We start from the raw sequence: 55,238 nt of genomic DNA, 5'->3' as shown, positions 1-55,238 counted from the left end.
CGGCCCCGCCCACCACGATCAGGTCGGCGGCGCGGCCCCGCTCAACGAGATGGGCGAACGACCGCTCCGTGCCGCCCCGCCAGGCGGTGCGGGGCGCCGCGCCGGCGCAGCGGGCGAAGACGGCCTCCGCGCGCTCCACCTCCTGCAGGATCTTCGCTTTCGAGCGCTCGTACTGGGCCTGCGCATCCCGGATGTCGTGGGCGAAGAGCGGCGCCGGCACCTCGGCGGCGGCGGCGCCGGTCAGCGTCGCGTCGAAGCGGCGCGCCAGCGCGGCCGCGAGCCGGACGCGGTCGGCCGTCGCCTCGGCGAAATCCACGGATACCAAGATGTTGGCGTAGGACATGGCGGTCTCCTCGCGGGCCGTGACCGAACCCCCGCGCCACTGTCGGCGGACGCGCGAGCGGCGGCCTTGATCCAGCGCAATCGCCTCGCCGCGCTCAGAATCGCGGCCCCGGCCTTGAGCTGAATCAACGCGTCCGCGTCCGGGCCGCGGCAGAGCTGCCGCGTTTGTCCCCCCTGGAGACCGCGATGTCCGCCCTCGAACTGCCGAGTGCAGTCAACCTCGCGCGAGCCCAATTCGCGCTCACCGTCGTCTGGCACTTCCTGTTCCCGGCCTTCACCATCGGGCTCGCGAGCTATCTCGCCGTGCTCGAAGGCTTCTGGCTGCGGACGGGCAAGGCCGTCTATCTCGACACCTACCGCTACTGGCTCCGCATCTTCGCCGTCGCCTTCGCGATGGGCGTCGTGTCGGGCCTGGTCATGAGCTACCAGTTCGGCACGAACTGGTCGGTCTTCGCCGACCGGACGGCGCCGGTGCTCGGGCCGCTCCTCGGCTACGAGGTGCTCACGGCCTTCTTCCTGGAAGCCGGCTTCCTCGGCGTCATGCTGTTCGGCTTGGAACGGGTCGGCAAGGGACTGCACTTCCTGGCGACCTGCCTCGTCGCCGTCGGCACCCTGACCTCGGCGTTCTGGATCCTCTCGGCCAATTCCTGGATGCAGACGCCCACCGGCCACGTCGTCGGGCCGGACGGCCGCTTCAACCCGGCCGACTGGTGGGCGATCGTCTTCAACCCGTCCTTCCCCTACCGCTTCGCCCACACGGTCACGGGCGCCTACCTCACCACCGCGATGATCGTCGGCGCCGTGGGCGCGTGGCACCTGCTGCGGGACCGGGCCAATCCCCGGGCCCGGCTGATGTTCTCGATGGCCATGTGGATGGCCGCCGCGGTGGCGCCGGCCCAGCTTGTGATCGGCGACCTGCACGGTGGCAATTCCTACGCGCACCAGCCCGCCAAGGTCGCGGCCATGGAGGGGCACTTCCGGACGGAGCGCCGGGCCCCCGCGATCCTGTTCGGCTGGCCGGACGCGGAGGCGGGTGAGGTGCGCGACCGGATCGGGATTCCCGGCCTCGCCAGCCTTTACCTGACCCACGAGCTCGACGGTGAGGTCCGCGGGCTCAACGACATGCCGCGCGACCTCTGGCCGACCAACCTCCCCCTGGTCTTCTGGTCGTTCCGGATCATGGTCGGCCTCGGCCTGCTGATGATCGCCCTCGGCCTCGCCGCGCTGTGGTTGCGCCATCGGGGGCGGCTCTATGACACCCCCTGGCTGCACCGCTTCGCCGTCGGCATGGGACCGTCCGGCCTGATCGCCGTCACGGCCGGCTGGACGGTGACGGAGGCCGGCCGTCAGCCCTTCACGGTCTACGGCGCGCTGCGCACGATCGACAGCGTGTCCCCGGTGGCGGCCCCGGCCGTCGCGGCGTCGCTGGCGGCCTTCGCGGCGGTGTACCTCGCGGTGTTCGGCGCGGGCATCTGGTACCTCCTGCACCTGTTCAATCAAGCGCCGCATGCCCACGAGCCCGGGCCGCCGCCCGGACAGCCGATCCGCACCGCCGGCATCACGCCCGCCCCCGCCCTCGTCGCCGGCGCGCAGGATGCCGGCCGCCCCCTCGCGCAGCCCGCGGAGTAGTCCCGATGTCCCTCGATCTCACGCTCATCTGGGCGCTCCTCATCGCCACCGCGGTCTTCCTCTACGTGGTGATGGATGGCTTCGACCTCGGGGTCGGCATCCTGTTCCCGGCGGTCCGCGGCAAGGCGGACCGGGACGTCATGGTCAACACCGTTGCGCCGGTCTGGGACGGCAACGAGACTTGGCTGATCCTCGGCGGCGGCGGGCTCTTCGCGGTGTTTCCGCTCGCCTACGCCACGATCCTGCCGGCGCTCTACATGCCGCTGATCCTGATGCTCCTGGCGCTGGTGTTCCGCGGCGTCGCCTTCGAGATGCGGTTCCGCGCGGCCTCGCCCGGGAGCCAACGGACCTGGGACCGGTCCTTCTCGTGGGGCAGCTACGTGGCGACCTTCTGCCAGGGCATCTGCCTCGGCGCCCTGGTCCAGGGCATCCGGGTCGAGGGCCGCGCCTACGCGGGCGGCTGGTGGGACTGGCTGACGCCGTTCTCGGTGCTGACCGGCGCCGCCCTTGTGGCCGGCTACGGCCTGCTCGGCGCCTGCTGGCTGATCTGGAAGACGCAGGGCGACCTCCAGCTCCGGGCCTACCGGCTCGCGCGCCGGCTCGGCCTCGTCACTCTGGCGGCCATCGTGGTCGTCTCGGCCGCGATGCCGATCCTGAGCGAGGCGTTCCGGGCGCGCTGGCTGTCCTGGCCGAACCTCGCCCTGGCCGCGCCGGTGCCGGCTCTGGTCGCGCTGCTGGCGTGGCGCTTCTTCGTCGCGCTCGATCGACGGGCCGAGGTGACGCCGTTCCTCTGTGCCCTGGGGCTGTTCCTGATGTCGTATGTCGGGCTCGGGATCAGCCTGTGGCCGATGATCGTCCCGCCCGCGATCTCGATCTGGGACGCGGCGACCCACCCGAGCAGCCAAGCCTTCCTGCTGGCCGGCGCGGTGGTCCTGGTGCCGATGGTCCTGGCCTACACGGGCTACGTCTACTGGCTGTTCCGCGGCAAGGTCGCGGCGGGCGCGCCGGGCTATCACTGAGGCCGCGGCCCGTCGCGGGCGCGGGCCGGCGTGGGCGCCCTTGACGAAGCGCGCGACGTCGTCCGCGACCGAGAACCGGAGATTGAACGGGAAGCTCATCGCGTGAACGATCTGCCCGTGGCCGAGACCGGGGTAGATCTTCACGGTCTCCTTGCCGTCGAAGCCCCGCAGCGCGCGGTCGAGCGCGAGGGTTCCGGCAGGGTTGACGTCGAGATCCGCCGCGCCGGTGGCCAGCAGCATCGCGGGATGGGAACCCGCGGCGTGGTTGATCGGCTGCAGAGCCGGGTCGCTGCCCACGAACACCTGGCGATCCAGCGGATCGGTCAGAGCCGACGTCGCGTAGGGCCCGGCCAGACCGACGATGCCGGCGAGCTTCGCGGGACTCGAGCCGGCCCTGTCGAGCCAGGTCCGGTCGAGACCCAGCATCGCGGCGGCCCAGGCCCCCGAGGAATGCCCCACGACGGTGACGCGGGCGGGATCGCCGCCGTACGCGGCCGCGTGCGCGATGGTCCAGGCGACCGCGGCGGCGTTGTCCGCGAGGATGTCGGGGAGGGTCGCCGCCGGGACGTGGCGGTACTCGGGGATGACCGCGACGACACCCCTGCGCGCGAACGCCGCGCCGACATAGGCGACCTCGTCCTTGGATCCGGTCCGCCACCCGCCGCCGTACAGGAACACGGCGACCGGCCGCGGCTTCCCCGCGGGTGGCCGGTAGATGTCGGCCCGGTGCTCGCTCCCGGCAGCGTAGGGGACGCCCTTGTCGACGTGCACGTCCAGCGGCGCGAGCGCGTTCAGGACCGCGAGGGTCAGGCCGACAATCGTGTCACCCAGGTAGCTCAGCATGGACTCGGCCTCCGTCGGGTCGGAGTTCAGGCGCGTCTCTGAACGGGCCGCGTGGGCGGTCGCTCTACGTCAGCTCGACGACGCCGAGGCGGTCTGTGACCGGGATCGGCACCCGCCTGCCCGCGGGAAGATCCACCACGCTCACGGCGCCGTCGTCGTCGAAGCGATGGAGGCGTGCCCGCCGGGGCTGCCGTGACAAGCAGAGCTCGGCGGTGCGCGCCGGCATGTCCGGCCGCGCTGCCCGGCCGCGCCGGTTCCAGCCGTCGAGGCCGAGCCAGATCGGGACGAGCGTCGCCCCGTCCCGCCGCACGAAGCGCGCGGTGACGAGATCGGGAACGGGGGCGGCGAGCGTGACGTCGCGGTCGGCCGGAACCGCGGCGATCTCCGCGGCGGGGGCGCCGAACAGCCGGACGAGGTTGCGCACCGCCGCGAAGGCGGGTGTCGGCCGGCCATCGTGGGCGAGGAGGCCGAAACGGCTCTCGGGATCCGCGTCGCCGCGGTCGAAACTGGAGATCAGCTCGTACAGGTAAGTCCGCCGCACACCTTGAAGGTAGCTCCAGAGCAGCATCCGCGGGAGGTATCGGGCGCGCAGGCCCGGCGAGATCGGCAGGTGGGCGCTGCCGGTGGCGAGCGCCGTGTGATAGCCGTTCTCGGTCGCGATCACCGGCGCGTCACCGAAGACCGGGCGCGCGGCCGCGACGAAGCGCGCGAGGCTGCCCCCACCGTCGGTTTCCGGGTGCTCGGCCCCCGGATAGGCGTGGATGTTCGCGAGGTCGACCACCGCGGCGAGGTTCTGCGCCGCCGCGACGTTGCCCTGGATGTAGCTCGGTCCGGCAACGCGGACGGCCCGGGCCCGGTCATCCGCCCGCACCGCGCGGAACAGGGCCGCCTGGTGATCGGCCGACAGCCGTGCGAGGCCCGGCCGCGCCGCTACCGGCGGCTCGTTGCCGCCCTCCGCCACGAGGAGCCCGTCGCCGGCCCAGCCGGCGATCTCGGCGAAGCGCTCGGGTGGCACCCGCGGCCCGGGCGTGAGCCCGTCGTAGAAGATCAGGCTGAAGCGGTAGCCCCGGTCGGCAAGATCGGCGATCCGCTCGAACTGCCCGGCCGGCTCGTCACCGATCAGCACGATGTCGTCGCGCAGGTGCCGGATCCCGAGTTCGTCGAGGGCCTGGGCGCAGGCGGCGAAGCGGTCGACGTAGGGGCTGCCGCGATGGCCGAGATGCACGTTGACGCCGATCGAGTCGATCAGCGCCTCGCAGCGGTGCAGCGGCTCGGCCGCGGCGGCGCGACCGGACGCGAGGGCGCCCGCCGCCAGGGCGAGGGCCGACCGGCGCGTGAGCCGGGTCACGTCCGGCCCGCCAGGGTCAGCTCGCCTCGCGGCGCGGCGGCGGCCGCGGTGACGCGCGTCGCGTGGGCGCGCCGGACAGCCCGCAGGAGATCCTGCAGCGCCTCGGTGACGCGGGCCTGAGCCTCTTGGGAGCCGAAATTGTGGTCCACGCCCGGCACCACCGTCACGGGTGCGCCGACGCGGCGGTCCGCTGGGCCGGGCGAGCGTCCGAGATGGCGGCGGACGGCCGCGAGCCCGGGGTCGCCGGCACTGTAGAGCAGGCGGATCTCGGCCCCCCTGCGACGCAGGGCGGCGATCCGCCGGGCGGGCGAGCCCCCGGGCGGTCCGGGGCGGAGAGCCCGGCGGATCCTGCGAAACGCGGCCACGATTCCGCGCCGGGCCAGGGCGGCGGCGATCGCGAGGATCCGGATCTCGCCGCGGATCAGCCGGCGCCACGTCGCACCACGCTTGAGCAGAGCCGCGTAGGTGGACGCGCTGCCGAAGGTCTGCCGGATGACCTGGTCGAGGTCCTGATCCGGATCCCAGTCGAAGCAGTAGAGGTTGAGCAGCAGCGCCCCGTCGACCCGGCGGTCCCGACAGAGCGCGTGGAAGGCCGCGTAGGCGCCGCTGCACCCGCCCACGAGCAGGATCGGGCCGCCCGTTCCGGCGATCGCGTCGATCGCCGCCGCGACGTCGGAGAAGCCGTCCGCGGCGAAGAGGGGCTTGCGGCCGTCCGACCGGTCGTCGCTGTCGCCGATGCCGCGCAGGTCGAACCGGAACGACGCGACCCCCTCAGCGGCGAGGCGCCGGGCCAGATCCGTGGTCTGGCGCCCCCAGCCGGAATGCACGCTCATGCCGGTCGAGACGAACAGGATCGTCGGCGCCGCTCCCTCCCCTCGGTCCGGCCGGCACCGGATGCCGAGCAGGCCGTGGCCGAAGCGGACCGGCACCTCCGCCCAGCCCGGCCCGGTCAGACCGTTCGCGAGCCGGCCGTCGGCGGCGGTGCCGCCGGATCGCGGCCCGGCGACCGGCATGCCTTCGGTCGCGAAGCCGATCACGCGGGCGAAGTCCGCGTCCGGGACATCGGAGAAGATCGGGTCGGCGACGAGCGCCGCGAGACCCGGGAACGCGCCCGTCGCCACGTCGCAACCGAGGGCGCCGAGGCGGGCGGCCAGCGCCTTGGTCTCGGCCGCGAGGAGCAGCGCGTGTCCGGCAGGCGCCCGCCGGAGCCGCGCGAGATTCAAGTCGGCGAGATCGGCCAGGAACGCGGCTTCCATCCGGAAGCCGCCGACGGTGAGGCAATCCGGGTCCTGCGCCGGGGCGGACCCGTCCGGCAGGCGGCCGATCGTCTGCGCCCGCAGCCGCATCTCGCGGAGATAGGCGCGTCCGGTGGTGACCGGCGCCAGCAGGACGAGGCGGTCCACGGCCTCGCCCTCTGCGGCCAGCGCCGCGAAGGTCGCGCCGAGGCGCAGGCCGACGACGACGATCTCGGTGACGCCGGTTGTCGCGCGCAGGAAGCGGACCGCCCGCCAGACCGCCGCGACGCAGGCATCGACCCGGGCCTCCCCGGGATCGGCCGAGTCCCCCTCGCCCGGATAGTCGAAGCGCAGCGTCGGGCAACCTGCCGCGGCGAGGCCTTCGGCCAGCGAGCGCCAGGGCCGATGCGCGGCCATCTGCTCGAATCCGTAGGCCCCGCAGAGGACCACGCCGCGCATCCCGGCCGCCGGATGAAGCCACCCGAACAGCCCCTCGAACGTCACCGGCACCGCGGCCTCGGACCGGACCTCACCTGTCATGACCGAAGTCCACGATCTCGCCGCTGTTGATCGCCCGCACGCACCCGCGCGGAAGCCGGGCGGCTTCCGCGAACCTGATGATCCGGCTCGACCCGGGCGCGAGATGGAAGCCGCTGTCATCCGGCCGCGCTCCGGGGGCCAGAACCTGAACGCCGAGGGCGAAGCGCTCGGTGCTGATCCGCAGACCCGGTCCTGCCCCGGTCGCCACCGGCTCGGCCCTGAGCCCGACGGCCGATTGGTCGACCGGCCGCGCGCCGGGGAAGTAGAAGCTCTCGGCGATCGCGCGCCCGTCGGCGTCGCTCAGCCGCGCGTGCGCGAGATCGTGGATGCGCGGTCCGAAACAATAGCTGTCGGTGGCGTCGAAGAAGCGGCCGAGCAGGGCGGCAGAGGTGAGCGTGAGCGCCGCCCGCGAGCCGACCAGAAGGTCGCGCTCGGCGCGCGCCGCGACGCGGCCCGCGACATCGCAGAAGGTCAGCGTCAAGGTCAGCGCACGCGCCGCGGCCGTCTCGTTGAGGACGTGGACGTGCAGGCCGTCGAGGCCCTCGTCGGCGAGGAGAACCTGGACCGGGCGGAAGGCGCGCTTCAACGCGTACCAGGCGGATTTCGGCCGCTGCGTCCAGTCGATCACGCCCCAGCCGGCGCCCGGCGCGAGGTCGCGCAGCATCAGGACGATGCCGCCGGCCGTCGGCGAGCGCGGGCGGCGCCACTCCGCGAAGGTCGCCTCCATGACCTCGGCCACCGCGGCGCGGCCGAGGTCGAGGTAGCGGTCCGGGTCGTCGGCGCGCAGCGCGGCCGGATCGACGTCGTAGAGCGCGGCGACGTAATGGTCGCGCACCCCCTCGAAGTCCCAGTCGGCACCCCGATCCCGCGGGATGCCGGCCTGCCAGAGCGGATCGGCCGGCCCGGTCGGGCTCGGCGTGCCGGGATCTGGCGGGTTGGCGAAGGCGAGGCACTCGCTGGCGAACCCGACCTCGGCCCGGCGGGCATCCTCGAGCGGACGACGATAGGCGCCGACACCGAAATAGTGGGTGCAGCCCGCGCGCGGCGAGAAGGGCAGGTCGCCACCCGAGGGGGAGTTCGGCGTCACGACGAGATCGGGGCGCCGCTCCGCGACGCGTTGTGGAAGCGTCTCCACGCAGAAGGTGTCGGCCCAGACGGCGCGCGGAGCACCGAGCATCGCCGCCTGCTGCCAGACCTCGCTGCCGCCGCAGACCACGCAGAGCGACGGTGCGGTCTGCGTCCGGTCGAGGAATCCCGACAGCTCGCGCTCGAGCGCGGCTGCGAAGGCCGGATCGTCGTGCGGGTAGTCGAAGTTGGCGAGCATCAGGTCCTGCCAGACCAGGATGCCGAGCTCGTCGCAGAGGTCGTAGAAGTCCGGGGCTGGATAGAGCGTCGTCCCCGGGACGCGCAGCATGTTCATGCCGGCCTCGCGCGCCAGCCGGAGCAGCGTCTCAGTGCCGTCCGAGCCCAGCCCGACGAGGTCCGGCGGCGTCCAGACGGCGCCCCGGCAGAAGACCGGCACGCCGTTCACGGCCAGCGCGAGGCCCTCCTCGAAGGGCCGCGCGAGCGACAGGGTCCGGAAGCCGACGCGGCCCAGGTCGATCCGCGCACCGTCGACGCGGATCTCAACCGGGTGGAGGTTCGGCGCGCCGTGAGTATGCGGCCACCAGGGCGCGATGCCCGGCAGCGCCAGCTCGCCCGCGAACAGCCCCGGCTCGACCGCGGCGAGCGGGATTTCCTCGCCGCCGCACCGGAGGATCACGGGGCCGACCGGCCTGTCGACCCGCAGGCGCACGGCGAGGCGCCCGACGTCGCCGTCGAGCGTGGAACGCACATCCGCGGCGCTCGCGCGGGGGCGGACAGGCTCGACTGTCAGCGGGCGGTAGGGACCGACGAGGTCGATCCCGGGGCACCAGCCCGGCATGAAGCCGAGGACGCTCGTGCGCACATGGCGCAGCGACCCGGGCGTGATCATCCGCGGCCGCCAGCGCCCGCGCTTGGCCGGACGGTCGAGCTCCGACCCGAGCGCGCGGAAGCAGAGGACGAGATCGGAGACGTCGCCGAGGACCGCGTCGACGGCGTGTTCCTCGAACATCGAGCGCACGCACAGGAGCGGGACGCCGTCGAGCCAGACCTCGGCGATCGTGGCGAGACCCGCGAAGCGCAGCCGGGCCGAGCCGGAACCGGTGATGCGTGTCCGATACCAGACGTCGCGATCGTGGATCGGCTCCGGCGTCGCCTCGCTCCAGCGTCCGGCCGCCCGCAGGGCGGACGCGGCGGTGCCGGGAACCTCGGCCGCGATCCAGTCGGTGACCCCGTCGAGCTCGCCGGGGCCCGCGCAGGCGCCCGGCGGCGTCACGGCGAGCCGCCACGGCCCCAGCTGGACCTCCGGCGCCCGGTCGTCGAGGCTGCGGATGCGGGCCATCGCGGCGCTCAGCGGTCCAGCGCGCGGTCGAGATCCGCGAAGACGCGGTCGTAGGTCGCCGCGAGGCGGTCGAGGCGCGGCGCCAAGCCGTCGGCCGAGCGGCGGTGGAAGGCGCGGGCGAGCTGGAACTGGAAGGCCTTGGCCTCGCGGCTCAGATCCGCCGCGGCCGCGGCGGCCGGCGCGAATCCGCCGGCCTCCCGGTCTTCGAGCCACGTGAGATGGCTGGCGAGCATCTCGAAATTGGCGCCGAGCTGGCGCGTCGTGTTGAAGGCGTAGGCGTGGAACACGCTGAGCGGCCGGACGACCAGATCCCCGGCGGTCGCCGCGAGGGCGTCGCGGAACGCCAGGACGGGGTTGCGCCGGGGTGCGCGTGCGCGATGCCGGACGAGCAGTTCGCGCGCCACCGTCGGCAGCTCGGCCGTGCCGAGCGGCGGGGCGACAGTCTTCACGAACTCGGCGTAGGGCGGCAGCGTCGCCGGCCCGAAGATGCCGCCGTAATCGTCCCCCGAGAGCCGGAAACGACCCGCATTGTGCAGGTAATCGAGTTCCCGGGCCGCCGGATCGAGGGCCAGGATGCCGATCGTGGTCTTGCCGTGCTCGCGGCCGTAGGTGGTCCCCTGCGTGTCGGGCAGGTAGATCGCGTCGACTTCGACCAGGACCGGCCGGCCGGCCGCGGCCTGGATCTCCGCGTGGTTCTCGAGGCCGCCGTAGACCGCGAGTTCCAGCACTTCCAGACCGTAGAGGCGCTCGATATCGCCGGTCGGCGGCTTGAAGAAGGTGAACTGGTCGCCCTCGAAATCCTGCCGCAGGGTGAAGCCCAGCATCGCCTCCGGCACGAGGCCGCGGCCGTGCAGGAGCTCGATCCAGAGGTCGACGTAGCAGTTCGTCTCCGGCCAGTCGCGGCCGGAATCGTGGAGCGGGTGCGGGACGTGGGGTCCCGCGGCTCCGAGACCGACCGGCAGGCGCAGAGCGGCGGTCACCGCCTCAATCCCACAGCTCGGCGCGCACGGCCTCCGGCCAGGCGGCGAGATCGAGCCCGTGGTGGCGCAGGAGCGCCAGGGTGATCCGCTCCAGGCCGAATCCGACGCAGGCCGTGTGAGCAACCGCGCCGTCCGCCTGGCGCAGCTCCCATGTGCTGCCGAAATGGTCCTGGTGATAGTTGAAGCTGAGGCAGGCCGTCGGCTTGTCGACGCTGTTGACCGGGACGTTCAGCTCGAACTTCAGCCCCTGAGCCCGCTGGTTGTTGGCGAGCATCCGGCCGGCGCGGCCGAAGAACGGGTCGTTGGCCGCGTCGATGGCGAGGGGCAGACCGAGGGCGCGCATCATGGCCGTGCCGCGCTCGAGCCAGGTTTCGCGGAAGGCCAGAACCTGCTCGGGGCTGCCCATGCGCACGTACTCGCGCATCCGGAAGAGCTGCATCCGGGTCGGCTCCAGCGACGGCTCGCGCCGGAAGCAGTAGGATTGCAGGTCGAACAGGCGGCCCTCGGTCGGCAGCGCGCCCCGCGCGGCGGCGACCGGATAGACCGGGTAGCAGGCCGCGGGCGTCAGCACGACGTCGGTGGCCTCCTGCTGGCCGGTCCAGTCGGTCCCGGCCTCGAGGCAGGCGAGGATCTCGGCGTGTCCGCGCGCGTCGCCGCAGAAGCTGTGCACGGTCCCGGCGAGGTTCGGGAAGCCCTTGAAATAGCCGCTGCGCTCGAAGGCCGGGCGGCTCATGGCCGGCGGGAACCGCAGCACCTCGGCCCCCTCGGCGGCCCCGAGGCGCGTGATCATCCGGTCGAGGGCGTCGACGACGCTCTCGAAGCCGCCGCTGCGGCCGTAGAGGCCGTCGACGCCGGTCCGGACGAGCAGGCCGCGGTCGAACAGGCGTTCGAGGAAGGTCGGGCCGCCGGCCGGCTCGTCCTCGAGCAGGACGACGTCGCCGGCGGGAGAGGAGATCGATTCCATCACGCACTCATGAGCTGGCCGCTGCCCTTCTGCACGAGCAGGAGCTTGGCGGTGTTGGCGAGGATGCGGTCGTTGCCGATCATCAGCGGCGCGGAGAGGACGTCGCGCAGCGGCCGTCCCAGGCTGAAGGGCGTGTCGTTCCGGTAGCCGGCGAGACCGACGATCGCGAGCGCCCGCCGCACGATGTCGACCGCCATGTCGGAGACGGTGACCTTCAGATTGTTGAGCATCACGCAGAAGCCGACGGAGCCGATCGTGTCGGCGTCCCCGTGGGCGTCCTCGAAACGGCGTAGGGCCGACGCGATGGTGCCGCGCATGGCCTGGTGCGCGTTGGAGACCTCGGCGAGGCGCGTCGCCGTCGGCGGCACCTGCCCGGGCCGGCGCCGCGCCTCGGCCTGCACGAAGGCGCGGGCGCGATCGACCGCGTAGGTCGCGATCCCGTACCAGACGCTGCTCCACAGCAGGTGCGAGGAGGCCAGCATCGACTGGGCGGCGATCTCCGCGAACGGCTTCGGCAGGATCTGCTCGACCGGGACGTTCCGGGCCTCCAGGCGGAAGCCCTCGCTGCAGGTCCCGCGCATGCCGAGGGTGTCCCAGTCGCCCGTGCGCACGAGGGAGACCTGGTCGGCCATCAGCGCGACGAGGACCTGATCGGACGTCGCCGCGTCCGGATGGCGCCGCGCCGTGGCGAGGATCAGGTCGGCGTGGGCGCCGTAGGAGATCACCGACGCGTCCTTGCCGAGGGCGAAGACCTCGCCGTTGGTTTCCACCGCGCAGAGGCTGTTCCGGAGGTCGCCGCCGATGCCCGCCTCGGTGGTCGAGGAGGCGACCAGCAGTTGCTCCCGCGCGATCCGCTCCATCAGGCGTCCGTGCCAGGGGCTGTCCAGGCCGTGGGTCACGAGGCTGGACACCTTGATGTGGTGCATCGCGAAGGTCATCGCCGCCGCGCTGCAGGCCTGCCCGAGCGTGCTGCACAGCTCGGCGATCTGCACCAGCCCGGCCCCCTCGCCGCCGAGCTGACCCGGGATCTGGAGGCCGAGCAGGCGCTCGGCCTTCATGGCGGCGACAGCCTCCACGGGGAAGCGGCCTTCGCGGTCGACGGCGTCGGCGTGGCGCGCCGCCACCGCCGCGGCCCGCTCGGCGCGCGCGGCGAGCGTGCTCATGCGGCTTCCTGCTGAATCAGGGAGGAGACGGCCTCGCGGATGGCGCGGATGGACGAGAACGACTTCCGATTCAGGAGCTCGTCGGGGAACTCGATGCCGAAGCGCTCCTCGAGGCCCAGCATCAGCTGAACCGAACCGAACGAGTCCAAGCCGAGATCGAACAGGCTGTCATCCTCGGAGAGGTGATCCGCCTTCCCTGCGAAGGCTTCGTTCGAGCCGAGAATCTCACGGATGTCCTGAGCGATGTTCAAGGCGGAACTCCTTATTCCAGTTGTCGAGACGCTATTGAACCGATCGGCCCGGCGTCAAATTATCTAATGATTAATAGTAAATAGCGGCTGGCACTGGGCAGAACGGGGTGGCGCACTGTGCAAGCGGGAGCTCCGTGCGGCCGGCGTCCCACATTTGACGGCCGCCTCTTTACGATCACTTTCCAGCTCTTGATTTCGTGATCTTCCGTCCAGAGATTTCGCGGATCTAGCAACTCATGCGTGTAATCGCTCCGCCTGAGCTTAATTCGAGACCCGGAGCCATTTAGGACGTTTCGGGACTCGTCGTGACGCGGTGGGGCCATCTCGGCCATAAGGGCGCGATGTCGCCCGTCCCGGGCGGGCCCAGCGATCAGCCGGCGCGCGATGATCTACAACCTTCAAATCCTGCGCGCCGTCGCCTCGTACCTCGTCTTCCTCACGCATTTCGGCCTCTATGTCGGCCCCGTCCTGCCGCGGCCTGACCTCCTCGCCTTCGGGGCGAGCGGCGTCGACGTGTTCTTCGTGCTCTCCGGGTTCATCATGTTCGTGAGCACGAGCGGGCGCCGCGAGAGCCCGGGGGAGTTCCTGCTCCGCCGCGCCTCTCGCGTCGTCCCGGTCTACTGGATCGTGACGATCGGCCTGGCGTTGATCGCGCTCACCGGGCTGAGGCCCATCGGGATCGTGGAGATCCGGACGGATTACGTCGTTCAGTCCCTGCTGTTCCTGCCGTTCTCGCGGGGTGGTTTCATCGAGCCGCTGAACTCCGTAGGCTGGACCCTCAATTACGAGATGTTCTTCTACGTGGTTTTCGCGGGATTGCTGCTGGTGCCCAAGCCCGCCGTCCGGGCGCTCGGCGCAGCCGCGGTCTTCCTCGCGCTGATCCTGCTCGGATTGCTGCCGGCGTCGGGCCTCTACTGGGCGTACTACACCAAGCCGATCCTGATCGAGTTCGCTGCCGGCATCGGGCTGGGCTACGCCTACCTGAGGCTCGGAGTGTTGCCCGCAGGCTTCCCCGCCCGCCGCGTCGCCGGCGCGGTCGTCGCGGCCGCGGTGCTGCTCATCCTCGGCGGCCAGGTCGTCACCGAGGCGCTCGGCGCCAGCCCCGAACTGTCGGGGTTCGCCCGCCCGCTGGTCTGGGGTTTCGCGGCCGTCCTGATCGTGGGCGCGATGCTGCTGCTGGAGCGGGCCGGCATCGTGTTGAAGTCGCGCTGGCTGCTCTCGCAGGGCAATGCCAGCTACTCCTTCTATCTGGTTCACAATCTGCTGCTGCACAGCGCCGCCAAGATCGCGGCGCTCGTCGTCGCGCCCGGCATCGCGCGCGCTGTCCTGATCTTCGCGATCGCGTTCCCAGCGGCGGTGGCCGCGGGGGAGTTGCTGTTCCGGTATGTCGAGGCGCCGGTGATCGCGGCCCTGCGGCGCCGGCTCGACCGGCGCCCCTCGCCGGGCCCCCTGCCCGCCCCGATCGCCTCGTAGATCGCGGCGTCGAGTCCGCAGGCAACCCCATTCCGGCGGCGCGGCGAGCTCCTGACCTTAACGTTAATCGTTCGCAAAAATTAAGTTTACACGTCAGGTTTAAGGCTCGAATCAGCACTATTTTCGATAGTTGCTGGCGCGGTGACCCCTTTTTTAGAGATCACGTCTCTATTACCCTCACATGTGTGCCTACGCTCGCTGCCACAGGCGGGGCCGGCAGGACGGAATGCATTTTCCAGCGTCCGGCGCACCGACGAGGAAGCTGTGATGCGCGTCGCGATTGTTCACGACTGGTTGTATATCGTCGGTGGCGCCGAGCGTGTCCTCGAGCAGCTGCTGCGGATCTATCCGGACGCGGACGTCTTCGCCCTCTTCGACTTCCTGCCCGACGCAGACCGGGCGCGGCTGGGCTACACGCAGGCGCGGACGAGCTTCATCCAGCGCATGCCCTTCGCGCGGACGCGGCACCGCAACTACCTGCCGCTGATGCCGCTCGCGATCGAGCAGTTCGATCTGTCGGCCTACGATCTGGTCATCTCGAGCAGCTACGCGGTGGCGAAGGGCGTCCTGACCGGGCCCGACCAGCTCCACGTCTCCTACATCCACTCGCCCATGCGTTACGCCTGGGACATGCAGCACACCTACCTGCGGGAGAGCGGCTGCGACGCGGGCATGAAGAGCCTGCTCGCCCGGCTGATCCTGCACCGGATGCGCGTCTGGGATTTCCGCACGGCGGCCGGTCCCAACGCGATCGTGGCCAACTCGGCCTTCGTCGCCCGCCGCATCCACAAGGTCTACGGCCGCACCGCCGAGGTCATCCACCCGCCGATCACGCTGCCGACCCTGCGGTACGACGGCCCGCGCGCGAACCACTTCCTCGTGGCCAGCCGCCTCGTGCCCTACAAGAACGTCGAGGCGGTGATCCGCGCCTTCGCGCTGCTTCCCGATCTCGAACTCGTGGTGACGGGCTCCGGGCCGGATGCCGCGCGGCTGCGCGAGATCGCGGGGCCCAACGTGACATTCTCGGGCTTCGTGCCCGACGCGGAGCTGCGCCACCTCATGGCCACGGCCCGCGCCTTCATCTTCGCGGCCGAAGAGGATTTCGGGATCATCGTGGTCGAGGCCACGTCGGAGGGCACGCCCGTCCTCGCACTGGGCCGCGGCGGTGCCCGCGAGACGGTCCAGACCCGCGGCCCGCAGCGCACCGGGATGTTCTTCGACGTGCCCGAGCCCGAGGCGATCGCCGAGTGCGTCCGGCGCTTCCTGCTGCAGGAGAGCCACTTCACCCGCGAGGCCTGCTGGGCGCAGGCCGAGACGTTCTCGGCCGAGCTGTTCCGCAGCCGGTTCTCGAACTTCGTCGATGACCAGATGGCCCTGCACCGGGCCGCCTGCGAGACGCGCCCGCGGATCGTGCCGCGCCTCGAAGCCGTCGGCTGAGGGCAGATCGCATGTCCTTCCTGACTGTCGATCTGGCCGACCGGGCGCCGGTCCGGGCCCTCCCCCAGGAGCCGGCGCGCGGCGGTCCGCTGGCCGCCGCCCTCGCGCGGATCTGGCATCGCCGGACCCTGTTCCTGGCGGTGTTCGCCGCGGTCCTCGGCCTCGCCGTCACCGCGCTGCTGATGATCCAGCCGCAATACGTGGCGAGCGGCTCGGTGATCGTCGCCGAGGCCGAGCCGGGCGCCAACAACGCCTCGATGGCCTGGATCCAGAAGATCGGCGACCCGGCGGACATCGAGAGCCAGATCCTGGTGATCCGCTCGCCACGGCTCCTGCGCCTCGCCATCGACGACAACCTCGTCGCCGCGGTCCTCGCCGAGTGCCGCTACGCGGCGACCGGCGGTCATCCCGACCGGATCAGCGACAAGAAGGACGCCGCCTGCACGAAGCTCACGACCGACCGCAACGCGCTCGTCGAGTATCTGCAGAGGCGCTACACGGTCCTGAGCTCCGGCCGCTCGCGCATCATCACCATCGGCTACAAGTCGCCGCTGCCCGAGACGGCGCAGACCATGGCCAACGGCCTGATCAACGCCTTCCTGGAAGACCAGCGCGAGGCGCAGGCCTCGAGCCGCAAGGCGGCGGCCGACTGGCTGCACACCGAGATCAGCCAGCTGGACGCGTCGATCCGGGCCGACGAGACCCGCATCCAAACGTTCCGGCGCCGCAAGGGCCTGCTGAAGGGCTCGCTGGCCCCGATCAGCGCCGAGCGGCTCACCAGCATCAGCCAGCAGCTCGCCGCGGCCGAGACCGCCAAAGCGGACGCCGCCGCGCGGCTGAGCGAGATCGAGGCCAGGGGCGCCCGCGGCGCCGACAGCGCCCCGGCCGTCCTGGCGAGCCCGACCATCGTCTCGCTGAAGCAGCAGCTCAGCGGTGTCAGCGCGCAGCTCGCCAACCAGAGCACCCTGCTGGGCGCGAACCATCCGGTCATCCGGGCGCTCGAGACCGAGCAGGCGAGCCTGCGCGCGCGGATCGAGCAGGAGATCGGGAACGTCGCGCGGGGCCTGCGCAAGTCCTACGAGGCCTCGAGCACCCTCGCCAAGTCGCTGCGCGCCCAACTCGAGACCGCGAAGACGGACGCCGCCGCCGCCATGGACGACGAGGCCTCGATCGAGGGCATGGTGCGCAACGCCGAGATCAAGCGCACCCGCTACGCCGATCTGGTGAAGCGCGCGGGCGAGCTCGAGACCGAGCGGCGGATCCTCACCGGCAGCACGCGGCTGGTCAGCCTCGCCGAGCTGCCGCAGGAGCCGTTCTCGCCCAAGGCCGTGCCGTTCCTGGCGGGCGGCCTCGTGCTCGCCGGCGTGCTCGCCGCCGCCGCCGCGCTGCTGCGCGACTACACCGACCGGCGCGTGCGCACCTCGGCGCAGCTGATGGCGGGCACCGGCGCACCGGTCTTCGCGCAATTGCCGAGCCTGGAGACCGCCGGCCTCGTCGGCCGCTTCTCCGAGCGCCAGCGCGAGCTCGACCTCGCGGAGGCCCTGGCGCGGGCGCGGGTCTATCCGGTGATGCAGAACGTCCTGCGCAACCTGCACGCCCATCTCGTGCTGGCCGGCGCCGGCAAGTCCCGCGTCATCCTGGTCACCTCGGCGAAGCCGCGGGAGGGCAAATCCTTCACGGCCTTCGCGCTCGCCGGGATCGGCGCCGCCAGCGGCCGACGGGTGCTCGTGGTCGAGTGCGACCTGCGGCGCCCGAACTTCGAGGCCTCCCTCGGGCTCGGCCGCGGCGCGGGCCTCGGCGGCGTGCTCCGCGGCGAGATCGACCCGGCCGAGGCCGTTGTCCGGGCCGGACGCTTCGACGTCATCCCCGCGGGAACGCCGACGGCCGACTCGACCGAGCTCCTGATGGGCGACCGGATGGCGGACTTCCTCAAGTGGAGCCGCCGCTACGACCTCGTCCTCCTCGACACGCCGCCCACGAGTCTCCTGATGGACGCGCCGATGCTCGCTCGCCAAGTCGACGGCGTGCTCTGCTGCGCCCGCTACGGCCGCTCGCAGCTCTCCGACACCGTCGAGACCGTGGCGAACCTGCGCCGCGCCGGCGGACACGTCCTCGGGATCGCCATGACCATGGTCCGCCCGGGTATCCAGTCGACCTACGACGTGATGCCGCTTCCCGATCCCCGGGCGGCCGCGAGCGCGCGATGACCGACGTGCTTCCCGCCGAAGCGCTCGCCGAGCGCGGCCTCCTTGACCGGGTGCGGGCCACCCGCTCCGACGTCGCCGCTCGGCCGCGCGTCCTGTTCGTGAGTCACACCGGCACCATGTCGGGAGCCGAGCTGGTGCTCCGCGACGCCGTCCGGCCGTGGCCGGGCTCGACCGCGTTCCTGTTCGAGGACGGCGCCCTCACCGAGGCCCTGCGCGATCAGGGCCTGGAGATCCGCCTCGCGCGCCGACGGTCCGCCCTGGCGGGCCTCCGGCGCGATGTCTCCCCCCTGAGCGCGCTGCCGGTCCTGGGCCAGCTCGGCGCCCTGGCTCTCGAGATCGCCCGGGCGGCCCGTGTTTGCGACGTGGTCTACGCCAACTCGCAGAAGGCCTTCCTGCTCTCCGCCCCGGCGGCCCGCGCCGCCGGGCGTCCCCTGATCTGGCACCTGCACGACATCCTCGACAGCGCGCATTTCGGCCGGGCGCAGCGCGTCCTGCAGGTCCGGCTCGCCAATCTCTGCGCCGCCCGGGTGATCGTGCCCTCCGAGGCCGCCGCGCGGGCCTTCGTCGAGGCCGGCGGGCGCCGGTCCCTGATCCGCGTCGTGCCGAACGGCCTCGACGTCGACCCGGTGCCCTGCGGTGCCGCCGCCCTGCGCGCGGAGCTCGGCCTGCCGGACGGTCCCCTCGTCGGCGTCTTCAGCCGCCTCGCGCCGTGGAAGGGGCAGGACGTCCTGATCGACGCGCTGGCGACCCTGCCCGGCCTGCGCTGCGTCGTGGTGGGGGCGCCCCTTTTCGGCGAGGATGCCTACGCGGCGCATCTGCGCGACCTCGCGGCGCGGCGCGGCCTGTCGGACCGGGTCCTGTTCCTCGGCCAGCGCGACGATGTCCCCAGGCTGATGCAGGCGGTCGACGCGGTCGTGCACTCCTCGGTCGATCCCGAACCGTTCGGCCGTACCCTCGTCGAGGCCATGCTGGTCGGCGTGCCGGTGATCGCCACCGACGCCGGCGCGTCCGCCGAGATCCTCGACGGCGGCGCGGCCGGAACCCTGGTGCCGCCGCGGCGGCCGGACCGCCTCGCGGCGGCCCTGTCGGCGCTGTTCGCCGCTCCCGACGCCTTCAGGGCGCGCACGGCGCTCGCGCGCGAGCGGGCGCTGTCCCGTTACGGCGCGGACCGCATGCAGCGCGATCTCACCGACATCATCCTCCAGGTCGCCGGCCGGGCCTGACGGGCCCGCGTTTCCCTTTCCCGTTCGGAGCCGTCAGACCCGCCATGCCGCGCGTCCTCGTCAACATGCCGAGCCAGCATGCCGGTCGGCCGTCGGGCGTCGCGCTCGTCGCCTTCCGGGTGATCGCCGGCCTCGTCGCGCGCGGCACCTTCGCGGTGGTGCTGCGCTCCCCCTGGCGTCGCGATCAGCTGCCGGCGGCGATCCGCGACTGCGTCGAGGTCGTGACGGTGAAGCGGCCGCGGATCATGCTGCTCGACGTCCTGCGCCAGTGCCTCACCGTCCCGCGGCTGTGCCGCGCCCGCGCCATCGACGTGGTGCTGAACATCGATCCCTACGGGGCGGCGTTCGGCGGCCGCGCCCGCGTCAGCGTCGTGCACGACCTCTATTTCCGCACGCTGCCCGGGCGCATCCGCTCCCGCGAGGCCCTGACCACCGACCCGATCTTCCGCCTGGTCCTCGGCAGCAGCGCCCGGGTGATCGCCGTCTCGGAGGCGACGCGGCGCGATCTGGAGCACCACTACCCGCGACTCCGCGCCCGGACGCGGACCGTGCCGTCCGCGGCCATGCTCGACCCGACGGCGGGTGGCTCCGCCGCCGAGATCCCCGCGGGGCCGTACGTGCTCGCGGTCGGCAACGCTCTGTACAACAAGAACTTCGCGACGCTCGCGCGCGCTGTGGTCGGGCTCGGGCGGCCGGGACTCGGGATCGTCCACGTCGGCGAGGATCATGACGAGGCGATCGCAGGCGCGCTCGGCGGCGCGCCGGTCCCGCTGACCCGCCTGTCGCATATCGGCGACGACAGGCTGGCGGCCCTCTATCGCGGCGCGCTGTGCCTGTGCGTCCCGTCCTTCGCCGAGGGATTCTGCCTGCCCGTTCTGGAGGCGCAGGCCCTCGACTGCCCGGTGATCTGCTCGGACCGCTCCGCCACGCCGGAGATCGCGGGCGCCGGCGCCCTCACCTTCGATCCCGCCGACGCGGCGGCGCTGACCGCGTGCCTGCGGCGCCTGCTGGACGAAACCGGGCTCCGGACCGCGCTGATCGCCCGCGGTCGCGACAATGTCCGGCGCTACGACTGGGCCGAGACCGCCCGCCGCTACGAGACACTGCTGCTCGACGCGCTGCGGGACGGCGCGACGGCGCGTACCGCCCGGGAGGTGCCGCATGCGCATCCTGCACCTTAGCTCGCTCTACGCGCCCGAGCAGGTCGGCGGCGCCGAACTGATGGTCGAGACTCTCGCCCGGACCCAGGCGGAGCTCGGCCACAACGTCGCCGTCGCCTGCGCGGCGCGGACCGAGGGCGGACCGGTCCTGCAGGACGGCGTCACCGTCTACCGGACCGGGTACGGAACGCCGTTCCACATCCTCGACTGGTCCCAGCGCGGGCGGGTCGACCGCCTCCGCTACAAGCTCGCGGCGCAGTGGAACCGCCACGCCCTCGACCGGATGATGCGGGCGGTCAGGGACTTCGCCCCCGACCTCGTCAACACCCACTCCATCTCCGAGCTGCCGCCGGCGCTCTGGCCGCTGCTTCGGCGACTCGGGGTGCCGGTCGTGCACACGCTGCACGACTTCACCAGCCTCTGCACCAACGGCGCCATGGTGCGCCACGGGCGTTCCTGCGCCGGCCAGCATCTCAAGTGTCGCCTCTACGCGGCGCCGCACCGGCGCTGCCAGCGCGCCGTGACGGCCGTCACCGCCGTGGGCTCGGACATCCTCGATCGCCACCTCGCCGCCGGCCTCTTCGCCCACGTGCCGCCGTCGCTGCGCCGAGTGATCTGGAACCCGATCCGGCCCGGTTCACCCGTGGCGCGGAGGCAGCGCGCGCCCGGCGCGCCGGTCCGGTTCGGCTATCTGGGCCGGATCGAGGGCGCGAAGGGCTTCGACGTGCTCCTCGAAGCCTGCCGACGCCTGCCGGAGGCGGGCTGGCGCCTCGCCGTCGCGGGCCGCGCCGTGGACGGGCTGGACCGTTACCGCACCCTGGCCGAGGGCCTGCCCGTCAACTTCCTGGGCTACGTGGAGCGCGACGCCTTCCTCGACGGTCTCGACTGCCTCGTGGTCCCGCCGGTCTGGCCCGAGCCCTTCGGCCGGACGGTGGCGGAGGCCTACGGGCGCGGCGTCCCGGTGATCGGCACCGCCACCGGCGGCATCGGCGAGCAGGTCGGGCCGGGCCCCTGGCTGGTCCCGCCGGGCGACGCGTCAGCACTCGCCGCCGCGATGACCCGGATCGTCGCGGAGCCGGCCCGCCTCGCCGAAGGTCTCGCCCGCGCCGCCCGGATCCGCGCCGGCACCGATCCGGTCGCCGTCGCGACCGCCTTCCTCGACCTCTACGCCGCGACCCGCACCGAACCGCTTCCCGAGCTTTCCGCCCGCGCGGAGCGCCCGCATTTCAGCGAGTGCCGTCCATGATGACCCCCTCCCTGTCGTCGAACTACGCCCGGCTCCTGACCGAGGAGCCGCGCGCTCAGGGCCAGGACCGGCCGAGGGATCAGGCCACCGCGCGCGCGGTGACCGGACCGCTGCGGATCCTGCATCTGAGCGCCCTCTATCCGCCCTACATCGTGGGCGGCGCCGAGCGCTCGGTAGAGCATCTCGCCGAGGAACTCGTCGCGGCCGGCCACACGGTGGCGGCGGCCTGCATCGCGCGGGAGCCGGAGCCCAAGAGCGTGCGCGGCGGCGTCACGGTCTACCGCATGGCCCACCACAACGATTTCTGGCTGGAGGACTGGCCCCAGGCGAGCCGGTTCGGCCGCGCCTGGGCCAAGCTCAAGCAGCAGTGGAATTTTGCCGTGGCGGCCGAGTTCGGCCGCGTCCTCGACGACTTCCGGCCCGACATCGTCAACACGCACTCGCTGCTCGACGTCTCGACCCTCGTCTGGCGCGAGGCGGCCAAGCGCGGGATCCCGATCGTCCACACGGTCTGCGAGTACGATCTGATCTGCGGCAACGCCGCGATGTTCAAGGACGGCAAGCCGTGCGACCGCTGGCACCTCGGCTGCAAGGTGGTCAACGCCGCCAAGCAGATCACCAACCGGTCGGTGGACGCCGTCGTCAGCGTCGGCACCGAGATCCTCAAGACCCATGTCGACCACGGGTTGTTCGCGCATCTCGCGCCCGAGCGGCGCCGGGTGATCTTCTATTCCTGCACGGTTCCCGGGGGCGACCCGGAGGCACGGCGCCGGATCGACCGGACCGGCAGGCCGATGACGTTCGGATATCTCGGCCGGATCAACACCGAGAAGGGGGTCGGCACGATGATCGATGCCTTCCGGCGGATCGGTCCCGGCGACTGGCGGTGCCTCGTCGCCGGCCACGCGATGGACGACTCCATCGAGCGCTTCAAGGCGCGGGCCGAGGATCTGCCAATCGAGTTCGTCGGCTGGGCGAAGCCCGCCGAGTTCCTCAGCGCCGTCGACGTGCTGATCGTCCCCTCCTTCTGGGCCGAGCCGTCGCCCCGGACGATCTACGAGGCCTACACGATGGGCGTTCCGGTCATCGGGGCGGCCTCCGGCGGGATCCCCGAACTGATCGGCGAGGACAACGCCGACTGGCTGTTCACGCCGGGCGACGACGCCGACCTCGCCGCGCGGTTGCGGACGGTGATCGACCGTGGCCGCGGGAACCTGCCGGACGAGCGCGCCTTCCAGCACGTCATCCGCGAATCAACCTCGGAGCGCGTCGCCGAGAAGTATCTCGACCTCTACGCCGAACTCGTCGCCGAGCGTCGGGCGAGCCGCCCGTGACCGCCGCCGCGCCGGTCCTGTCGGAGGCCGCCGCCGCCGAGGAGGAGCCGGGGCTCGCCTCCGGCGCCGCCGTGACGCGCCGCTCGTTCGACGCCGCGCGCTGGGTTGCGGTCGCCTCCGTCGGCAACGTGACCTTGAGCTTCGGGGTTTTCCTCGTGCTCGCCCGCCTGATCGGGCCCGCCGAGTTCGGAATGGTGGCGATCGCGGCGGTCTTCATCGACATCCTGCAGATCGTCGCCCGCTGCGGGCTGCCCGACGCGGTGGTCCAGCGCGCCGACCTCGACGAGGACTTCGCCGCCACCGCCTTCTGGGTGATGCTCGCCACGGGCGCCGTCTGCGCCGCCGGCCTCGCGGCGCTGTCAGGCCCGATCGCCTGGATCTTCGACCTGCCCACGCTGCAGCCGGTCCTGTGCGCGCTCTCCGCCTGTTTCGTGATCACCGCCGCAGGCGCGATCCACGAGGCGCGGCTCCAGCGGAGCTTCGGCTTCCGCAAGCTCGCGCTGCGCGCGCTCGGCGCCAACATCCTCGGCGGGGCCGCGGCCCTCGTCCTAGCCCTCGACGGCTACGGCGTCTGGAGCCTCGTGGTGCAGCGGCTCGTCGCCGCGACCGCGACCACGCTCCTGACCTGGGCGGCGGCCCGCTGGATCCCGCCCCTGCGGCTCCACCTCGCCTCCGTGCGCGAGCAGATCGCCTTCGGCTCGCGGCTGTTCTGCACCTACCTGCTGCTCGTCGCCTCGATCCGGAGCCAGGAGGTGATCGCGGCCTACTTCCTCTCCGCGACCGAGGTCGGCTATCTGCGCCTCGCGTGGCGCTGCATCGACCTCGTGAGCCAAGTGGCAGTGATCCCGCTTACCACGGTCGGGCTGACAACCTACGCGCGCCTCCAGGACCGGCCGGGCGAGTTGGCCGCGGCCTTTCACCGATTCGCCGAGGCCTCGGCGTTCCTCGCGGTGCCCGCCTTCTTCGGCATGGCGGCCGTGGCCCCGACCCTCATCCCGTTCCTGTTCGGCGACCAGTGGCACGACGCGGCGCCGGTGCTGCGGACGCTGGCGCTCCTCGCCCCCGAATTCGTCGCGACCTCGATGCTGTGGATGGTCTTCACGGCTCTGGGCCGCAACGGCACCGCCCTGCGGCTCGCCGGCGCGCAGTTCGGCCTGAGCGCCGTGGCGGCGCTCGTGAGCGCACCCTTCGGCCTCGCCGCACTCGTCGCCGGGCACGTGGTGCGGGCCTACCTGTTCACGCCCGCGATCGTCGCCAGCGCCGGGCGCGTCGTCCCGGTCACCAACGGGCGGCTCGTGCGGCTCCTCGCGCCGATCACGCTCTGCGCCGGCGCGATGGCCGGGCTCGTGCTGCTCGTCCAGACCCCGATCCACGCCGCCTTCGGGGACCGGCTCGGCCTCGTCGCGGCCGTCGGTATCGGGATCGCGGCCTACGTGAGCCTCGCCTGGATCTTCATGCGCGACACGCTCCGCACGGCCGTCGGCCTCTTCCTGCGGCGCCCGGCCTGATCTGCACCCTCCGCCAACGATTGTGGGCGACACTGCCTGCCGGAGACCCCGCGGCCGGCAGGCGGCATCGGCGGCGGGTACGGGAGACGGTGCGGGGCGATGGCGGGACAGGCGTTGCCGATCGGAACGAGTGCGCCGGCCGCGTCCCTCTTCGCGGACCGCGTCGCCGTGCTCCTGCTCGGCGCCGCCCTGAACTTCAACGTCCTGACCTCGACCTTCGGGCTTCCGTTCCAGCGCCTGTCCGACCTGCTGCCGTTCCTGCTCATCCCCTGGCTGGGTCTACGCCGGGCCGTCGTGGCAGAGGCGGTGCGGCAGGCCGCGCCGCTGTCCGGTATCCTGGCGCTGATCGCGGCCTCGCTGGTGCTGAAGGCGCACAAGCAGGCGGGCGACGTCTACCTGACCCTCGTCCTGCTGCTCTACGTGGTCCAGGCGTTCATCCTGCTGGTGATGTTCCGCGACCGGCGCGTCGAGGACGCGTTCTGCGTCGGCCTGCTCGCCGGCATGCTCGCCTCCCTCGCCGTGCTGCTGCTCGCCGCCTCCGGCACGCAGCTCGACCGGCTCGGGCTCGCGGTCCCGACGGACGGGCTCGACGAGGAGCTGAAGCTGTTCGTGCAGGACAAGCAGGGCGGCCTCTGGGCCTCCGGCAACGAGACCGGCCACGTCTTCGCGCTGGCCGGGGCCGCGGCTCTGCTGCTCAGCCTGCGCTATCACCTCAAGATCATCTACCTCGCCTACGTCGCGGCCCTCCTGGCGAGCTTCCCGTTCACCAACAACCGCGCCGGCCTGTTCATGCCGCTCCTGTTCCTCGGCCTGCTGATGCGGCGGAACCTCAGGGCGCCGGCCGTGCTGGCCGCGCTCGGCGTCCTGGGCGTCCTGCTCGTGGCCTGGGCGGTGACGGGGGAGATCCCGCTGCCGGGAACCCTGTCCCAGGCGATCGAGCGGCGCTTCGCCGGGGACCACAACGTCACGGGCAATTTCGACGAGCGGTTCCTGTCCGGCGTGACCGCGCTCCAGCTCGTCGCCGAATACCCGTTCGGCGTCGGCGAGGTCGCTAGGCGGGAGGAGCTGCAGGCGCTGACCGGCCTCGTCACGCCCCATAACGGCTTCGTGTCTCTGGCGCTCCAGAGCGGCATCGCCACGGCGCTGCTGCTCATCGCAGGCCTCGGGCGGATCCTGCTGGCGCCCGCCGCCTTCGGGCCGTTCCTGACCTACAGCGCGGTGTTCCTGATCCCGTCGCTGATGTTCGAGGAGCTGTCGGTTAACCAGTACTTCCTCTTCTTCATGGGTTTCATTCTGGCGTCCCTCGCGCTGCCGCCGGACCGCGCGCCATCGGCCACGAAATAGGGGCGGGCCGCGCCGTACCGCAGCGCGGCCCGCTCGGTCACCGCATGACGAAGGGGTTTTCCGGCGCGTCGCGGCTCGTGGAGATCCAGACGCTCTTGGTCTCCAGATACTCGCGGATCGACTCGATCCCGCTCTCGCGGCCGATGCCCGAGCGTTTCATGCCGCCGAACGGCATCATGTAGCTCACCGCCCGGTAGGTGTTCACCCAGACGGTGCCGGCGCGAAGCCCCTTCGACATGCGCATCGCGCGACCGATATCCTGGGTCCAGACGCCCGCCGCGAGCCCGTAGATCACGTCGTTGCCGACCTTCAGCGCCTCGGCCTCGTCCTCGAAGCCGATGATCGACAGCACCGGGCCGAACACCTCCTCCTGGGCGATGCGCATATCGTTGGTGACGCCCGTGAAGATCGTCGGCTCGACGAACTGGCCGCCGAGCACGCCGGGACCGGAGGCGGGATTGCCGCCGAACACGCAGCGCGCACCCTCGCTCTTGGCGAGCGCGATGTAGTCGAGCACCTTCGTGTACTGGGGCGGCGTCGTGATCGGCCCGATGTTGGTGTCGGCCTGCATCGGGTCGCCGAGCTTGGCGGTGCGGGCGAGCTCGATCAGGCGCTCGGTGAATTCCTGGCGGATGCTGTTCTGCACCAGCAGGCGCGATCCGGCGATGCAGGTCTGCCCGGTGGCCGCGAAGATGCCCGAGATCGCTCCCGCGGCGGCGGCCTTCAGGTCAGCATCGGCGAAGACGATGTTGGGCGACTTCCCGCCGAGCTCCAGGGATACGCGCTTGATCTGCCGCGCGGCCGCTTCGTAGACTTTCGCCCCGGTGACGTCGGAGCCCGTGAAGGTGATCTTGGCGACGTCGGGATGCTCGACGATGGCGGTGCCGGCCTCACCGCCGAAGCCGGTGACGACGTTGAACATGCCGTCGGGCAGCCCGGCCTCCTTGGTCAGGCGGGCGAATTCCAGCGTGCTCGCGGACGCGAACTCGGACGGCTTCACCACGACCGCGCAGCCGGCCGCGAGCGCGGGGGCGCATTTCCAGGCGACGAACAGGAGCGGCGAGTTCCACGCCGTCAGCGCCCCGACCACGCCCACCGGCTCGTGCCGGGTGAACGCGAAGGTCTCGGGCTTGTCGATCGGCACCTGCGCGCCCTCGACCTTGTCGGCGAGACCCGCGTAGTACCACCACCATTCCGGCTGGTAGCGGGTCTGGCCGTACATCTCCGCGAAGAGCTTGCCGTTGTCGCGGACCTCGACTTCGGCGAGTGCCCTGGCTTCGCGCTCGACGAGATCGCCGATCCGGCGCAGGACCTTGCCGCGGGCCGAGGCCGTCATGGTGGCCCAGGGGCCGTCCCACATGGCGCGCTTGGCGGCGGCCACCGCCCGGTCGACGTCGGCGCGCCCGGCGCGCGGGATGCGGGCCCAGGGCTCGCCGCGATAGGGGTCGATGGACTCGAACCACGAGCCCTCGACCGGATCGACCGATTGCCCGTCGATGTAGAGCTGGTAGGTCTTCACGGCGCGCCTCTCCGTTCAGGGATGCGCGCCATATGGACCCGGAGCCCGCCGGCGGCGAGCCCGACGGCTCAGGCGTTGGCGCTGAGGCGCTTGATGTCGGCGTCGACCATCTCGGTGATCAGCGCCTCGAGGCTGGTCTCGGCCTCCCAGCCGAAGGTCGCCTTGGCCTTGGCGGGGTTGCCCAGCAGCACCTCGACCTCTGCCGGCCGGAACAGCGCCGGGTCGACGATCAGGTGGTCGTCCACCTTCAGGCCGACGTGCTTGAACGCGATCTCGCACATGTCGCGCACCGTCGTGGTCCGGCCGGTGGCGATCACGTAATCGTCCGGGCGGTCCTGCTGCAGCATCAGCCACATCGCCTTCACGTAGTCGCGGGCGTGGCCCCAGTCGCGCTTGGCGTCGATGTTGCCCAGCCGCAGCTCCTTCTGCCGGCCGAGCTTGATCCGCGCCACCGCGTCGGTGACCTTGCGGGTGACGAACTCGACGCCGCGCAGCGGGCTCTCGTGGTTGAACAGGATGCCGTTCGACGCGTGCAGCCCGAAGCTCTCGCGGTAGTTAATGGTCATCCAGTGCGCGTAGAGCTTGGCCACGCCGTAGGGCGACCGCGGGTAGAACGGCGTCGACTCGCTCTGCTTGGCCTCCTGGATCAGGCCGAACATCTCCGAGGTCGAGGCCTGGTAGTAGCGCGCCTGGGGCGCCGCCGAACGCAGGCATTCCAGCATGTGCACCGCGCCGAGGCCGGTGACCTGCCCGGTCAGCAGCGGCTGCTGCCAGGACGAGGTCACGAACGACTGGGCCGCGAGGTTGTAGATCTCGTCGGGCTTGGCCGCCTGGACGATGCGCAGCAGGGCGGACTGGTCGAGCAGGTTGCCGTCGACCAGCTCGACATCGTCCAGGATGCCGAGCCACTTCAACCGGTGATCGAACACGCCGGCATGGCTGGAGCGCCGCACGATGCCGGTGACGGCGTAGCCCTTCTGCAGGAGCAGCTGCGCCAGATACGCGCCGTCCTGGCCCGTCACTCCCGTGATCAGCGCTCGCTTGGCCGTCATGAACCCGTCCCGTCCCGAAGATGCCCGGCTGCTACGACCGCAACGGGCCGCGCGTCAAGGCGAGGTGTCGACATCAGTATTGTGCCAAGCAAGCGGAGCCGGAAGGGCACATCACCAGACTAGCGCCGCCCAGGGACAACCATCCGCAAGGGTTGTGCGGCATCTGTGCGGCGCCGCTAAGGTCGCGCGAGCCAGTCCGCCACGCCGCCCAGCGAGCGGAATTCCTCGATGGCGTGAACGCGCGCCGCCGGGAGGGTGGCCCGGGCCATCGTGGCGAGGGCGTGGCCTGGCCCGAGTTCGAGCACGCGGTCCGCGCCGTACTCGCGGCATGCGTCGAGGCAGGCGGCCCAGTCGATCGTGCGCGAGATCTGGAGCGCCAGATTCTCGCGGCCGTCGGCGTCGCGGAACACCGTGCTCCCGTCCAGCCCGCTGACCAGCCGCGGCGCGCGGAGCGGCGGCCGACGCGGCGGCACTGCGGCGAGCGCGTCCCGGAAGGCCGCCGTCGCGGCGTGGAGCAGCGGCGTGTGCGACGGCGTGTGGACGGGCAGGACCACCGCCCTCTGGGCGCCCGAGCCGGTCGCCTCCCGGCACAGCGTCTCCAGCGTCGCGCGCGGACCGCCGACGACACCGCTGTCGGCCGCGTTGCGGATGGCGAGGTGGCAGCCGTGGCGGTCCGCGAGATCCGTGAGCGCGTCGAGGCTCAGGCCGCGGATCCCCGCAAGCCCGAACCCCGTGCCGGAAGCGGCGTCCATGGCCTCCGCCCGTCGGGCCGCCAGGGCGAGCACGTCGGCGGGATCGAGCCGTCCGGCGACGCCCCAGGCCGCGAGATCGCCGATGCTGTAGCCGGCCACGATCGACCGGTCCGGCGCCGCCTCCTCCAGCGCCCGCCACGCCGTCAGGGCGGCGACGCAGCACAGGATCTGGCCGGTCCGATTCGCGTGCAGGTTGTCGCCGCCCGCTCGGGCCAGGTCGCGCGGGTCGGCGCCGCCGAGGAGCGGCCTGGCGGCCGCGAACGCGTCCTGGGCCGCCGGATGATCGGCCGTCAGGTCGAACATCGCCGGGTGCTGGCCACCCTGGCCCGGAAGGAGGATCGCGAGGGTCATGCGGGGCCCGGGCCCCGCAGGCCCGCGACCGGCCGCAGGAGCAGCCGCTCCAGGCTCTTGGCGAGCACCGAGCCGTCCTCGGGCGCCGCGCGCAGCTCGCGCCAGTGCAGACCCGCGCCGTCCGGCAGCAGGATCTCCCCGTCGATGCCCATCGGCGCCGCCTCCGCCACCGCGGCGATGCCGTCGAGCAGGCCGACCGGCACCGGAGGTCGGCACGGCCAGAGCAGGTCGAGGTCGGAGGTGGCGCTGAGGTAGGTGAGGCCCGTGACCGCCTGCCACAGGAGGCTGCCGAAGGGCCGCGGCGCGAGGCCGTGCCGTCGGCCGAGCTCCGTCAGCGCGTCGAGGGTCGCGCTCCAGGGCACCGGCGCGTGGGCGGCGGCCTCGGCGAGGCTCACCACCGGCGCCGGCGACAGCGCGGATGCCGGCAGGGCGAGCCCGATCCGCCGCTTGCCGTCCGCGGGCGGCAGCGGCAGGCCGAGCGGCACCGCGTCGCCGGTCTCCCCGGGGATGCGGCGGCGGACGATCAGCGGTCGGCCCGAAGCGGCCCAGTGCTCCAGATGCGGGACGGCGCTGAGATCGGGCCGGCCAACGCGCCACGCCGCCCAGGCCGCCGGGTCGGCCCGGACGAGGTCGTGGCGTCGGAAAGGCTCAGCCAAGGCGGGCCTGGTCGGCGACGGCCGCCGCGACGGCGCGGGCGACCGGGCGGCCGCCGCGCTCGGCGCCCAGACGGTCGCGGATGTCCTGCGCCTGCATCGTGTCGATCGCCCCGCGGATCTGGCCCTCGAGGGGCTGGTCCGGGTCCAGGACCACGTGGACGGCGCCCGTCGCGACCATGTTGTCGAGGCCGGGCGCGAAGACCGGCGTCGTCTTCGCCATGTCCTGCAGCTTCTCGAGGGGCAGCTTGGTCACCCGGGCGACGGACGGCAGGTCCATCACGCTCGGATTCGCCCCGGGCAGTGCCGCGAGGACCCGCGTCGCAAGGGCCGTCGCGATGAAGGCGCCGGCGGCCGAGTGGCCGTAGATCAGCCCGATCGTCGGATGGCCCGACCGGTCCGCCAGGAGCAGCGCCTTGGCGAGGTGCGCGAGGCACTCGTTGAGGCCAAGCAGCTCGTCGCGGCGGCTCATGCGCTGACTGTCGGAATCCACAGTCACGAGGATCGGCGCGCGGTCGCCGGACCGCACGGCGTCGAGCACGGCCCGCGACAGGACCAGTGCCCCGTCGGTGCCCAGCGGCGTGTCGCCGTCGACGCCGACCACGTGCATCCGGCCGCCCGCGAACGGACCGGTGCCGGACACGAGACCGTCGCGCACCGCCACCGCGTGACCCTGCGGGAACAGGGAGGCGAGGATCTCAGCGAGCGTCATGGTCGGCCTCCGGACTCCGGGCCACGGTCTCGTCGAAGGCGGCCGTGTCCATCGCGGGCACGGCCTCGGGATCGTTCACGCCGAGGCGCGCCCAGACATCGGTCGCGTCGCGACAGTCGCCGAACCGCTCGATGCGGGCCTCCAGGCGCGCCTGCTCGGCTTCCAGGGTGTCCAGGTCGAAGGGCGGGGCGCGGCCGACGAGGTCGCGGGCGGCCGCGCGGAAGGCCGAGACCGTGTCGGCGCAGAAGGCGTCGGCGCCGCCGATCAGGCGGCGGTGCTTGCCGCCCATGGTCCGCCAGACCAGGGCGCGGTCGCGGGAATCGAACTCTTCGGCGCCCTTGTTGGTCTCGATCACCTCTGGGCCGGACACCGAGATCCGCCCGCCTTCCGACACGGCGAGCCGCGAGCAGGTGCCGGCGATCAGACCGCCGCCACCGTAGCAGCCGGCCCGGCCGCCGATCAGCCCGACGACGGGGATGCCGGCCGCGCGGGCCTCGACGATGGCCCGCATGGTCTCGGCGATGGCCGTCTCGCCGGCATTGGCCTCCTGCAGGCGGACGCCGCCGGTGTCGAACAGGATCAGGACCGCCTTCGGCCTCAGCTCCAGGGCCGCCCGGAGCAGGCCGACGAGCTTGCCCCCGTGCACCTCGCCGAAGGCGCCTCCCATGAACCGGCCCTCCTGGGCGGCTATCAGGACCGGCTCGCCGTCCAGGCGCGCGCGGCCGACCACGATGCCGTCGTCGAAGGCGCGGGGCAGATCGAAGAGCGGCAGGTGCGGGCTCATCCGCCGCTCCGTCGGCGGCAGGAACTCGCGGAAGCTTCCCGGATCGGTGAGCGCCAGCACGCGCTGGCGGGCGGTGGCCTCGTACCAGCTCAGGGCGTCCGGATCGGGGCGCGCGGCGCGGTCGCCAGCCATGGTCAGGCCTCCATCAGCCGCGCGCCCTGGAGCAGGCGCAGCGACACGGTGTCAGGGCGGGCGCCGCCGTCGTTGATGCTGATGCGGAGGCCGCCCGGCTGCGCCCGGGCAACGAAATCGGCCACCACCGCCTCCCAGACGCCGCCGTACCCGGCGATCGGGGTCTCGATGGCCACCTCGCAGGTATCCGGCGGCAGGACCCGCTCGAGCAGGATCTCGAGGTTGCCGGACGCCACGACGCCGGTGATTGCGCTCGGCGCCGAGCCGGAGAGCGGCTTCTCGGTGGTGTGGCGGAAGGTCAGGGATTCCATCGCCGTCTCCTCGCGTGCGGATCCGTCATCGCGCGACGCTCACCAGTTCCGGAACCGGGCCGGCGGCTCGTAGAGGCCGCCCGACCAGTGCACGAGATCCTTGATCGACTTCGCGGCGAGCAGCGCGCGGTCGGCGTCGAGCGGCTCGATGCCGAGATCCTCCGGGCGGCGGATGACGCCGCGGGCGCGCAGTTCCTCGACCTTCGCGCGGTCGCGGCCGCGACCGACCCCGGTGTAGCCCGCAACGCCCCGGATCGCCTGCTCGCGCTCGTCGGCGTCCCGGCAGAGCAGCAGGTTGGCGATGCCCTCCTCGGTGACGATGTGGGTGACATCGTCGGCGTAGATCATCACCGGTGCGAGCTCGAGTCCGATCTTCTTCGCCAGTTCGAGAGCGTCGAGCTTCTCCACGAAGGTCGGGACCAGCTTGTCCCCGAAGGTCTCGACCAGCTGCACCACGAGCTTGCGCCCGCGCATCAGCGCCGGATCGCCGACGATCTGGCCCTCGCGACCGGCCTTCATCCAGGCATCGGAGGGGTGGCGGCGGCCGTGCGGGTCCGAGCCCATGTTGGGCGCGCCCCCGAAGCCCGCCACCCGCGACTGGGTGATGGTCGAGGAATGGCCCATCAGGTCGATCTGGAGCGTCGCGCCGATGAACATGTCGCAGGCGTAGAGGCCGGCCGTCTGGCAGAACGCCCGGTTCGAGCGCAGGCTCCCGTCGGCGCCGGTGAAGAAGACGTCGGGCCGCTCGCGGATGTAGCGATCCATCCCGACCTCGGAGCCGAAGCAGTGGACCTGCTTGACCCAGCCCGACTCGATCGCCGGGATGAGGGTCGGGTGCGGGTTGAGCGCCCAGTGGGTGGCGATCTTCCCCTTGAGGCCGAGCTTCTCGCCGTAGGTCGGCAGCAGCAGCTCGATCGCCGCCGTGCCGAACCCGATGCCGTGGTTGAGCCGCCTGATGCCGTACTCGGCGTAGATCCCCTTGATCGCCATCATGGCGATCAGGATCTGCGTCTCGGTCATCGCCGCCGGGTCGCGGGTGAAGAGCGGCTCCACGTAGAAGGGCTTGTCGGCCTCGACCACGAAGTCGATCCGGTCGCCCGGGATGTCGACCCGCGGGACCGTGTCGACGATCTCGTTGACCTGCGCGACCACGACGCCGTTCTTGAAGGCGGTCGCCTCCACGACGGTCGGCGTGTCCTCGGTGTTCGGCCCCGTAAACAGGTTGCCGTTCCGGTCGGCCGAGACGCCGGCGATCAGCGCCACGTTGGGCGTCAGGTCGACGAAATAGCGGGCGAACAGCTCGAGGTAGGTATGGACCGCCCCGAGCTCGATCTGGCCGCCGTAGAGCATCTTGGCGATGCGGGCGCCCTGCGGGCCCGAGTACGAGTAGTCGAGCCGCTTGGCGATCCCGGTCTCGAACACGTCGAGGTGCTCGGGCAGAACGATTCCCGACTGGACCATGTGCAGGTCGTGGATCTTGGCGGGATCGCAGGCGCTCAGGCCGCGGGCGAGGCAGTCGGCCTGCTTCTGGTTGTCGCCCTCGAGGCAGACGCGGTCGCCGGGCCGCAGGATCGCCTCCAGCAGGTCGACCACGGCCGCGGCCGGCACGACCTTGCCGTCCGCGTGGGCGCGCCCGGCCGCGATCCGCGCGTCGCGTGCCTGCCTCTCACCGCGCCAGTCGCCCATCCGCGTGCTCCAATCGGTGTACCGGACTTTACATAGCCTTCAATTCGGTATTTTAAAACCCGTGCCATTGACAGTTTCGTATACGGAATTGCTGTTCTGCCAACCTCTTGCATACCTTCCGCGACAGCTCAAAGGCCGATCCGGGAAAGAAACGCTCCCCGACGCACGCGTCGACGCGGATTACACCGTGATGGCGCTGTCCATCGCCACCGGCGTGACCGAAGCGATCATGGTGATGTCGGGACGCCCCTGAGTGGCCCGGCTGATCGGCATCGACAACCCGCGCTCGGCCATGGCGTATGGTGGCCTGGCCGCGACCGATCCGAAGCTCGTTCCCTACGGCACGCTGACGGCGACGTTCCACACCGGCATCGGCTGCCTCGTCGGACCGTCGATCCTGTTCCTCACGGTCCGGGCTTTGGTCGACTGAAGCGGCGGTCTCCCGGTGCGCCCGGTCGAATTGCGGGCGCGCGCGCGCGGATTAGGGTATTGTTCCTCATCGTCTTCCCGAGGACTGGCAGGCGTCGCTGAAGGGACGATCGAGGAACGGCGGATGCACGGAGACTTCCGGAAGATCGACAGCGGGCTGCTCTCGGACCGGATCCGCGACGCCCTCACCGACGCCATCGCGTCGGGGACGATCGCGGCCGGCACGGCCCTCGACGAGCAGAACCTGGCCGATCGCTACGGCGCGTCGCGCACGCCCGTCCGGGAGGCGTTACGCCAGCTCGCCGCCTCCGGGCTCGTGGAGATCCGGCCCCGCCGGGGCGTGGTGGTGGCGCGCCTGACGCCGCAGCGGATCGCCGACATGTTCGAGACGACCGCCGAGATCGAGGCGATGTGCGCTCGACTCGCGACCTACCGGATGACGCCCCTCGAGCGCGGGGAGCTGATGGAGCTCCACGAGGAGTCCGCCCAGGCGGTCGAGGCGGGCGACGTCGACGCCTACGACCGATTCAACCGTGCCTTCCACGAGGCGCTCTACACGGCGACCCATAACGGCTTCATGGCCGAGCAGGCCCTGGCGATCCGCGAGCGGCTGGCCGCGTTCCGGCGCACGCAGCTCCGCCATGCCGACCGGATCCGCCGCTCGCGGGAGGAGCACGGCGAGATCCTGTCGGCGATCGCCGAGGGCGACGGCGAGACGGCCGCCCGGCGCATGCGCGCGCACATGCTCCGGGCCGCGGCGGCGCTGGGGCGCTACATCGCCGAGACGGAGTGACGATGCGGACAGTCGCGCACGGGATTCAGAGGCGCGCGACGGCGTCGTGCACCGTGGACCTGTAGGGCGTCGTCGGCCTGCCAATCAGCGCGCTCAGCTGACGCGTGTCGTCGTCTAGCGCGCCGCGGGCCGCGGCCGCGTCCGAGTCGGCGAGCAGCGCGGCGAAGTCTGACGGTATCCCGGCGGCCACGAGCGCCGCCCGGTACTCCGCCTGCGGCAGATCGCGGTACGCGACCGGTCTGCCTGCCGCGGCGGCGATCGCCGCCGCGAACTCGGTCAGCGTGTAGGACTCGTCGCCCGCCAGCTCGTAGATGCGGCCGCCCTGCCCCTCGGCGGTGAGAACAGCCGCCGCCGCCGCCGCGTAATCGACCCGCGCGGCCGAGGCGATCCGCCCGTCGCCCGCGCAGCCGAGGACGGCGCCGTGGGCGAGCGCCGGCGCGATGCCGGCGGCGTAGTTCTCCGTGTACCAGCCGTTGCGCAACACGACGAACGGCACGCCGGAATCCGCGAGCAGCCGCTCGGTCTGGCGATGCTCCTCGGCCAGGGCGAGGGCCGACGTGTCGGCGTGCAGGACGCTCGTGTAGGCGATCAGACCGACACCGGTCCGTCCGGCACTGTCGATGACGTTGCGATGCTGCGCCACGCGCCGGCCGATCTCGCTCGACGAGATCAGCAGGAGGCGCTGGATGCCCTGGAACGCCGCGTCCAGACTCGTCGGATCGGCGTAGTCGGCCCGGCGGACCGCGACGCCCAGGCTTCGCAGGCTGCGAGCCGACTCGCCCTCGATGTCCCGCGCGCCGGCCACCACCGCGCCGGCCGGGATGCGCTCCAGGAGCGCCGCGATGACCTGTCGGCCGAGCTGGCCCGTGGCGCCGGTCACGAAGTAGCTCGGATAATCGGTCTGCGTCATGCCTGTCTCCCATGGTTCAATCTCGGGACATGGTCACTAGATGAGACCACTTGGGCGGTGAAGGAGGCAGGATTTTGGGACCAGGTTACGCGAAGGAGACCGCGCTGCCGCCCGCCCGCGCCGAGCTGGCGGCCAAGTACGCGGTGTGGCAGGCCGGCACCCTCGATCCGGCGGCGTGCCCGGTCCGGGACGTGCTGGATCGGGTGGGCGACAAGTGGTCGATGCTACTCCTGATCGCCCTGGCCGACGGGCCGCTCCGGTTCAGCGCCCTGCTCCGCACGCTGCCCGACATCTCCAAGCGGATGCTGACGCAGACGCTCCGGGATCTCGAGCGGGACGGGTTCGTGGCGCGGACGGTGTTCCCGACGAAGCCGCCCAGCGTCGAGTACCGGCTCACGGACCTCGGGGGCGCCCTGCTCGAGCCGCTGGCGCGCCTCGTCCGATGGGCCGAGGAGAGCCACGGCGCGATCCAGGCGGCGCGGACCCGGTTCGATGCCGCGCCTTCCTAGGACAGGCGCTCACGGCCTGTCTCTGATTTATGGGGACGTCGGTCCTCGTGAGGCACGTCCGGGCGCCGCGGATCAGGCCCGCGGCGCCGACGCGCCGAGGGCGTCGGCGAGCCGCCCGATATGCTCGGCCGCCCGACCGATCCCGAACGCCGCGCGCTGGGCATCTTCCGTCCGCCCCCGCTCCGCGGTCTCGGCGGCGGCGCGCAGTTCCGCGACGTTGCCTTCCAGCGTCGCGATCCGCGACCGCAGCTCCGCGAGCTCGTCGGCGATGGTCAGCGCCGCCATGACCTGCAGGCGCATGTCGCCGATCTCGCCGAAGCTCTTGCGCATCTCGGCGATGCGCCCGTCCAGGGTGGCGGCGAGACCCGTCAGATGCGCCTCCTCGCCCTCGCCGCAGGCCATGCGGTAGCTGCGGCCGTCGATGGTCACGTTGATCTGCGGCAAGGATGGCTCCGCTGGTCGCTCCGACAGGCGTGGGCGGTGGGGTCAGGCGCGTCCGAGCACATCCTGAACGGTCTCGATGGCCCGGTCGAGCCGGTGCCCGACCTCCCCGGTCGTCGCCGAGACCGCGGCGAGGCGGGCGCTCGCCGCGTCGAGGGCGGCGGCCAGCCGGGCTCGATCCTCGTCCATCAGGGCGAGCTCCGCGTCCCGGTCGTCGGGCTGCGCGTCGGTCTCGAGGCGGTGCTGGACGACGGCGTCGAGGCGGGTGATCGCCGCTTCGAGCCGGCTGAGCGCGTCGTCGATGGAAAGGGTCTCGGTCTCGTCGGCCATGGTTCTTCGTCTACCCCGACGCGAAGCTTTCGGTCGAATGCAGGCGGAATTCCAGCGCGAAATCGCGTTCGATCCCCGATCCGCCCGCTGACCGAATGGATCCTGGCAATCCCTGTTTATTGGTCGGTGGATCGAAGGTCTTTGTCACAGCGACGCGTTTGACAGGTCGAGGCTCCATGCTAGACAGCCGCGCGATCCCGAGAGGGACCGCGCGAGACATGCCGGAGGGCCGGTCCGCGACAGTTCCGAGGCCTCAGCCAGCACCGTCCGATCCGACGGTCACGGGCGTCGAAGCCCGGCCTCTCCCGGTCCGGTTCATCGCAGGTTCAAACCCGCCCGCCCAGATCCCGTCCGGCCCGGCCCGGACGGTATGGCGGGCCGCCGAGACCGCTTCGCGGACCGCTCCCGAGGTCCGGCGCGCGGCGAGCCGCATCAGGAAGGAGTCACGCCGTGACGAAGGTTGCCATCAACGGATTCGGACGCATCGGCCGCAACGTCCTGCGGGCGATCGCGGAAGCCGGCCGCAGCGACATCGAGGTCGTGGCGATCAACGATCTCGGCCCGGTGGAGACCAACGCCCACCTGCTCCGCTACGATTCCGTGCATGGCCGCTTCCCCGGCGAGGTCGCGGTCGACGGCGAGTTCCTGGTGGTGAACGGCAAGCGCATCAAGGTCACGGCCGTTCGCAACCCGGCCGAGCTGCCGCACCGCGACCTCGGCGTCGACATCGCGCTCGAGTGCACCGGCATCTTCACCTCGAAGGACAAGGCGAAGGCCCATCTCGACGCCGGCGCCAAGCGCGTCCTCGTCTCGGCCCCGGCCGACGGCGCCGACCTGACGGTGGTCTACGGCGTGAATCACGACAAGCTCACGGGCGAGCACCACGTCGTGTCGAACGCCTCCTGCACCACGAACTGCCTCGCCCCGGTGGCGAAGGTGCTGGACGAGGCCGTCGGCATCGAGCGCGGCTTCATGACCACGATCCATTCCTACACCAACGACCAGCCGTCGCTGGACCAGATGCACAAGGATCTCTACCGGGCCCGCGCCGCGGCGCTCTCGATGATCCCGACCTCGACCGGCGCCGCGAAGGCCGTCGGCCTCGTGCTTCCGGAGCTCAAGGGCAAGCTCGACGGCACCGCGATCCGCGTGCCGACCCCGAACGTCTCGGCGGTGGATCTCGTCTTCACGGCCAAGCGCGCGACCACGGTCCAGGAGATCAACGACGCGATCAAGGCCGCCGCTTCCGGTCCGCTGAAGGGCGTCCTCGGCGTCACCGACCGGCCGAACGTCTCGATCGACTTCAACCACGACCCGCATTCGTCGACCTTCCACCTCGACCAGACCAAGGTCATGGACGGCGTTCTGGTGCGCATCCTGACCTGGTACGACAACGAGTGGGGCTTCTCGAACCGCATGGCCGACACGGCCGTCGCCATGGCCAAGCTCATCTGAGCTGGACTGCAGCGGTCGCCGCCTCCTGAGAGGCCGGCGGCCGCACGTCTCTTCGGACGGCCTATCTTCGAACCAGGGACTCTCCAGGGATGACCGACGCTTCGCAGGGCACGTCGAGCGGGCCGGCAGCCGTGCCGCCCGCCCCCAGGCCGGCTCCGCCGCCGCCCAACGCACCCGCCGTGGCACCGACCGCCGCACCCGCCACCTCCGCGGTCCCGTCCCACACGCTCCCGGCCAACCAGCTCTTCGATCAGCTCGCGCGGATCGAGGACAAGTGCTCGCGCATCGAGGACAAGTACGCCCGCTCCGAGGCGCTCCTGTCGCGGGTCGAGGACAAGGTCGAGAACGCCGCGAACCGGATGAACGAATCCGCGCGGCAATCCGACCTCGCGGCGCTCCGGACGGAGATGCGCGGTCTCGCCGAGCGCACCCGGCGCCTGCCCGGGACCGGCGCCCTCGTCCTCACCGCCGTGATTACCGCCATCCTGACCGTGGTCCTGATGGTGGCCGTCCAGCGGCTCAACCTCGACCGTCTGCTGCCGCAGCGGGCCACCATCGGCACCACCGCGCAGTAACCGCCCCGCCTCGCACAGGACCGCACCAGACCGCATGAGCGCCTTCCGCACCCTCGACGATGCCGGCTCCCTCAAGGGCAAGCGGGTCCTCATGCGCGTCGACCTGAACGTGCCCATGGAGAGCGGGCGCGTGACCGACGCGACCCGCATCGAGCGCGTCGCACCGACGATCCGCGAGGTTGCCGAGCAGGGCGCCAAGGTGATCCTGCTCGCCCATTTCGGTCGACCGAAGGGCAAGCGCGAGCCGAAGGATTCGCTCGAGCCAGTGGTTCCCGCCCTCGGCGCGGCCCTCGGACGCGATGTCGCCTTCGCGGCTGACTGCGTCGGCGACGCCGCCGCGCAGGCGGTGGCGGCCCTCAAGGACGGCGACGTCCTCCTCCTCGAGAACACCCGCTACCACGCGGGTGAGGAGAAGAACGACGCGGCCTTCGCGGACGCCCTGGCGGCGAACGGCGACGTCTACGTCAACGAGGCCTTCTCGGCGGCCCACCGCGCGCACGCCTCCACCGAGGGTCTGGCCCACCGCTTGCCGGCCTATGCAGGCCGCGAGATGCAGGCCGAGCTCGATGCGCTAACCAAGGGCCTGGAATCGCCCCAGCGCCCGGTGATCGCGCTGGTCGGAGGGGCCAAGGTCTCGTCCAAGATCGATCTCCTGGAGAACCTCGTCGCCAAGGTCGACATGCTGGTGATCGGCGGCGGCATGGCCAACACCTTCCTGCACGCGCAGGGGAAGGCGGTGGGCAAGTCCCTCTGCGAGAAGGATCTCGCCGAGACCGCCACGCGGATCCTGGCGGCGGCCGAGAAGGCCGGCTGCCGGATCATCCTGCCGGTCGACGCGGTCGCCGCGAGCGAGTTCAAGGCGCAGGCCCCCCACGAGACCGTGCCGGTGGACGCCGTGCCGGACGCCAGCATGATTCTCGATGCCGGTCCGCGCTCGGTCGCCGAGATCAACGCCGCCATCGACGGGGCCAAGACCCTGGTGTGGAACGGCCCGCTGGGCGCCTTCGAGCTCGCCCCGTTCGACGCCGCGACCGTGGCCGCCGCCAAGCACGCGGCCGCGCGGACGAAGGACGGCCAGCTCGTCTCGGTCGCGGGCGGCGGCGACACCGTGGCCGCGCTCAACCATGCCGGCGCGGGGCAGGACTTCACCTACGTCTCGACCGCCGGCGGCGCCTTCCTCGAGTGGCTGGAAGGCAAGGCCCTCCCGGGCGTCGAGGCGCTGCGGGCGAAAGGCTGAGAGGGCCGCCTTGCTCTCCTCTCCCTGCGACACGACCCTATCTACATGGCCGGCCGTCGTCGGCCGGGGGGCCGAGGCCATGGGTGACCACGTGGAGACCGCAGCCTTCGAGATCCCGAAGGGCGTCCAGGCGAGCCTGGCGCATCTGCGGACCGAGACGGTGACGCGCCTCGACGGGCGGATCGACCGCCTCGATCTGGGCATGCGCGAGGACGACCGGAACGCGGCCGGGATGCGCGCGATATCGCGGGTTACGGCCGTGACTTCGTCGCGCGAGTCAGCGAGGGCGAGGAACGCGTCGTGGCACCGGTGAGCCGGATCGGGTGAGGATCATCCGCCGAAAGAATGTCCTGCGCCCTGCCGGAGATTGACCGAAAGCGAGGCACCCGGCAGAGCGACACGATACAGCGCAGCTGAGGGTTTCTTGATACCCCCGGCGATCCGGCGGACGACGAAACGGGAAACGGGAAGACACGCACGATGGCACGCATCACCCTCCGGCAGCTCCTCGATCACGCCGCTGAGTACGAGTACGGCGTGCCCGCCTTCAACCTGAACAACATGGAGCAGGGGCTCGCTATCATGGCGGCCGCCGACGCCACCGACTCACCGGTGATCCTCCAGGCGAGCCGCGGCGCCCGGGCCTACGCCAACGACGTCGTGCTGGCCAAGCTGATCGACGGCCTCGTCGAGATCTACCCGCACATTCCGGTCTGCATGCATCTCGACCACGGCAACAACGAAGCCACCTGCGCCACCGCCATCCAGTACGGCTTCACCTCCGTGATGATGGACGGCTCGCTGAAGGCCGACGGCAAGACCCCGGCCGACTACACCTACAACGTCGAGATCACCCGCAACGTCACCAAGATGGCCCACTGGGCCGGTGTCTCGGTCGAGGGCGAGCTGGGCGTGCTCGGCTCGTTGGAGAGCGGCCAGGGCGAGGCCGAGGACGGCCACGGCGCCGAGGGCACCCTCAGCCACGACCAGCTCCTGACCGACCCGGACGAAGCGGTGAAGTTCGTCGAGGCCACGAAGGTGGACGCGCTGGCCGTCGCCATGGGCACGAGCCACGGCGCCTACAAGTTCACCCGCAAGCCCGACGGCGAGGTGCTGGCGATGAACGTGATCGAGGAGATCCACCGCCGCCTGCCGACGACCCACCTCGTCATGCACGGCTCGTCGTCGGTGCCGCAGGACCTGCAGGACATCATCAACCAGTACGGCGGCCAGATGAAGCCGACCTGGGGCGTCCCGGTCGAGGAGATCCAGCGCGGCATCAAGCACGGCGTGCGCAAGATCAACATCGACACCGACAATCGCATGGCGATGACCGGCCAGATCCGGAAGGTGCTCACCGAGAACCCGTCCGAGTTCGACCCGCGCAAGTACCTCAAGCCCGCCATGGAGGCGATGACGAAGCTCTGCAAGCAGCGCTTCGAGGAGTTCAACACCGCCGGCAAGGGCTCGAAGATCCGCCCGATCTCCGTCGCCGAGATGGCCAAGCGCTACGCCAGCGGCGCCCTCGACCCGAAGATCGGGCCGCAGTAGGGCGCGGGTTGCCGGTTTCGATGAGCAATAGCGCCCGTCTCGCCCTGCTCGGACCGCACGGTCTCGAAGCGGATGGCATCGCCGCTTTCGTGACGGCCCTGAAGGTTGCGTGCGAAGCCGGCGATGTCGCCGCCGTGATTCTGCGGCTGGCTGCCACCGACGAGCGCGGGCTGACGGCCCGCGTCAAATCGGTCGCTCCGCTCGTGCAGGAGCGCGGCGCGGCCCTGGTCGTCGCCTGTCCGGGTTTCGCCGGCGATCTCGCCGCGGTGGCGATCCGGGGCGGCGCCGACGGCATCCACGTCGACAAGCCGCGCGACCTGAAGGACCTGCGCGGCCGGCTCCGGGAGGGGCGAATCCTCGGCGCCGGCGGCCTCGAGACCAAGCACGGCGCGATGGAGGCCGGCGAGGCCGGGATCGACTACCTGATGTTCGGTGGTCTGTACCCGGACGGCGTCGCGCCCGAGGCGGAGACCGTGCGGGCCCGCGCCGCGTGGTGGGCCGAGATCTTCGAGACACCGTGCATCGCGGTGGCGGCTGCCGCCGATGAGATCGCGCCTCTCGCCGCGACGGGTGCCGAGTTCGTCGGCCTGGAGAGCGGCCTCTGGCTGCCGGATCCGGGCGCGGTCGAGCGGGCCCAGCGCGCCGTCCGGGAGTCCGAGGCGTGAGAGGCCGCGACGTCCGTCGTCTGGCGGCCGTCGCCGGCGCGGCGCTGCTGGCGCTGCCGGCCTGGGCGGCCTCGGGACCGGCCGATCCGGCCCGGACCGCGGCGCCCGGCGCGATCGGGCCCGCGGCGCAGACCGGCAAGACGCCGATGCCGGAACTGCCGAGCCCCTACACGCCGAACTACTCGCGCGGCGCCGTGCCGCCAGCGGGCGGCCAGCCACCGGACTTTGCCTACGGCGCCTATCAGAAGGGCCAGTACGTCACCGCCTTCCGCGAGGCGACGAAGCGCATCGAGGCGAATCCGAAGGATGCCGCCGCCATGACGCTGCTCGGCGAGCTGTACAATCAGGGCCTCGGCGTGAAGCAGGATCCGGTCAAGGCGGCCGACTGGTATCGCTTGGCGGCCGCGCAGAACGACGCGTCCGCCATGGCCTCCCTGGGGCTGATGGCCCTCGACGGTCGCGGCATGCCGAAGGACCCGAAAGCCGGGCGGCGCTGGCTCGAGCAGGCCACGGCCCACGGCTCACCGACCGCGGCCTACAATCTCGGCCTGATCCTGATCGGCACCGGCGCCACGGCCGACGAGGCGGCGGCCGCCGCGCAGTTCCGCAAGGCGTCAGACGCCGAGATCGGCCCGGCCCAGCACGACCTGGGCGTGCTCTACCTGCAGGGGCGCGGCGTGCCGAAGGATCCGTCGAAGGCCGCGGAGCTGTTCCGGCGCGGCGCCGACAACGGCGATCTCGCCAGCGAGGTCGAGTACGCGATCCTTCTCTTCAACGGCACCGGCGTCACCAAGGACGAGCGTGCGGCCGCCCGGTACTTCCTGCACGCGGCCTCGCGCGGCAACGCCATCGCGCAGAACCGCGTCGCGCGGCTGTACGCGGTGGGCCGCGGCGTTGCCAAGAACCCCGTGGAGGCGGCCGCCTGGAACCTCGCGGCCGCCGGACAGGGCCTGTCCGACGCGTGGCTCGATCAGACCCTCTCCGGTCTCTCGGCCGACGAGCGCACCCGGGCGGAGCGTCTCGCCAACGAGCGGATCGAGCAGCGCTGAGACGCTAGGCCTCGGCCTTCGACCAGTCGACGCCCGCCTCGAGGTGCGGCAGCAGGACGACGCTCTCCTGCTCGTTCGGGTCCGTCCGGGCGATCACGGCCGTGACCGGCTCCGTCTGGCTGCGGTTGTAGGGCAGGTGCGGCACGTCGGCGGCGATGTAGACGAACTCGCCGGCGCCCGCGATCGCGTGGTTCTCCAGCCGCTCCCCCCAGAAGCAGCCCGACACGCCCGACAGCACGTAGATCGCCGTCTCGTGGTGCTCGTGCTTGTGGGCGTGGGCCCGCTCACCGGGCGGGATCTCCAGGAGCTGCATGTGCAGCGCCCGCGAACCCACGGCCTCGGCCGAGATCGCCGGCCGGTAGATGTGTCCCTGCTTGCCGCGGAACGGCGCACTCTCGTGCACCACCCGGAACCCCTGCTTCTCCGTGCCGGACGCGGAACTCATGGACCTTCCTCCACTCTGAAGGCGGCATCGATGGGGATCTGCATACCGTTGACCAGCGCGTTCGTCTGGTTGGCCATCCCGACCACCGCCAGGAATTCGCCGTGCTGGCCCTCCGTCAAGCCCTTGGCCCGCGCAGCCGCGGTGTGGGAGTGGATGCAGTACGGGCAGCCATTGGCGATCGAGACCGCGATGTAGACCAGTTCCTTGGTCAGGGGATCGAGGGTCCCCGGCCCCATGACGGTCTTCAGGGCGGACCAAGTCCGCTCGAGCAGCGCGGGATCGTTGGCGAGGCCGCGCCAGAAATTGTTGACGACGTCGGATCCCCGGGTCGCCCGGATGTCCGCAAAGACCGCGCTGACGCGCGCGTCGGCGTCGGCCTCGGCATCGGACCAGAGTTTCACGGTCGCCACGGCAATCGCCTCCCCGCTCAGCCCGTCCTCAGAGCTTGCACGCGCCCTCGAGCGCACGGTTCTCCGCCTCGGAGAACAGGCGCGAGCGGATATGGAAACGCTTCTCCCGGCCGTTCTCCAGCGAGAACATGCCGCCGCGGCCCGGCACCACGTCGAGGATCAGGTGCGTGTGCTTCCAGACCTCGAACTGCGACCGGCTGATGAAGAAGTCCGCGCCCCCCACCGTGCCGAGATTCACGTCGCCGTCGCTCACCAGAAAGTCGCCCACCGGGTAGCACATGGGCGAGGAGCCGTCGCAGCAGCCGCCCGACTGGTGGAACATGACCGGACCGTACTCGCGCCTCAGCTCATCGATCAGGGCGAGCGCCGCCGGGGTGGCGGTGACCCGCAGGGGTGTCCCGTCGACGCCGGCCTGCTCGGCGACGTTGGCGTCGATAACCTGGTCCGAAGTCATGCCGTCCTCCCTGTCGATGTCTGAATATGCTGTGTTCCCGGCCGGTTTCCACTGCGCATCGCGCCGGATGCCGGCGCCGAACGGTCGCGTCGCGCGTTGTGTCGCCGAAGGGCGGCGGACACCGCCCGACCGATCAGGAGCCCGCACGATGTCGGTTCGCACACGCGCTGCCTGCCTCATCCTGGCCGTGGCCGGTCTCGCAGGGCCCGCCGCCGCCGAGCCGCTCGTCCTGCGCGTTCAACCCCGCGAGCACCCCCTGTTCGTGCAGCACGCGTGGCGCGTCGCGGGGAATCCCAACGTCACTCCCGATAACCCGATGGGCGTGGTCGGCTGGGACGGCCCGCCGGACGACGTGCCGAGCGTCAGCGGCGATGCCGGGCCGCTGGCTCCAGGCTCCATCGTCAACGCGCCGTTCGAGGGCTACGGCTTCGGCCTCTACTGACCGCGCGATCCGGGATCGAAAAAGCCCCGGCCTCTCGGCCGGGGCTGAAGTTGTCTCGGGAATTGACCCGGGAAGAAACTCAGAAGAACCCGAGCTTCTTGGCCGAGTAGCTGACCAGCATATTCTTGGTCTGCTGGTAGTGATCGAGCATCATCTTGTGGGTCTCGCGGCCGATGCCGGACTGCTTGTAGCCGCCGAAGGCCGCGTGGGCCGGGTAGGCGTGGTAGCAGTTCGTCCAGACGCGACCGGCCTGGATCGCCCGGCCGAAGCGGTAGGCGCGGGTCCCGTCGCGGGTCCAGACGCCGGCGCCGAGGCCGTAGAGCGTGTCGTTGGCGATGGAGAGCGCCTCGGCATCGTCCTTGAAGGTCGTGACCGACAGGACCGGCCCGAAGATCTCCTCCTGGAAAATGCGCATCTTGTTGTGGCCGCGGAACACGGTCGGCTTCACGTAGAAGCCCTCGGCGAACTCGCCGTCCTTGACGTTGCGCTCGCCGCCCGTGAGGAGCTGCGCGCCCTCCTGGCGGCCGATGTCGATGTAGGAGAGGATCTTCTCCATCTGCTCGCCCGAGGCCTGGGCGCCGATCATCGTGGCCGGATCGAGCGGCGAGCCCTGGGTGATCGCCTCGACGCGCTTCACCGCGCGCTCCATGAACCGGTCGTAGATGGACTCGTGCACGAGCGCGCGGCTCGGGCAGGTGCAGACCTCGCCCTGGTTGAGGGCGAACATCGTGAAGCCCTCGAGGGCCTTGTCGAAGAAGTCGTCGTCCTCGTTCGCCACGTCAGCGAAGAAGATGTTCGGCGACTTGCCGCCGAGCTCCAGCGTCACCGGGATCAGGTTCTGCGACGCGTACTGCATGATGAGGCGGCCGGTGGTCGTCTCACCCGTGAAGGCGATCTTGGCGATTCGCGGCGACGAGGCGAGCGGCTTGCCGGCCTCGAGGCCGAAACCGTTGACGATGTTGAGCACGCCCGGCGGCAGCAGATCGCCGATGATCTCGGCCAGCACCAGGACCGAGGCCGGGGTCTGCTCGGCCGGCTTCAGGACCACGCAGTTGCCGGCGGCGAGCGCCGGGGCGAGCTTCCACACCGCCATCAGGATCGGGAAGTTCCACGGGATGATCTGGCCGACGACGCCCAGCGGCTCGTGGAAGTGGTAGGCAACCGTGTCGTGGTCGATCTCGGAGATCGAGCCCTCCTGCGCCCGCACGCAGCCGGCGAAGTATCGGAAATGGTCGATGGCCAGCGGGATGTCGGCGTGAGTCGTCTCGCGGATCGGCTTGCCGTTGTCCCAGGTCTCGGCCAGCGCGAGCAGGTCGAGGTTCTCCTCCATCCGGTCGGCCATCTTGAGGAGGATGCGGGCGCGCTCGGCCGGCGCCGTGCGGCCCCAGGCCTCCCGGGCCGCGTGGGCGGCGTCGAGGGCCTTCTCGACGTCCTGCGCGTCCGACCGGGCCACCTCGCACACCACCTTGCCGGTGATCGGCGAGGTGTTCTCGAAGTAGCGGCCGGCCGCAGGGGCGACCCACTGGCCGCCGATGAAGTTGTCGTAGCGGGCCGAGAAGGGCGACTTGACCTTCGAGTCGCCGAGGAATTCCGGCTTGTTCATGGCTATGTTCCCTCCGTGGGCCCCGGCCTCGCGAACCGCGGCTCTTGGGCTTAAGCTGGCGCTCGGACGACCGATCGTGGGGGCCGCATCCGCTTCCGCTCTGTTCGCAGCCAATGGCTTTTGGCCTGTCGAATCAAGGTGGACTTTTGGCCAGTGCGCGAGTGGGGCGATCCTACGCGCTTCCCGCCGTCACCGCGAGCGGGCAAAAATTCCCAGCCCGGACCGTACTCCCGCGACGAGCGGCGTTTGGGACGTTCGGACGGCCGAATCACCGTGCGCGCCGAGAGTCGGCCCCGTCGCTCAGCCGAGCAGGGCGAGCGGAACGGTCGCCGCCGCGAGCGGGAGCGCCGCCAGGGCCGCAATCCGCAGCCAGGTCGGCCGATAGGCGACGATCGCCACCACGGCCAGGGCGGAGCCCGTCAGCGATCCGATCCACTGCACCGGTCCGAAATTCCAGCCCGCCGCCGCGACGGCCGCCGCGAACGAGAGGCCGAGTCCGCACCAGCCCGCCATCCGCAAGCTTCCGACCCGCGCCTTCGGCACACCGACGCGGTAGGCGGCCCGGTGATGCCGGTCGAGGCTGAGGGCGAGGGCCGCGAAGCCCGAGAAGCTGAGGAGCAGGCTGAGGATCAGCGCGGCGGATGTCATGCTTCGACCGTCCGTGACAGACTGGCTTTGGCGGGGCGCGCGGTCGCCAGCTTACGCCGCGCCGCCAGCCAGGATCCGACGCCGAGAGTGACGCCCACGGCCACCAGGGCGACGTCGAAGGCGAGGAAGCGCTGCTGGCCGACGAGGATCGCGTCCACGAAGGCTATCGCCAGGAAGGCGCAGGCCGGCACGGCCAGAGCGAGCGACCACGCCCGCTGCCGCGGATACAGGGCCGCGGCGAGGGCGGCGGCGACCCAGGCCGCGAAGAACGCGCGCACCTCCCAGTCCGCCCGGGCCCCGAGCCCGTCGGGCAGCAGCCGGTTCGCGAGGAGATACGCGGCGAGGCCCACCGGCAGGCCCGCGATGGTCCCGAGGTTGAGGAATCGCACGAGGCGCAGGCCGAAGCCCTCGGGATCCGCGCCCTTCGGCGCCCGCGCCACCGTCCAGAGGACGAGGCCGCTCGCGACCGTGGCGGCACCCATCACGCCGCAGAGGAAGAACAGGAGGCGCAGCGGCGCGGCGGCGAAGTGCGCCTCGTGCAGACCCGCCATCACGGCCCCGGTGCGGGTCGCCGCGCCGGCCTCGCCGACCCGGGCGATCTCCGCACCGGTATCGGCCGCGTAGGCGATCTGCGGATGCAGGTGCGCGAGCCCGTGCGGCTCCTCGAAATACGCCGTCACGGTGGCGCCGGCATCGCCCGGATGGGAGACGAGTATCACCTCGGGCGCCTCGCCGCCGGCAGCCGCGGCGCGGGCGACGATCTCGCCGAGCGGCAGCGGCCTGCCGGGACGGCCAACCGGGGCCGTGCCCGGCGTCGCGAGGCCGGCCTCGGCGTAGTAGCGCAGTATGTCGTCGCCGTAGACGGCCTTCATACCCCAGGGCATCAGCGTCGCCGACAGTGTGACGAGGCCCGTGTAGACGATCATCAGGTGGAAGGGCAGCGCCAGCACGCCGACCACGTTGTGGGCGTCCAACCAGCCACGCTGCGCCGAGCGGTCGCGGCGAAAGGTGAAGAAGTCGGCGAAGATGCGCCGGTGCGTCACGATACCGGAGATCAGCGCGATCAGCAGGACCATGGCGCAGGCCGACACGATCCAGCGCCCCCAGATCGGCGGCAGGCTCAGCTCGAAGTGGAAGCGGTACAGGAAGTCGCCGCCGCGCGTGTCGCGGACGCGCGCGGGCTCGCCCGTGGCGGGATCGAGCAGCGCGTGGTGGAACGGGCCGCTGAAGTTCGGCCACCAGTAGACCTCGACGGCCGAGGTCTCGGCGTTCGGCAGCTTGATCGACCAACCGGCCGCGTCCGGCATTGTCCTGCGCAGGAACGCGCCGGCCCGCGTCGCCGCCGCGGCGGGATCGGGGGCTCCCGCGGACAGCTCCGGCCGCATCCAGTCCGAGATGTCGGTGCGGTAATAGCTGGCGGTACCGGTGACGAAGATGGCGAACAGCACCCAGCCGACCACCAGGCCGGACCACGTGTGCAGCCACGCCATCGCCTGGCGGAAGCTCCGGGCAGGGCTCACGCGGCCGCTCCGGACACGAAGGCGCCGGCGAGCCACAGGGCGCCGGCCAGCAGGAGGGCGATCAGGCCGAGGACCAGGGCCGCGCGACCGAGCGTAGGGGCGGCGAACACCCAGATCACCGCGCCCGCCATGATGGCGAAGCTCGCCAGCGTTCCGGCCGAGACCGCCTCGGCGCGCGGGACGGGAAGAATCAGCGCCAGCAGCGCGCTCGCCAGGGCGGCGACCGCGTAGCCGCCGAGCGTCGCGAGCAGCACCCGCCCGGCGACTGCCGCGCGATCGGCCAGCGTCGGCATGGTGCGGGCGCTCATGGCGCCACCTCTCGTTCCCGTGAGCCCATGGCGGGACCTAGCAGCGGCCGAGGCCGCGGTGCAACGCCTATGTTCCGGAACGATTCCAGTGTGAAACGAGGTGTTTAGAACGGACCTCGGCCGCGCGCGCGGCGATGCTCTCCCGCGCTCGGAGCCTCGTCTCAGAAGCCGGCGGCTCCCGGTGCGCCGTCGCGTCCGGACCTGCGGATTGCCACGGCCGCGTTCCGGGCGCTCGGCGGCAGGTCGGCTCCGGGGTCCGGTTTGGTCGAGGCCGCGGCGGACCCGGGCACCGGACCGGCGGCACGGCCGTCGCGCGCGTGTCCCCATCCGTAGCCCGCGTTGATCCCGGCGTAGAAGCCCGTGAAGTCCTCCGCCCAGGCACTCCCCGCGAGCAACATCAGGGCCGTGGACAGCAGCAGGCGGCGCATGGATCGTCCCGAAACGAGGAAGGCGGCGGCCCCGCAGGGAGCCGCCGCCTCGCAGTCTTCGCGCGGATCGCGGCGGCAGAGAGGCCGCCGCGCGATCCTCAATCCTCGACGTTGATGCTCTGGGCCTCGCGGCCCTTCTGGCCCTCGACCACGCCGAGCGTGACCTGCTGACCTTCGGCGAGCGAGTCGAGACCGGCGCGGGACAGCGCCGAGCGGTGCACGAACACGTCCTTGCCGCCGTCGTTGACCGAGACGAAGCCGAAGCCCTTCGCGGGATCGTACCATTTCACGGTGCCGCTCATCTCCACCGACGGGCCGCTGGCGAAACGGCCACCGCCGCCGCCACCACCGCCGTAGCCGCCGCCACCGCCGCCGTAACCACCGCGGTCGCGGTCGCCGTAGCCGCCGGCACCGGCGCCGTAGCCGCCGGTGCGCGGGCGGAACTCACGCCGGGGCGCGGGCGCCTCGGCCGTGGAGGTGTCAACGCTGGTGACGCTCGTGACCTGCGGGCCCTTCTGGCCCTGGGCCGTCGTGACCGTCAGCCGGGTGCCCGGCATCAGATCGTCGTGGCCGGCCGCCTCGACAGCGCGGATGTGGAGGAAGGCATCGCCCGAACCGTCGCCGAGTTCGACGAAGCCGAAGCCCTTCTCCTTGTTGAACCACTTGACCGTCGCATCGCGCTCCGGCCCGGACGCGACCGGAGCCGCGCCACGCGACGGGCCGCGATCGAAACCGCCCCCGCCGAAACCACCGCCGCCACCGCCGAAACCGCCGCCGCCGTATCCGCCGCTGGGGGGAGCCTGATCAGGCCATCTCGGCTCGCCACTCTCGTCGAAGCCGCGCTTCTGCGGCCCTCTGAAATCACGACCACGTCCCATAGAAAGCTCGCAAAAACCGTCCGCCGCCCTTGTCTCGAATACCGCGTGCGCGCCATCCCAGACAGCCCACGCCCCGCACTATCATTACCCCAGGTCGCGGTAACCAAGAATAACGCCCCAGTCCTGACGCAATCGGGCCTTGACCGCAAGGACCTTCTTGGCCCAGAGGCGCCCGTTTCGTTACTTTCTTGCGGCAAACAACGGAACCCGACCCCGCCGCCGGGCCGGCCCTTTCCCATTCGAGGGAAGGCGTTAGCGAAACGCAAAGGCTGTCCGGCTACACTCGGCCCCGCGCCCCGCAGACTCGGCCGGCCATGATCGCGACACCGACTTTCCCCGATCTCTCCGCTCTTGTGGTCGACGAGAGTCTCTACATCCGCCGAATCGTGCGCGACATGCTGATGCGCGTTGGGATCAAGCGGGTGCTCGAGGCGCCGGACGGGGCCGAGGCGCTCGGCGTGCTCGCCGAGAGCAAGCCCGACATCAGCATCATCGACTGGGATCTGTCGATCCTGTCGGGCGAGGAGTTCATCCGGCTGGCGCGGACGCCGACCACTTCCCCCTGCCCCACGATCCCGATCATCCTGATGCTGGCCCAGCCGCGCCGGAACGTGGTCGACCGGGCGGTGGCGCTCGGCGTCAACGAGATCATCGCCAAGCCGTTCTCGCCTAAGACGCTGTGGTCGCGGCTGGACGAGGTGATCAACCGGCCCCGCCCCTACTCGCAGGTGAAGAGCCTCCTGCGCCCGATCCCGCGCCGGGCCAGCGCGATGAAGGCCGTGGCCTGACCGCGACCGCGATGGGACATTGCAGTTCGCCGCCGAGCCTGTAGGGTCGCAGATCAGCGAAGGCCGAGCGCGCTGCTCAAGGCCGACCCGAAGGATCGACGGCCGCGCCGATGAGGGACGAGACCGCCGCGGCCGCGCCGTCCCGAATTCAGACCGGCGCGGTGCCGCTTCAGACGCAAGCTCCTATACCGGGCCGTGATCGTCGGCGCGCCGCCTACGCGGCGCTCGACCTGGGCACCAACAATTGCCGCCTGCTGGTCGCGGAGCCGACCTTCAACGGCTTCCGCGTGATCGACGCGTTCTCGCGGATCGTGCGCCTCGGCGAGGGACTCGGCACGTCCGACCGCCTGAGCGAGGCGGCGATCGAGCGGACCGTGGAGGCCCTGCGGATCTGCCGGGCCAAGATGCAGGCGCGCGGGGTGCAGCGGGCCAAGATCATCGCCACGGAAGCCTGCCGCCTCGCGGTGAACGGCGCCGCCTTCGTGGAGCGCGTCCGCCGCGGCGTCGGCCTCGACCTCGAGATCGTCGACCGGCAGACCGAGGCCTATCTCGCGGTCACGGGTTGCGCGGCGCTCGCGGATCCGCTCGCCGAATCGGTCATCATCTTCGACATCGGCGGCGGCTCGACCGAGATCGCGTGGCTGGACGGCGCGGCCGCCAACCCGTCGACCGACCCGACTCTGCGGATTCGGGCCTGGGATTCTCTTCCGGTGGGCGTGGTGACGCTGGCCGAGCGCCACGGCGGCGCCGAGGTCACCCGACGGATGTTCGAGGGCATGGTCGAGGAGGTGGCCGAGAAGCTCTCGGCCTTCGCGCTCCGGGCCGCCCCGGCGGCGACGGCGCCGCACTTTCACCTGCTCGGAACGTCCGGCACCGTCACGACCATCGCGGCGATGCATCTGCGGCTCGCCCGCTACGAGCGCCGGCGCGTGGACGGCTTGTGGATGGGCGACGACGCGGTCTCGACCGCCATCGACGACCTGCTCGACACGCGGCTCGAGCAGCGCGCCGACAACCCCTGTATCGGCCGCGACCGCGCCGATCTCGTGCTCGCGGGCTGCGCGATCCTCGAGGCGATCCGCCGGGCCTTTCCCTCGGAGCGCCTGCGCATCGCCGATCGCGGCCTGCGCGAAGGATTGCTGATGAACATGATGCGGGAGGACGGGGTCTGGAACCGGAAGGCGGTCCGATGAGGGCGGCGCGATGAGCGACCGGCGCGGCGGCGCGAGTTCCGGCGGCGGTGTCCGGGGCGAACTGAAGCAGCGGGTGAAGACCGGCCGCGGACGGACCCTGTCCCAGAAGCGCTGGCTCGAGCGCCAGCTCAACGATCCCTACGTGGCCCGCGCCAAGCGCGAGGGCTACCGGTCCCGGGCGGCCTACAAGCTCCTGGAGATCGACGAGCGCTACAAGCTCCTGCGCCCCGGCCAGAAGATCGTCGATCTCGGCGCCGCGCCGGGGGGCTGGTCGCAGGTGGCCGCGCGGGTGGTCGGGCCGACGGGCCGCGTCGTGGGCATCGATCTCCTGGAGATCGAGCCGATGGCCGGGGTCGAGTTCATCACCCTCGACTTCCTCGACCCCGAGGCGCCTGACCGTCTGACCGGGATGCTCGGCGGCCCCGCCGACCTCGTCATGTCCGACATGGCCGCCAACGCCACCGGTCACAAGAAGACCGACCACCTGCGGATCATCGGCCTCGCCGAGACGGCGGCGGAGTTCGCCCGCGAGATCCTGGGCCCCGGAGGCGCCTACCTCGCCAAGGTGCTCCAGGGCGGCACCGAGGGCGCGCTGCTCACCGATCTGAAGCGTGACTTCGCCACGGTCCGGCACGTCAAGCCGGCCGCGAGCCGGGCCGATTCGAGCGAGCTCTACGTCCTGGCGACCGGCTACCGGGGCGCGCCGGGCCGGGCGGCGTCCGTCGACGAGGGCTGAGCCGCCCGGCGATGCTCCTCGCCTGGGCCCTGTCCGCCCTCAACCCGGCGCCGCTTCCCCTGCGCCGGCTCGGCTATGTCCGCCAGAGCGGCCTGCTCCACGCCCGCTCGCGCCGCTGCCGGGCGGCCTGGGCGCCACACCTCGCGCGGGCGCAGTCCGTGATCGCGGCGGCGGCCGGAGCGACCCGGCAGCGCCGGCACGCGGTGGTGCTGGGCTCGGGCCTGCTCGACGACGTGCCGCTCGACGCCCTCGCCCGCCTGTTCGACCGGGTCACCCTCGTGGACGCCGTCCATCCCTGGCCGGCGCGCCTCGCCGCCCGCCGATATCCGAACGTCGCGCTGGTGACCGCGGAGATCAGCGCCGGTCTCGCCGGGGCCTGGGCCGAGCTCTGCGCGGAGGCCGACCTGATCGTCTCGGCGAATCTGCTGTCGCAGATCCCGCTCCTCCCGATCGAGGCCCACGAGACCCGGGGCCGCGAGGCGCCCCCGCGGCTCGGCGCGCACCTCGTCGAGACTCACTTGGCGGCGTTCGACGCGCTCGCCGGGCGCGCCGAGCGAGTCTGCCTGATCACCGACACGGTGCAGCGCGAGGAAGACCGGGCGGGCCGGACCGTCGACAGCGCCGACCTGCTGTTCGGGATCGCGCTGCCGCCCGCGCCGGAAGCCTGGGACTGGGAGATCGCGCCGTTCGGCGAGATCGGCCCCCGTCGCCGCCTGATCCACCGCATGCACGCCTACCCGGACTGGAAGGCCGCGCGGCGGTCCGCGCGCTGAGCCGCGAACGAAGAAGGCCGCCCCGGTTTCCCGGAACGGCCTCGTTTCAGTCTCATCCGGGATGTCGGATCACTCGGTCGGCACGTCCGCCGCCGGCGTGGTCGCGCCGCCCTCGTCCGCGGCGCTCTCGAAGCGCGGGCGCCGACGGCGGCGGGGCTTGGCGGCCGGAGCCTCGTCGGCCGCCGCTTCGGGCTCGGGAGCGCTCGACGGCTCGACCGCGGGCGCGGGGCGCGCGGGGGCCATCAGGAAGGCCGGCAGGCCTGTGGGCTCCTCGGCCTCCGCCGCGGGCGCGGCCTCGCGGCGGCGCTCGCGGCGCGGCGCGGCCTCGGCACGGGGGGCCCGCTCCGGGCGAGCCTCGGGACGGGTCTCCTGCCGGCCCTCGGCGCGCGGGGCATCGCCGCGCCCGTTCTCGTAGCGGCCCTGGTCGCCGCGATTGTCCTGACGGTTGTCCTGACGCGCGTCCTGGCGGCCATCCTGCCGATTGTCCGGACGGTCCTGGCGATCCGGCCGACCCTCGTGCCGCTCCTGGCGGTAATCCGGACGGCCGTAATCCTGGCGGTCCTGACGATCCTGCCGGTTCTCCTGGCGATAATCCTGCCGCTGGTAGTCCTGGCGCTGATAATCCTGACGCGGCTGGTCCTGGCGCCGGTAGTCCTGACGACCGTTGTTGTCGAACCGGCGCTGGTCGCGGTTCTGGAACCGGTCACGGCCCTGGCGGCCGTCCTGATTCCCGTCCGGACGGCTCTCGTAGGGCTGCGGCTGCTGGCCGGGATCGTTGTCGTCGTAGCCATTGTAGGCGTGACCGTTCTGGGATCCGCCGTTGCCCTGGGCGTCGTCGTCGCCCTCGTCCATGTCATCGTCGTACGGACGACTGGCATAGCCGCCGGTGTTGGCCGGGCGATTCTGGTCCTGAGCGCCAGAGACAATACGGAAGTAGTGCTCGCCGTGCTGAAAGTAATTCTCGGCCGCCACCGGGTCGCCGGCCGCCAGAGCATCCCGCGCGAGCTGCGCGTACTTGTCGGCGATGTGCTGCGCGGTGCCGCGG

54 protein-coding genes and 2 pseudogenes (2 of these 56 cut by a window edge) are annotated in these 55,238 nt (G+C 71.7%); 26 read left to right on the top strand and 30 right to left on the bottom strand.

The features are described from left to right. A protein-coding gene (locus J3A75_RS03775) for a universal stress protein (RefSeq protein ID WP_070998304.1) crosses the window boundary here: on the bottom strand, nt 1-343 show its start. 470 nt of this gene lie to the left of the window's left edge; only the first 343 of its 813 coding nucleotides appear in the window; it begins with the start codon at nt 341-343; the stop codon falls past the left edge of the window. A 185-nt stretch (nt 344-528) separates the two neighbouring features. On the opposite strand from J3A75_RS03775, the gene J3A75_RS03770 reads away from it, so the two are divergent. Together J3A75_RS03770 and cydB are read left to right on the top strand one after the other, a co-directional pair. Then, a complete protein-coding gene (locus tag J3A75_RS03770) occupies nt 529-1,971 on the top strand; it encodes a cytochrome ubiquinol oxidase subunit I (RefSeq protein ID WP_012317217.1) in 1,443 nt (480 codons plus the stop codon). Nucleotides 1,972-1,976: 5 nt separating this feature from the next. Then, a complete protein-coding gene (gene cydB, locus J3A75_RS03765) occupies nt 1,977-2,990 on the top strand; it encodes a cytochrome d ubiquinol oxidase subunit II (RefSeq protein WP_012317216.1) in 1,014 nt (337 codons plus the stop codon). Nucleotides 2,991-3,242: 252 nt separating this feature from the next. On the opposite strand, the pseudogene J3A75_RS36345 reads toward cydB, so the two are convergent. The 8 genes and pseudogenes from J3A75_RS36345 to J3A75_RS03725 form a co-directional block, all read right to left on the bottom strand. After that, nucleotides 3,243-3,833, bottom strand: a pseudogene (locus J3A75_RS36345) (alpha/beta hydrolase); the annotation flags it as partial. Between the two features lie 64 nt (nt 3,834-3,897). Continuing rightward, complete coding sequence (locus J3A75_RS03755; RefSeq protein ID WP_209649703.1) at nt 3,898-5,181, bottom strand: hypothetical protein; 1,284 nt, start codon at nt 5,179-5,181, stop codon at nt 3,898-3,900. After that, nucleotides 5,178-6,956, bottom strand: coding sequence for an alpha/beta fold hydrolase (locus J3A75_RS03750; protein ID WP_070998300.1), 1,779 nt, complete (start codon nt 6,954-6,956; stop codon nt 5,178-5,180). The genes J3A75_RS03755 and J3A75_RS03750 overlap by 4 nt, the downstream gene beginning before the upstream one ends. After that, entirely contained in the window at nt 6,946-9,381 is a 2,436-nt protein-coding gene (locus J3A75_RS03745; RefSeq protein ID WP_070998298.1) for a glycosyl hydrolase 2 galactose-binding domain-containing protein, read from the bottom strand. Before J3A75_RS03745 ends, J3A75_RS03750 begins: the two co-directional genes overlap by 11 nt. Nucleotides 9,382-9,389: 8 nt before the next feature. Beyond that, nucleotides 9,390-10,361, bottom strand: a complete 972-nt coding sequence (locus J3A75_RS03740) for a DUF1839 family protein (RefSeq protein ID WP_024827825.1) — start codon at nt 10,359-10,361, stop codon at nt 9,390-9,392. A 4-nt stretch (nt 10,362-10,365) separates the two neighbouring features. Further along, nucleotides 10,366-11,325, bottom strand: a complete 960-nt coding sequence (locus tag J3A75_RS03735; protein WP_107645281.1) for an amino acid--[acyl-carrier-protein] ligase — start codon at nt 11,323-11,325, stop codon at nt 10,366-10,368. Beyond that, complete coding sequence (locus tag J3A75_RS03730; RefSeq protein ID WP_012317209.1) at nt 11,325-12,488, bottom strand: acyl-CoA dehydrogenase family protein; 1,164 nt, start codon at nt 12,486-12,488, stop codon at nt 11,325-11,327. The genes J3A75_RS03735 and J3A75_RS03730 overlap by 1 nt, the downstream gene beginning before the upstream one ends. Then, nucleotides 12,485-12,733: an acyl carrier protein gene (locus J3A75_RS03725; RefSeq protein ID WP_199825845.1), complete on the bottom strand. Its 249-nt coding sequence runs from the start codon at nt 12,731-12,733 to the stop codon at nt 12,485-12,487. Before J3A75_RS03725 ends, J3A75_RS03730 begins: the two co-directional genes overlap by 4 nt. 390 nt (nt 12,734-13,123) lie before the next feature. Between J3A75_RS03725 and J3A75_RS03720 the strand changes: the two genes are divergently transcribed. From J3A75_RS03720 to J3A75_RS03680, 9 genes are all read left to right on the top strand, one after another. After that, complete coding sequence (locus J3A75_RS03720) at nt 13,124-14,212, top strand: acyltransferase family protein (protein WP_024827826.1); 1,089 nt, start codon at nt 13,124-13,126, stop codon at nt 14,210-14,212. A 267-nt stretch (nt 14,213-14,479) separates the two neighbouring features. Beyond that, nucleotides 14,480-15,649, top strand: coding sequence for a glycosyltransferase (locus tag J3A75_RS03715; RefSeq protein ID WP_209649701.1), 1,170 nt, complete (start codon nt 14,480-14,482; stop codon nt 15,647-15,649). 11 nt (nt 15,650-15,660) lie between these two features. Then, nucleotides 15,661-17,856 (top strand): GumC family protein, encoded by a 2,196-nt coding sequence (locus J3A75_RS03710; RefSeq protein ID WP_029360463.1) that lies wholly within the window; start codon nt 15,661-15,663, stop codon nt 17,854-17,856. Beyond that, on the top strand, nt 17,853-19,079 hold the full coding sequence (locus J3A75_RS03705; RefSeq protein WP_199825823.1) for a glycosyltransferase: 1,227 nt from the start codon (nt 17,853-17,855) through the stop codon (nt 19,077-19,079). Before J3A75_RS03710 ends, J3A75_RS03705 begins: the two co-directional genes overlap by 4 nt. A gap of 44 nt (nt 19,080-19,123) precedes the next feature. Then, nucleotides 19,124-20,260, top strand: a complete 1,137-nt coding sequence (locus tag J3A75_RS03700; protein WP_043072936.1) for a glycosyltransferase family 4 protein — start codon at nt 19,124-19,126, stop codon at nt 20,258-20,260. Continuing rightward, the gene (locus tag J3A75_RS03695; protein ID WP_029360460.1) at nt 20,241-21,485 is read left to right on the top strand and encodes a glycosyltransferase family 4 protein; all 1,245 of its coding nucleotides are present in this window, start codon (nt 20,241-20,243) and stop codon (nt 21,483-21,485) included. The genes J3A75_RS03700 and J3A75_RS03695 overlap by 20 nt, the downstream gene beginning before the upstream one ends. Nucleotides 21,486-21,595: 110 nt before the next feature. After that, nucleotides 21,596-22,819, top strand: coding sequence for a glycosyltransferase family 4 protein (locus J3A75_RS03690; RefSeq protein WP_029360459.1), 1,224 nt, complete (start codon nt 21,596-21,598; stop codon nt 22,817-22,819). Further along, nucleotides 22,816-24,327: a lipopolysaccharide biosynthesis protein gene (locus tag J3A75_RS03685; RefSeq protein WP_070998294.1), complete on the top strand. Its 1,512-nt coding sequence runs from the start codon at nt 22,816-22,818 to the stop codon at nt 24,325-24,327. The genes J3A75_RS03690 and J3A75_RS03685 overlap by 4 nt, the downstream gene beginning before the upstream one ends. Before the next feature lie 114 nt (nt 24,328-24,441). After that, nucleotides 24,442-25,671 (top strand): O-antigen ligase family protein, encoded by a 1,230-nt coding sequence (locus J3A75_RS03680; RefSeq protein ID WP_245295876.1) that lies wholly within the window; start codon nt 24,442-24,444, stop codon nt 25,669-25,671. Between the two features lie 37 nt (nt 25,672-25,708). Here J3A75_RS03680 and J3A75_RS03675 read toward each other — a convergent pair whose 3' ends face one another. The 8 genes from J3A75_RS03675 to mdcA all read right to left on the bottom strand — a co-directional run bounded on the left by J3A75_RS03675 (nt 25,709) and on the right by mdcA (nt 33,623). After that, nucleotides 25,709-27,190 carry an aldehyde dehydrogenase gene (locus J3A75_RS03675; RefSeq protein WP_012317198.1) on the bottom strand — a complete coding sequence of 494 codons (1,482 nt, stop codon included), beginning with the start codon at nt 27,188-27,190 and terminating at the stop codon, nt 25,709-25,711. 68 nt (nt 27,191-27,258) lie between these two features. Then, nucleotides 27,259-28,242, bottom strand: a complete 984-nt coding sequence (gene gmd / locus J3A75_RS03670; RefSeq protein ID WP_012317197.1) for a GDP-mannose 4,6-dehydratase — start codon at nt 28,240-28,242, stop codon at nt 27,259-27,261. 176 nt (nt 28,243-28,418) lie between these two features. Further along, the gene (locus tag J3A75_RS03665; protein ID WP_053620458.1) at nt 28,419-29,345 is read right to left on the bottom strand and encodes an acyltransferase domain-containing protein; all 927 of its coding nucleotides are present in this window, start codon (nt 29,343-29,345) and stop codon (nt 28,419-28,421) included. Continuing rightward, a complete protein-coding gene (mdcG, locus tag J3A75_RS03660; RefSeq protein WP_012317195.1) occupies nt 29,342-30,001 on the bottom strand; it encodes a malonate decarboxylase holo-[acyl-carrier-protein] synthase in 660 nt (219 codons plus the stop codon). Before mdcG ends, J3A75_RS03665 begins: the two co-directional genes overlap by 4 nt. Continuing rightward, entirely contained in the window at nt 29,994-30,710 is a 717-nt protein-coding gene (gene mdcE / locus J3A75_RS03655) for a biotin-independent malonate decarboxylase subunit gamma (protein ID WP_024827837.1), read from the bottom strand. Before mdcE ends, mdcG begins: the two co-directional genes overlap by 8 nt. Beyond that, nucleotides 30,697-31,626: a biotin-independent malonate decarboxylase subunit beta gene (locus J3A75_RS03650; protein WP_012317193.1), complete on the bottom strand. Its 930-nt coding sequence runs from the start codon at nt 31,624-31,626 to the stop codon at nt 30,697-30,699. Before J3A75_RS03650 ends, mdcE begins: the two co-directional genes overlap by 14 nt. A gap of 2 nt (nt 31,627-31,628) precedes the next feature. Further along, nucleotides 31,629-31,937: a malonate decarboxylase acyl carrier protein gene (mdcC, locus tag J3A75_RS03645; protein ID WP_012317192.1), complete on the bottom strand. Its 309-nt coding sequence runs from the start codon at nt 31,935-31,937 to the stop codon at nt 31,629-31,631. Between the two features lie 39 nt (nt 31,938-31,976). Next, entirely contained in the window at nt 31,977-33,623 is a 1,647-nt protein-coding gene (gene mdcA / locus J3A75_RS03640; RefSeq protein ID WP_070998291.1) for a malonate decarboxylase subunit alpha, read from the bottom strand. 163 nt (nt 33,624-33,786) lie between these two features. On the opposite strand from mdcA, the pseudogene J3A75_RS03635 reads away from it, so the two are divergent. Both J3A75_RS03635 and J3A75_RS03630 read left to right on the top strand, forming a co-directional pair. After that, nucleotides 33,787-34,053: pseudogene (locus J3A75_RS03635) on the top strand (malonate transporter subunit MadM); the annotation flags it as partial. A gap of 123 nt (nt 34,054-34,176) precedes the next feature. Then, nucleotides 34,177-34,845, top strand: a complete 669-nt coding sequence (locus J3A75_RS03630) for a GntR family transcriptional regulator (RefSeq protein ID WP_058607544.1) — start codon at nt 34,177-34,179, stop codon at nt 34,843-34,845. A 25-nt stretch (nt 34,846-34,870) separates the two neighbouring features. Here the strand turns inward: J3A75_RS03630 and J3A75_RS03625 are convergent, their stop codons facing one another. Beyond that, nucleotides 34,871-35,755 carry an NmrA family NAD(P)-binding protein gene (locus J3A75_RS03625; protein ID WP_070998288.1) on the bottom strand — a complete coding sequence of 295 codons (885 nt, stop codon included), beginning with the start codon at nt 35,753-35,755 and terminating at the stop codon, nt 34,871-34,873. A gap of 74 nt (nt 35,756-35,829) precedes the next feature. On the opposite strand from J3A75_RS03625, the gene J3A75_RS03620 reads away from it, so the two are divergent. After that, nucleotides 35,830-36,264: a winged helix-turn-helix transcriptional regulator gene (locus J3A75_RS03620; protein WP_043072930.1), complete on the top strand. Its 435-nt coding sequence runs from the start codon at nt 35,830-35,832 to the stop codon at nt 36,262-36,264. 72 nt (nt 36,265-36,336) lie between these two features. On the opposite strand, the gene J3A75_RS03615 is transcribed toward J3A75_RS03620, so the two are convergent. Together J3A75_RS03615 and J3A75_RS03610 are read right to left on the bottom strand one after the other, a co-directional pair. Next, complete coding sequence (locus J3A75_RS03615) at nt 36,337-36,708, bottom strand: cell division protein ZapA (RefSeq protein ID WP_043072929.1); 372 nt, start codon at nt 36,706-36,708, stop codon at nt 36,337-36,339. Between the two features lie 42 nt (nt 36,709-36,750). Then, entirely contained in the window at nt 36,751-37,035 is a 285-nt protein-coding gene (locus tag J3A75_RS03610) for a DUF4164 family protein (RefSeq protein WP_024827845.1), read from the bottom strand. A 450-nt stretch (nt 37,036-37,485) separates the two neighbouring features. On the opposite strand from J3A75_RS03610, the gene gap reads away from it, so the two are divergent. From gap to J3A75_RS03575, 7 genes are all read left to right on the top strand, one after another. Next, nucleotides 37,486-38,490 (top strand): type I glyceraldehyde-3-phosphate dehydrogenase, encoded by a 1,005-nt coding sequence (gene gap / locus J3A75_RS03605; protein ID WP_012317185.1) that lies wholly within the window; start codon nt 37,486-37,488, stop codon nt 38,488-38,490. 89 nt (nt 38,491-38,579) lie between these two features. Next, nucleotides 38,580-39,065, top strand: coding sequence for a hypothetical protein (locus J3A75_RS03600; RefSeq protein ID WP_070998287.1), 486 nt, complete (start codon nt 38,580-38,582; stop codon nt 39,063-39,065). A gap of 34 nt (nt 39,066-39,099) precedes the next feature. After that, nucleotides 39,100-40,302 carry a phosphoglycerate kinase gene (locus J3A75_RS03595; protein WP_070998285.1) on the top strand — a complete coding sequence of 401 codons (1,203 nt, stop codon included), beginning with the start codon at nt 39,100-39,102 and terminating at the stop codon, nt 40,300-40,302. 10 nt (nt 40,303-40,312) lie between these two features. Further along, entirely contained in the window at nt 40,313-40,615 is a 303-nt protein-coding gene (locus J3A75_RS03590; protein ID WP_182177406.1) for a hypothetical protein, read from the top strand. Between the two features lie 167 nt (nt 40,616-40,782). After that, entirely contained in the window at nt 40,783-41,853 is a 1,071-nt protein-coding gene (gene fba / locus J3A75_RS03585; protein ID WP_012317181.1) for a class II fructose-bisphosphate aldolase, read from the top strand. Between the two features lie 20 nt (nt 41,854-41,873). Next, on the top strand, nt 41,874-42,518 hold the full coding sequence (locus tag J3A75_RS03580; protein WP_043072926.1) for a thiamine phosphate synthase: 645 nt from the start codon (nt 41,874-41,876) through the stop codon (nt 42,516-42,518). Then, nucleotides 42,515-43,567, top strand: a complete 1,053-nt coding sequence (locus J3A75_RS03575) for a tetratricopeptide repeat protein (RefSeq protein ID WP_024827850.1) — start codon at nt 42,515-42,517, stop codon at nt 43,565-43,567. The genes J3A75_RS03580 and J3A75_RS03575 overlap by 4 nt, the downstream gene beginning before the upstream one ends. A gap of 4 nt (nt 43,568-43,571) precedes the next feature. Here the strand turns inward: J3A75_RS03575 and J3A75_RS03570 are convergent, their stop codons facing one another. Genes J3A75_RS03570 through J3A75_RS03560 form a run of 3 tightly spaced genes read right to left on the bottom strand, consistent with a single transcriptional unit; the run spans nt 43,572 to nt 44,876 of the window. Next, on the bottom strand, nt 43,572-44,012 hold the full coding sequence (locus J3A75_RS03570; RefSeq protein WP_012317178.1) for a cupin domain-containing protein: 441 nt from the start codon (nt 44,010-44,012) through the stop codon (nt 43,572-43,574). Beyond that, the gene (locus tag J3A75_RS03565; protein ID WP_012317177.1) at nt 44,009-44,422 is read right to left on the bottom strand and encodes a carboxymuconolactone decarboxylase family protein; all 414 of its coding nucleotides are present in this window, start codon (nt 44,420-44,422) and stop codon (nt 44,009-44,011) included. The genes J3A75_RS03570 and J3A75_RS03565 overlap by 4 nt, the downstream gene beginning before the upstream one ends. A gap of 28 nt (nt 44,423-44,450) precedes the next feature. Continuing rightward, the gene (locus J3A75_RS03560; RefSeq protein ID WP_012317176.1) at nt 44,451-44,876 is read right to left on the bottom strand and encodes a DUF779 domain-containing protein; all 426 of its coding nucleotides are present in this window, start codon (nt 44,874-44,876) and stop codon (nt 44,451-44,453) included. Nucleotides 44,877-45,024: 148 nt separating this feature from the next. Between J3A75_RS03560 and J3A75_RS03555 the strand changes: the two genes are divergently transcribed. After that, a complete protein-coding gene (locus tag J3A75_RS03555; protein WP_012317175.1) occupies nt 45,025-45,318 on the top strand; it encodes a hypothetical protein in 294 nt (97 codons plus the stop codon). A gap of 79 nt (nt 45,319-45,397) precedes the next feature. Here J3A75_RS03555 and adh read toward each other — a convergent pair whose 3' ends face one another. From adh to J3A75_RS36970, 6 genes are all read right to left on the bottom strand, one after another. After that, the gene (gene adh, locus J3A75_RS03550) at nt 45,398-46,921 is read right to left on the bottom strand and encodes an aldehyde dehydrogenase (RefSeq protein WP_012317174.1); all 1,524 of its coding nucleotides are present in this window, start codon (nt 46,919-46,921) and stop codon (nt 45,398-45,400) included. Between the two features lie 300 nt (nt 46,922-47,221). After that, complete coding sequence (locus tag J3A75_RS03545) at nt 47,222-47,569, bottom strand: DUF3325 domain-containing protein (protein ID WP_012317173.1); 348 nt, start codon at nt 47,567-47,569, stop codon at nt 47,222-47,224. Further along, nucleotides 47,566-49,059, bottom strand: a complete 1,494-nt coding sequence (locus J3A75_RS03540; RefSeq protein ID WP_058607551.1) for a PepSY-associated TM helix domain-containing protein — start codon at nt 49,057-49,059, stop codon at nt 47,566-47,568. Before J3A75_RS03540 ends, J3A75_RS03545 begins: the two co-directional genes overlap by 4 nt. Before the next feature lie 26 nt (nt 49,060-49,085). Beyond that, a complete protein-coding gene (locus tag J3A75_RS03535; RefSeq protein ID WP_012317171.1) occupies nt 49,086-49,397 on the bottom strand; it encodes a hypothetical protein in 312 nt (103 codons plus the stop codon). Nucleotides 49,398-49,558: 161 nt separating this feature from the next. Next, nucleotides 49,559-49,825, bottom strand: coding sequence for a hypothetical protein (locus J3A75_RS03530; protein WP_012317170.1), 267 nt, complete (start codon nt 49,823-49,825; stop codon nt 49,559-49,561). Nucleotides 49,826-49,923: 98 nt separating this feature from the next. Continuing rightward, nucleotides 49,924-50,703 carry a cold-shock protein gene (locus J3A75_RS36970; protein WP_012317169.1) on the bottom strand — a complete coding sequence of 260 codons (780 nt, stop codon included), beginning with the start codon at nt 50,701-50,703 and terminating at the stop codon, nt 49,924-49,926. A 314-nt stretch (nt 50,704-51,017) separates the two neighbouring features. Here J3A75_RS36970 and J3A75_RS03520 point away from each other — a divergent pair, with 314 nt between their 5' ends. From J3A75_RS03520 to J3A75_RS03505, 4 genes are all read left to right on the top strand, one after another. Further along, the gene (locus J3A75_RS03520; RefSeq protein ID WP_012317168.1) at nt 51,018-51,491 is read left to right on the top strand and encodes a response regulator; all 474 of its coding nucleotides are present in this window, start codon (nt 51,018-51,020) and stop codon (nt 51,489-51,491) included. 110 nt (nt 51,492-51,601) lie between these two features. Then, a complete protein-coding gene (locus J3A75_RS03515; protein WP_070998282.1) occupies nt 51,602-52,684 on the top strand; it encodes a Ppx/GppA phosphatase family protein in 1,083 nt (360 codons plus the stop codon). A 10-nt stretch (nt 52,685-52,694) separates the two neighbouring features. Next, nucleotides 52,695-53,420, top strand: coding sequence for an RlmE family RNA methyltransferase (locus tag J3A75_RS03510; RefSeq protein ID WP_012317166.1), 726 nt, complete (start codon nt 52,695-52,697; stop codon nt 53,418-53,420). A gap of 11 nt (nt 53,421-53,431) precedes the next feature. Continuing rightward, nucleotides 53,432-54,193 carry a hypothetical protein gene (locus J3A75_RS03505; RefSeq protein ID WP_070998281.1) on the top strand — a complete coding sequence of 254 codons (762 nt, stop codon included), beginning with the start codon at nt 53,432-53,434 and terminating at the stop codon, nt 54,191-54,193. A 69-nt stretch (nt 54,194-54,262) separates the two neighbouring features. Here the strand turns inward: J3A75_RS03505 and J3A75_RS03500 are convergent, their stop codons facing one another. After that, on the bottom strand, nt 54,263-55,238 hold the 3' portion of the coding sequence (locus tag J3A75_RS03500; RefSeq protein WP_029359052.1) for a DUF4167 domain-containing protein. It continues 77 nt past the right edge of the window; only the last 976 of its 1,053 coding nucleotides appear in the window; its start codon lies beyond the right edge, outside the window; the stop codon is at nt 54,263-54,265.

Source organism: Methylobacterium sp. PvP105 (assembly GCF_017876975.1).
Classification (GTDB): domain Bacteria; phylum Pseudomonadota; class Alphaproteobacteria; order Rhizobiales; family Beijerinckiaceae; genus Methylobacterium; species Methylobacterium radiotolerans.
This window is presented reverse-complemented; position numbering and strand designations above follow the sequence as displayed.

Excerpts from the sequence above, each read along its gene's own strand:
- J3A75_RS03770 (WP_012317217.1), top strand. The coding sequence starts at position 529 with ATGTCCGCCCTCGAACTGCCGAGTGCAGTCAACCTCGCGCGAGCCCAA.
- cydB (WP_012317216.1), top strand. The coding sequence starts at position 1,977 with ATGTCCCTCGATCTCACGCTCATCTGGGCGCTCCTCATCGCCACCGCG.
- J3A75_RS03750 (WP_070998300.1), bottom strand. The coding sequence starts at position 6,956 with ATGACAGGTGAGGTCCGGTCCGAGGCCGCGGTGCCGGTGACGTTCGAG.
- J3A75_RS03745 (WP_070998298.1), bottom strand. The coding sequence starts at position 9,381 with ATGGCCCGCATCCGCAGCCTCGACGACCGGGCGCCGGAGGTCCAGCTG.
- J3A75_RS03735 (WP_107645281.1), bottom strand. The coding sequence starts at position 11,325 with ATGGAATCGATCTCCTCTCCCGCCGGCGACGTCGTCCTGCTCGAGGAC.
- J3A75_RS03730 (WP_012317209.1), bottom strand. The coding sequence starts at position 12,488 with ATGAGCACGCTCGCCGCGCGCGCCGAGCGGGCCGCGGCGGTGGCGGCG.
- J3A75_RS03720 (WP_024827826.1), top strand. The coding sequence starts at position 13,124 with ATGATCTACAACCTTCAAATCCTGCGCGCCGTCGCCTCGTACCTCGTC.
- J3A75_RS03715 (WP_209649701.1), top strand. The coding sequence starts at position 14,480 with ATGCGCGTCGCGATTGTTCACGACTGGTTGTATATCGTCGGTGGCGCC.
- J3A75_RS03710 (WP_029360463.1), top strand. The coding sequence starts at position 15,661 with ATGTCCTTCCTGACTGTCGATCTGGCCGACCGGGCGCCGGTCCGGGCC.
- J3A75_RS03705 (WP_199825823.1), top strand. The coding sequence starts at position 17,853 with ATGACCGACGTGCTTCCCGCCGAAGCGCTCGCCGAGCGCGGCCTCCTT.
- J3A75_RS03700 (WP_043072936.1), top strand. The coding sequence starts at position 19,124 with ATGCCGCGCGTCCTCGTCAACATGCCGAGCCAGCATGCCGGTCGGCCG.
- J3A75_RS03695 (WP_029360460.1), top strand. The coding sequence starts at position 20,241 with ATGCGCATCCTGCACCTTAGCTCGCTCTACGCGCCCGAGCAGGTCGGC.
- gmd (WP_012317197.1), bottom strand. The coding sequence starts at position 28,242 with ATGACGGCCAAGCGAGCGCTGATCACGGGAGTGACGGGCCAGGACGGC.
- J3A75_RS03665 (WP_053620458.1), bottom strand. The coding sequence starts at position 29,345 with ATGACCCTCGCGATCCTCCTTCCGGGCCAGGGTGGCCAGCACCCGGCG.
- mdcE (WP_024827837.1), bottom strand. The coding sequence starts at position 30,710 with ATGACGCTCGCTGAGATCCTCGCCTCCCTGTTCCCGCAGGGTCACGCG.
- J3A75_RS03650 (WP_012317193.1), bottom strand. The coding sequence starts at position 31,626 with ATGGCTGGCGACCGCGCCGCGCGCCCCGATCCGGACGCCCTGAGCTGG.
- mdcC (WP_012317192.1), bottom strand. The coding sequence starts at position 31,937 with ATGGAATCCCTGACCTTCCGCCACACCACCGAGAAGCCGCTCTCCGGC.
- mdcA (WP_070998291.1), bottom strand. The coding sequence starts at position 33,623 with ATGGGCGACTGGCGCGGTGAGAGGCAGGCACGCGACGCGCGGATCGCG.
- J3A75_RS03630 (WP_058607544.1), top strand. The coding sequence starts at position 34,177 with ATGCACGGAGACTTCCGGAAGATCGACAGCGGGCTGCTCTCGGACCGG.
- J3A75_RS03625 (WP_070998288.1), bottom strand. The coding sequence starts at position 35,755 with ATGACGCAGACCGATTATCCGAGCTACTTCGTGACCGGCGCCACGGGC.
- J3A75_RS03610 (WP_024827845.1), bottom strand. The coding sequence starts at position 37,035 with ATGGCCGACGAGACCGAGACCCTTTCCATCGACGACGCGCTCAGCCGG.
- J3A75_RS03600 (WP_070998287.1), top strand. The coding sequence starts at position 38,580 with ATGACCGACGCTTCGCAGGGCACGTCGAGCGGGCCGGCAGCCGTGCCG.
- J3A75_RS03595 (WP_070998285.1), top strand. The coding sequence starts at position 39,100 with ATGAGCGCCTTCCGCACCCTCGACGATGCCGGCTCCCTCAAGGGCAAG.
- fba (WP_012317181.1), top strand. The coding sequence starts at position 40,783 with ATGGCACGCATCACCCTCCGGCAGCTCCTCGATCACGCCGCTGAGTAC.
- J3A75_RS03580 (WP_043072926.1), top strand. The coding sequence starts at position 41,874 with ATGAGCAATAGCGCCCGTCTCGCCCTGCTCGGACCGCACGGTCTCGAA.
- J3A75_RS03570 (WP_012317178.1), bottom strand. The coding sequence starts at position 44,012 with ATGAGTTCCGCGTCCGGCACGGAGAAGCAGGGGTTCCGGGTGGTGCAC.
- J3A75_RS03560 (WP_012317176.1), bottom strand. The coding sequence starts at position 44,876 with ATGACTTCGGACCAGGTTATCGACGCCAACGTCGCCGAGCAGGCCGGC.
- J3A75_RS03555 (WP_012317175.1), top strand. The coding sequence starts at position 45,025 with ATGTCGGTTCGCACACGCGCTGCCTGCCTCATCCTGGCCGTGGCCGGT.
- adh (WP_012317174.1), bottom strand. The coding sequence starts at position 46,921 with ATGAACAAGCCGGAATTCCTCGGCGACTCGAAGGTCAAGTCGCCCTTC.
- J3A75_RS03545 (WP_012317173.1), bottom strand. The coding sequence starts at position 47,569 with ATGACATCCGCCGCGCTGATCCTCAGCCTGCTCCTCAGCTTCTCGGGC.
- J3A75_RS03540 (WP_058607551.1), bottom strand. The coding sequence starts at position 49,059 with ATGGCGTGGCTGCACACGTGGTCCGGCCTGGTGGTCGGCTGGGTGCTG.
- J3A75_RS03535 (WP_012317171.1), bottom strand. The coding sequence starts at position 49,397 with ATGAGCGCCCGCACCATGCCGACGCTGGCCGATCGCGCGGCAGTCGCC.
- J3A75_RS03530 (WP_012317170.1), bottom strand. The coding sequence starts at position 49,825 with ATGCGCCGCCTGCTGCTGTCCACGGCCCTGATGTTGCTCGCGGGGAGT.
- J3A75_RS36970 (WP_012317169.1), bottom strand. The coding sequence starts at position 50,703 with ATGGGACGTGGTCGTGATTTCAGAGGGCCGCAGAAGCGCGGCTTCGAC.
- J3A75_RS03520 (WP_012317168.1), top strand. The coding sequence starts at position 51,018 with ATGATCGCGACACCGACTTTCCCCGATCTCTCCGCTCTTGTGGTCGAC.
- J3A75_RS03515 (WP_070998282.1), top strand. The coding sequence starts at position 51,602 with ATGAGGGACGAGACCGCCGCGGCCGCGCCGTCCCGAATTCAGACCGGC.
- J3A75_RS03510 (WP_012317166.1), top strand. The coding sequence starts at position 52,695 with ATGAGCGACCGGCGCGGCGGCGCGAGTTCCGGCGGCGGTGTCCGGGGC.
- J3A75_RS03505 (WP_070998281.1), top strand. The coding sequence starts at position 53,432 with ATGCTCCTCGCCTGGGCCCTGTCCGCCCTCAACCCGGCGCCGCTTCCC.